The sequence below is a fragment of the Bacillus sp. FDAARGOS_235 genome (genome assembly GCF_002073415.2).
In the GTDB taxonomy this organism is placed as follows: domain Bacteria; phylum Bacillota; class Bacilli; order Bacillales; family Bacillaceae_G; genus Bacillus_A; species Bacillus_A toyonensis.
This window is the reverse complement of record NZ_CP020437.2, coordinates 3035344-3093014: the sequence shown is the minus strand read 5'-3', so window position 1 is coordinate 3093014 and position 57671 is coordinate 3035344. Positions and strand designations below refer to the sequence as shown.

The 57671-nt window shown below is 37.1% G+C and carries 46 protein-coding genes and 1 pseudogene (1 of these 47 running past the window's edge); 14 read left to right on the top strand and 33 right to left on the bottom strand.

What is annotated here, in order from left to right; all coding sequences use genetic code 11:
• Window positions 1–9: 9 nt before the first annotated feature.
• The 3 genes from murA to spo0F all read right to left on the bottom strand — a co-directional run bounded on the left by murA (window position 10) and on the right by spo0F (window position 3080).
• Window positions 10–1299 carry a UDP-N-acetylglucosamine 1-carboxyvinyltransferase gene (gene murA / locus A6J74_RS17810; RefSeq protein ID WP_000413255.1) on the bottom strand — a complete coding sequence of 430 codons (1290 nt, stop codon included), beginning with the start codon at window positions 1297–1299 and terminating at the stop codon, window positions 10–12.
• Window positions 1300–1642: 343 nt separating this feature from the next.
• A complete protein-coding gene (locus tag A6J74_RS17800) occupies window positions 1643–2500 on the bottom strand; it encodes a class II fructose-bisphosphate aldolase (protein ID WP_001131849.1) in 858 nt (285 codons plus the stop codon).
• A 211-nt stretch (window positions 2501–2711) separates the two neighbouring features.
• A complete protein-coding gene (gene spo0F, locus A6J74_RS17795; protein WP_000398594.1) occupies window positions 2712–3080 on the bottom strand; it encodes a sporulation initiation phosphotransferase Spo0F in 369 nt (122 codons plus the stop codon).
• A 201-nt stretch (window positions 3081–3281) separates the two neighbouring features.
• Here spo0F and A6J74_RS17790 point away from each other — a divergent pair, with 201 nt between their 5' ends.
• Window positions 3282–3806, top strand: a complete 525-nt coding sequence (locus tag A6J74_RS17790; protein WP_000912396.1) for a DUF2529 domain-containing protein — start codon at window positions 3282–3284, stop codon at window positions 3804–3806.
• Between the two features lie 30 nt (window positions 3807–3836).
• Here A6J74_RS17790 and pyrG read toward each other — a convergent pair whose 3' ends face one another.
• The 8 genes and pseudogenes from pyrG to A6J74_RS17750 all read right to left on the bottom strand — a co-directional run bounded on the left by pyrG (window position 3837) and on the right by A6J74_RS17750 (window position 13892).
• Window positions 3837–5444, bottom strand: coding sequence for a CTP synthase (gene pyrG / locus A6J74_RS17785; RefSeq protein WP_000170441.1), 1608 nt, complete (start codon window positions 5442–5444; stop codon window positions 3837–3839).
• Window positions 5445–5701: 257 nt separating this feature from the next.
• The gene (gene rpoE, locus A6J74_RS17780; RefSeq protein ID WP_001009769.1) at window positions 5702–6232 is read right to left on the bottom strand and encodes a DNA-directed RNA polymerase subunit delta; all 531 of its coding nucleotides are present in this window, start codon (window positions 6230–6232) and stop codon (window positions 5702–5704) included.
• Window positions 6233–6522: 290 nt separating this feature from the next.
• The gene (locus A6J74_RS17775) at window positions 6523–7152 is read right to left on the bottom strand and encodes a TetR/AcrR family transcriptional regulator (RefSeq protein ID WP_000238592.1); all 630 of its coding nucleotides are present in this window, start codon (window positions 7150–7152) and stop codon (window positions 6523–6525) included.
• A gap of 66 nt (window positions 7153–7218) precedes the next feature.
• Window positions 7219–8358, bottom strand: coding sequence for an acyl-CoA dehydrogenase AcdA (gene acdA / locus A6J74_RS17770; protein WP_000545556.1), 1140 nt, complete (start codon window positions 8356–8358; stop codon window positions 7219–7221).
• Between the two features lie 21 nt (window positions 8359–8379).
• Entirely contained in the window at window positions 8380–9510 is a 1131-nt protein-coding gene (locus A6J74_RS17765; protein WP_001011192.1) for an acyl-CoA dehydrogenase, read from the bottom strand.
• Between the two features lie 70 nt (window positions 9511–9580).
• Window positions 9581–10432, bottom strand: a complete 852-nt coding sequence (locus tag A6J74_RS17760; RefSeq protein ID WP_000538855.1) for a 3-hydroxybutyryl-CoA dehydrogenase — start codon at window positions 10430–10432, stop codon at window positions 9581–9583.
• 56 nt (window positions 10433–10488) lie between these two features.
• Window positions 10489–11771 (bottom strand): annotated as a pseudogene (locus A6J74_RS17755) (acetyl-CoA C-acetyltransferase).
• A gap of 9 nt (window positions 11772–11780) precedes the next feature.
• On the bottom strand, window positions 11781–13892 hold the full coding sequence (locus A6J74_RS17750; RefSeq protein ID WP_001086767.1) for a (Fe-S)-binding protein: 2112 nt from the start codon (window positions 13890–13892) through the stop codon (window positions 11781–11783).
• Between the two features lie 447 nt (window positions 13893–14339).
• On the opposite strand from A6J74_RS17750, the gene cls reads away from it, so the two are divergent.
• From cls to A6J74_RS17730, 3 genes are all read left to right on the top strand, one after another.
• The gene (gene cls, locus A6J74_RS17740; RefSeq protein WP_000499186.1) at window positions 14340–15533 is read left to right on the top strand and encodes a cardiolipin synthase; all 1194 of its coding nucleotides are present in this window, start codon (window positions 14340–14342) and stop codon (window positions 15531–15533) included.
• A 32-nt stretch (window positions 15534–15565) separates the two neighbouring features.
• Window positions 15566–16519 (top strand): UV DNA damage repair endonuclease UvsE, encoded by a 954-nt coding sequence (gene uvsE, locus A6J74_RS17735; RefSeq protein ID WP_000605896.1) that lies wholly within the window; start codon window positions 15566–15568, stop codon window positions 16517–16519.
• 126 nt (window positions 16520–16645) lie between these two features.
• Window positions 16646–19324, top strand: a complete 2679-nt coding sequence (locus A6J74_RS17730) for a DUF4084 domain-containing protein (RefSeq protein ID WP_000609944.1) — start codon at window positions 16646–16648, stop codon at window positions 19322–19324.
• A 16-nt stretch (window positions 19325–19340) separates the two neighbouring features.
• Here A6J74_RS17730 and papR read toward each other — a convergent pair whose 3' ends face one another.
• Entirely contained in the window at window positions 19341–19487 is a 147-nt protein-coding gene (papR, locus tag A6J74_RS17725; protein ID WP_000734723.1) for a quorum-sensing peptide PapR, read from the bottom strand.
• Window positions 19488–19576: 89 nt separating this feature from the next.
• The gene (locus A6J74_RS17720; RefSeq protein WP_000542898.1) at window positions 19577–20434 is read right to left on the bottom strand and encodes a helix-turn-helix domain-containing protein; all 858 of its coding nucleotides are present in this window, start codon (window positions 20432–20434) and stop codon (window positions 19577–19579) included.
• 165 nt (window positions 20435–20599) lie between these two features.
• Here A6J74_RS17720 and A6J74_RS17715 point away from each other — a divergent pair, with 165 nt between their 5' ends.
• Window positions 20600–22348: a M4 family metallopeptidase gene (locus A6J74_RS17715; RefSeq protein WP_001109521.1), complete on the top strand. Its 1749-nt coding sequence runs from the start codon at window positions 20600–20602 to the stop codon at window positions 22346–22348.
• Window positions 22349–22388: 40 nt separating this feature from the next.
• Here A6J74_RS17715 and A6J74_RS17710 read toward each other — a convergent pair whose 3' ends face one another.
• The 4 genes from A6J74_RS17710 to A6J74_RS17695 are packed head-to-tail and all read right to left on the bottom strand — an operon-like array spanning window position 22389 to window position 25749.
• Window positions 22389–22991, bottom strand: coding sequence for a response regulator transcription factor (locus A6J74_RS17710; RefSeq protein ID WP_000619274.1), 603 nt, complete (start codon window positions 22989–22991; stop codon window positions 22389–22391).
• On the bottom strand, window positions 22988–24115 hold the full coding sequence (locus tag A6J74_RS17705; protein ID WP_000570779.1) for a sensor histidine kinase: 1128 nt from the start codon (window positions 24113–24115) through the stop codon (window positions 22988–22990). Before A6J74_RS17705 ends, A6J74_RS17710 begins: the two co-directional genes overlap by 4 nt.
• Entirely contained in the window at window positions 24116–24850 is a 735-nt protein-coding gene (locus A6J74_RS17700; protein WP_000646291.1) for an ABC transporter permease, read from the bottom strand.
• A complete protein-coding gene (locus A6J74_RS17695; RefSeq protein WP_000416596.1) occupies window positions 24847–25749 on the bottom strand; it encodes an ABC transporter ATP-binding protein in 903 nt (300 codons plus the stop codon). Before A6J74_RS17695 ends, A6J74_RS17700 begins: the two co-directional genes overlap by 4 nt.
• Window positions 25750–25906: 157 nt before the next feature.
• Between A6J74_RS17695 and map the strand changes: the two genes are divergently transcribed.
• Together map and A6J74_RS17685 are read left to right on the top strand one after the other, a co-directional pair.
• The gene (map, locus tag A6J74_RS17690) at window positions 25907–26701 is read left to right on the top strand and encodes a type I methionyl aminopeptidase (protein ID WP_002109206.1); all 795 of its coding nucleotides are present in this window, start codon (window positions 25907–25909) and stop codon (window positions 26699–26701) included.
• Window positions 26702–27216: 515 nt separating this feature from the next.
• The gene (locus A6J74_RS17685; protein ID WP_000749152.1) at window positions 27217–28614 is read left to right on the top strand and encodes a M28 family metallopeptidase; all 1398 of its coding nucleotides are present in this window, start codon (window positions 27217–27219) and stop codon (window positions 28612–28614) included.
• Between the two features lie 425 nt (window positions 28615–29039).
• Here A6J74_RS17685 and A6J74_RS17680 read toward each other — a convergent pair whose 3' ends face one another.
• The 3 genes from A6J74_RS17680 to A6J74_RS17670 form a co-directional block, all read right to left on the bottom strand.
• Window positions 29040–35099 carry a Cna B-type domain-containing protein gene (locus tag A6J74_RS17680; protein ID WP_080609551.1) on the bottom strand — a complete coding sequence of 2020 codons (6060 nt, stop codon included), beginning with the start codon at window positions 35097–35099 and terminating at the stop codon, window positions 29040–29042.
• A 1274-nt stretch (window positions 35100–36373) separates the two neighbouring features.
• Window positions 36374–38044, bottom strand: a complete 1671-nt coding sequence (gene argS / locus A6J74_RS17675) for an arginine--tRNA ligase (RefSeq protein ID WP_001086439.1) — start codon at window positions 38042–38044, stop codon at window positions 36374–36376.
• The gene (locus A6J74_RS17670; RefSeq protein ID WP_000744341.1) at window positions 38044–38481 is read right to left on the bottom strand and encodes a YwiB family protein; all 438 of its coding nucleotides are present in this window, start codon (window positions 38479–38481) and stop codon (window positions 38044–38046) included. The genes argS and A6J74_RS17670 overlap by 1 nt, the downstream gene beginning before the upstream one ends.
• Window positions 38482–38629: 148 nt before the next feature.
• On the opposite strand from A6J74_RS17670, the gene A6J74_RS17665 reads away from it, so the two are divergent.
• Window positions 38630–39670, top strand: coding sequence for a S66 family peptidase (locus tag A6J74_RS17665; protein WP_131229125.1), 1041 nt, complete (start codon window positions 38630–38632; stop codon window positions 39668–39670).
• 25 nt (window positions 39671–39695) lie between these two features.
• Here the strand turns inward: A6J74_RS17665 and A6J74_RS17660 are convergent, their stop codons facing one another.
• Complete coding sequence (locus tag A6J74_RS17660) at window positions 39696–40058, bottom strand: YxeA family protein (RefSeq protein WP_000779927.1); 363 nt, start codon at window positions 40056–40058, stop codon at window positions 39696–39698.
• Between the two features lie 234 nt (window positions 40059–40292).
• Here A6J74_RS17660 and A6J74_RS17655 point away from each other — a divergent pair, with 234 nt between their 5' ends.
• On the top strand, window positions 40293–41330 hold the full coding sequence (locus A6J74_RS17655; protein ID WP_000996326.1) for a PTS sugar transporter subunit IIC: 1038 nt from the start codon (window positions 40293–40295) through the stop codon (window positions 41328–41330).
• 388 nt (window positions 41331–41718) lie between these two features.
• Here A6J74_RS17655 and speB read toward each other — a convergent pair whose 3' ends face one another.
• The 4 genes from speB to A6J74_RS17630 all read right to left on the bottom strand — a co-directional run bounded on the left by speB (window position 41719) and on the right by A6J74_RS17630 (window position 45400).
• Window positions 41719–42591 carry an agmatinase gene (gene speB, locus A6J74_RS17645; RefSeq protein ID WP_001209829.1) on the bottom strand — a complete coding sequence of 291 codons (873 nt, stop codon included), beginning with the start codon at window positions 42589–42591 and terminating at the stop codon, window positions 41719–41721.
• A 218-nt stretch (window positions 42592–42809) separates the two neighbouring features.
• Window positions 42810–43637 carry a polyamine aminopropyltransferase gene (speE, locus tag A6J74_RS17640; protein WP_080609549.1) on the bottom strand — a complete coding sequence of 276 codons (828 nt, stop codon included), beginning with the start codon at window positions 43635–43637 and terminating at the stop codon, window positions 42810–42812.
• A gap of 186 nt (window positions 43638–43823) precedes the next feature.
• The gene (locus tag A6J74_RS17635) at window positions 43824–44987 is read right to left on the bottom strand and encodes an MFS transporter (protein ID WP_000444237.1); all 1164 of its coding nucleotides are present in this window, start codon (window positions 44985–44987) and stop codon (window positions 43824–43826) included.
• A 5-nt stretch (window positions 44988–44992) separates the two neighbouring features.
• The gene (locus tag A6J74_RS17630; protein WP_000276559.1) at window positions 44993–45400 is read right to left on the bottom strand and encodes a MerR family transcriptional regulator; all 408 of its coding nucleotides are present in this window, start codon (window positions 45398–45400) and stop codon (window positions 44993–44995) included.
• Between the two features lie 151 nt (window positions 45401–45551).
• On the opposite strand from A6J74_RS17630, the gene A6J74_RS17625 reads away from it, so the two are divergent.
• Both A6J74_RS17625 and A6J74_RS17620 read left to right on the top strand, forming a co-directional pair.
• Window positions 45552–46277 carry a glycerophosphodiester phosphodiesterase gene (locus tag A6J74_RS17625; RefSeq protein ID WP_001039753.1) on the top strand — a complete coding sequence of 242 codons (726 nt, stop codon included), beginning with the start codon at window positions 45552–45554 and terminating at the stop codon, window positions 46275–46277.
• 100 nt (window positions 46278–46377) lie between these two features.
• Window positions 46378–48429, top strand: coding sequence for a transglycosylase domain-containing protein (locus A6J74_RS17620; protein ID WP_001077069.1), 2052 nt, complete (start codon window positions 46378–46380; stop codon window positions 48427–48429).
• A gap of 35 nt (window positions 48430–48464) precedes the next feature.
• Here the strand turns inward: A6J74_RS17620 and A6J74_RS17615 are convergent, their stop codons facing one another.
• Together A6J74_RS17615 and A6J74_RS17610 are read right to left on the bottom strand one after the other, a co-directional pair.
• Complete coding sequence (locus A6J74_RS17615; protein ID WP_000136673.1) at window positions 48465–48974, bottom strand: YwhD family protein; 510 nt, start codon at window positions 48972–48974, stop codon at window positions 48465–48467.
• A gap of 25 nt (window positions 48975–48999) precedes the next feature.
• Window positions 49000–49674: a site-2 protease family protein gene (locus A6J74_RS17610; RefSeq protein WP_000372440.1), complete on the bottom strand. Its 675-nt coding sequence runs from the start codon at window positions 49672–49674 to the stop codon at window positions 49000–49002.
• Window positions 49675–49784: 110 nt separating this feature from the next.
• Here A6J74_RS17610 and A6J74_RS17605 point away from each other — a divergent pair, with 110 nt between their 5' ends.
• Window positions 49785–49970: a 2-hydroxymuconate tautomerase gene (locus tag A6J74_RS17605; RefSeq protein ID WP_001147170.1), complete on the top strand. Its 186-nt coding sequence runs from the start codon at window positions 49785–49787 to the stop codon at window positions 49968–49970.
• A gap of 39 nt (window positions 49971–50009) precedes the next feature.
• On the opposite strand, the gene A6J74_RS17600 is transcribed toward A6J74_RS17605, so the two are convergent.
• The 6 genes from A6J74_RS17600 to A6J74_RS17575 form a co-directional block, all read right to left on the bottom strand.
• Window positions 50010–51314, bottom strand: coding sequence for an HD domain-containing protein (locus A6J74_RS17600; RefSeq protein WP_000262735.1), 1305 nt, complete (start codon window positions 51312–51314; stop codon window positions 50010–50012).
• A gap of 146 nt (window positions 51315–51460) precedes the next feature.
• Window positions 51461–52399, bottom strand: a complete 939-nt coding sequence (locus A6J74_RS17595) for an ABC transporter substrate-binding protein (RefSeq protein WP_000787722.1) — start codon at window positions 52397–52399, stop codon at window positions 51461–51463.
• A gap of 189 nt (window positions 52400–52588) precedes the next feature.
• Entirely contained in the window at window positions 52589–53401 is an 813-nt protein-coding gene (locus A6J74_RS17590; RefSeq protein WP_000212075.1) for an ABC transporter ATP-binding protein, read from the bottom strand.
• Between the two features lie 15 nt (window positions 53402–53416).
• Window positions 53417–54433, bottom strand: a complete 1017-nt coding sequence (locus A6J74_RS17585; RefSeq protein WP_001260584.1) for a FecCD family ABC transporter permease — start codon at window positions 54431–54433, stop codon at window positions 53417–53419.
• The gene (locus A6J74_RS17580) at window positions 54430–55485 is read right to left on the bottom strand and encodes a FecCD family ABC transporter permease (RefSeq protein WP_000388290.1); all 1056 of its coding nucleotides are present in this window, start codon (window positions 55483–55485) and stop codon (window positions 54430–54432) included. The genes A6J74_RS17585 and A6J74_RS17580 overlap by 4 nt, the downstream gene beginning before the upstream one ends.
• 313 nt (window positions 55486–55798) lie before the next feature.
• On the bottom strand, window positions 55799–56023 hold the full coding sequence (locus A6J74_RS17575) for a YuzB family protein (RefSeq protein WP_000526075.1): 225 nt from the start codon (window positions 56021–56023) through the stop codon (window positions 55799–55801).
• A 427-nt stretch (window positions 56024–56450) separates the two neighbouring features.
• Between A6J74_RS17575 and A6J74_RS17570 the strand changes: the two genes are divergently transcribed.
• Both A6J74_RS17570 and lipL read left to right on the top strand, forming a co-directional pair.
• Complete coding sequence (locus tag A6J74_RS17570) at window positions 56451–57143, top strand: RsfA family transcriptional regulator (RefSeq protein ID WP_000868366.1); 693 nt, start codon at window positions 56451–56453, stop codon at window positions 57141–57143.
• A 151-nt stretch (window positions 57144–57294) separates the two neighbouring features.
• Window positions 57295–57671, top strand: partial view of an octanoyl-[GcvH]:protein N-octanoyltransferase gene (gene lipL, locus A6J74_RS17565; protein ID WP_000071937.1) — the 5' end (the start) only. 469 nt of this gene lie beyond the right edge of the window; the window shows 377 of its 846 coding nt (coding positions 1–377); the start codon lies at window positions 57295–57297; its stop codon lies beyond the right edge, outside the window.

Genomic DNA, 57671 nt, shown 5'->3' with positions numbered 1-57671 from the left:
AAGTATCACTTATGCGTTCTTCATCTCTTCAATTTCTTGCTCTGTCATTTGTTCTCGCCAAATGTTTGCACCAAGCCCTTTAAGCTTGTCTACTATATTTTCATAACCTCGATCAATATGCTCAAGTCCGGTTACTTCTGTAATTCCATCCGCCATTAATCCTGCAATAACAAGCGAAGCCCCAGCTCGTAAGTCACTCGCCTTTACTTTTGCACCTTGTAATAAAACAGGACCAGTTACAATTGCCGAACGACCTTCTACTTTAATTTGTGCATTCATACGACGTAATTCATCAATATGTTTGAAACGAGCACCGTAAATTGTATCCGTTACAACTCCCGTCCCGTGCGCCTTTGTTAAAAGCGTCGTAAACGGCTGTTGTAAATCTGTTGCGAAACCTGGATATACAAGCGTTTTTATATCAACTACTTTTAACCTTCTATTACCGTTCACTGTAATTTGATCATCGTTCGTTTCAACTTGAACACCAGCTTCTCTTAGCTTTGCAGTAACTGACTCTAAATGCTGAGGAATAACATTATCAACTGTTACTTCTCCTCCTGATGCCGCTCCTAAAATCATATACGTACCAGCCTCAATACGATCTGGAATGATAGTATGGTGACAACCATGCAGTGAGTCCACACCATCAATTCGGATTACATCTGTACCAGCACCTTTAATGCGTGCTCCCATGCTTGTTAACAATGTAGCTACATCAATAATCTCGGGTTCTTTCGCTGCATTTTCAATAACAGTTCTACCTTTTGCTCGGACAGCTGCTAGCATAATATTAATCGTAGCCCCTACACTAACAACGTCTAAATAAATACGCGCCCCGCGCAATTCATCTGCTCTTAAATAGATAGCACCTTGTTCATTCGTAACATGTGCACCTAACGCTTCAAACCCTTTAATATGCTGATCAATCGGCCTCGGTCCTAAATGACATCCACCTGGAAGCCCAATAACAGCTTTTTTAAAACGACCAAGCATCGCACCCATTAAATAATAAGAAGCACGCAACTTTTTCACTTTTCCATTTGGTAAAGGCATCGCAACCATGTTAGAAGGATCGACTACCATCTCTTCCTCCTGCCCATATGTTACTTTCCCTCCAATTTCCTCTAGTAAGTCTCCTAACATTTTCACGTCCGAAATATTAGGAACTCCACCAATGGTTACTGGAGTATCTGCTAAAATTGTCGCTGGAATTAGTGCAACAGCGCTGTTTTTCGCACCACTCACTCGAATTGTTCCATTTAAAGCTCTTCCGCCTTCAATTAGCAATTTTTCCATATTGAGCTCCCTTCTTGTGAATGTATTTACCTTCTAAATTCTTTATAAAAAGAATTAGAAGATTCCCCTTAAGAATCTCAATCACTCTTTCCATCCCAAAACTCAATAAATAGGAAACCATTATCTCCATTTCTCCTATATTCCGAATAGATAAAGATTAACTATTCATCGAGCAAAATTTATCAATTTAGATACGTTATCACATTTATTAATAGGACTATGCACATTATTTTCTATTTCAAAAACGAAATGATAAAAATCTTTAGACTTGTTCACGCTTTCATTATACAACGAAAGGAAACCGTCTAAAAGACTAGACGGTTTCCAAAACGGAATTTTATTCTTACGCTTTACCGTTAGAACCGAATTCGCGAATTTTACCAGCAACAGTTGCTTTGATAGCTTCGCGGCCAGGTCCAATATATTTACGAGGATCGTAAACTTCTTGATCTTTGTTTAATGCTTCACGAACAGCTTTTGTAAACTCAATTTGGTTCTCAGTGTTTACGTTAATTTTTGAAGTACCTAAAGAAATAGCTTTTACGATATCAGCAGTTGGGATACCAGTACCACCGTGTAATACTAAAGGTACGCCAGTGAAGTCGCGAACTTGCTCCATTTCTGCGAATCCTAAGTTAGGCTCACCTTTGTAAGGACCGTGTACAGAACCTAAAGCTGGAGCTAGGCAGTCGATGCCAGTTGCTTCAACAAGGTGCTTACACTCTGCAGGATCAGCGTAAATTACGCCTTCAGCGATGATATCATCTTCTTGTCCGCCAACTGTTCCAAGCTCAGCTTCAACAGATACGTTACGAGCGTGTGCGTATTCTACCACTTTTTTAGTAGTTTCAACGTTTTCTTCGAATGGGTGGTGAGAAGCGTCAATCATTACAGATGTGAAACCTGCATCGATTGCTTCTTTACATTTTTCGAAGCTTGAACCATGGTCAAGGTGAATCGCTACAGGAACAGTAATGTTCATTTCTTCGATTAAAGCTTTAACCATAGCTACAACTGTTTTGAAACCAGTCATATGACGAGCTGCACCCTCAGATACACCTAGGATTACAGGAGATTTTTCTTCTTCCGCAGCAGCTAAGATAGCTTGAGTCCACTCTAAGTTGTTCATGTTGAATTGACCAACTGCGTATTTTCCTTCTAGTGCTTTGTTTAGCATTTCTTTCATAGAAACTAAAGGCATGGTGAATCCTCCTAAAAAACGTTTTTTGTATCCGATAAATTCTTATCGCTGGTAGTATGACCAGAATAAGGTAAAATATGTATATTTACATACCGGACTTTTTTCTACACTCAATAGGATAACAACTTGTACTCAAAAACTCAACTGTATTCACCTGCTCAATAGTCCATGTAAACGCTTTTTTCCATATTTTTTATAAAAAATTCATTTTTTACGCCTCTACAGCAAGCTCATTTCTCACCGCTTGACGAATTTCATCAATATCAAATGGTTTAGCAAAGTGCATTAAAGCTCCTAAATCTTTTGCCTCTTGGATCATATCAAGCTCTCCATAAGCAGTCATTAAAATTACTTTAATACTCTCATCAATTTCTTTTACATGCTTTAAAATCTCTATACCATCCATACCTGGAATTTTCATATCTAACACAACTAAATCTGGATTATCTTTTTTCACGATATCTAAAGCTTGAAATCCATTCGCTGCTTGGAACGTCTGATAACCTTCTTTTTGGAACACTTCATGTAATAACACACGAATGCCATATTGATCATCAACGATTAAAATTTTCCCTTCCATAACTCCCAACCTTTCTGTATAAATACAAGATTTAAAGCTTCTTATATCTTAACGATTTATTTTCGCTATTCTTTGGCAAATTCCTTCCTATTCTTTCTTATTTTACCGTTTCCTTTTTTGTTATGCTACCCTACGATTTCACCTTTCTAAAAAAATACACTATAATGAAAGCCGGCGAACACGTACGAAGGGAGTAACATTATGTTAAAAATTTTTTCGACTCAATTAAGTGGTTATTTCTCCAGAGTTTCTCAAAAAGAGGAAATGAATATAGAAGATAGCGCTCGTCTACTTGCTCAAGCATTAGTTGGCGATGGCTTCATTTATTTACATGGTACAAATGAAATGGATGGTGTCGTTGCTGAAGCACTATTCGGTGCTGAACCAATGCAGCAAGCGAAACGTTTATTTGAAAATGATAAAGAAGCAGAAGTAACTTCTGCAGACCGTGTACTTCTTATTAGCCGTTTTTCAACAGATGAAGAAGCGGTAAGTATTGCAAAAAAACTTCAAGAAGAAGGCCACTCTATCGTTGGAATCTCTGCTATTCAAGAAGGTATTGAATCACTGGAACAATATACAGATGTACATATTGATACAAAGCTGTTAAAAGGTCTTATTCCAGACGATGAAGGTAATCGCTACGGATTCCCAAGTTTAATGATAGCCTTATTTGCTTATCACGGATTGAAATTTACAATTGATGAAATGTTAAACGAATATTAAAAAAAGCGCCCTATTTCAGGCGCTTTTTTATTACTTGCTCTCTTTATTCGTAATAGAAGCACTTACGAAATCATGGAACAATGGTTGTGGACGGTTTGGACGAGATACAAGTTCTGGGTGGAACTGTGCTGCCACGAACCAAGGATGATCTTTTAATTCAATGATTTCAACTAGGCGACCGTCTGGGCTTGTACCAGAGAATACAAATCCTGCTTTTTCCATATCCGGACGGAATTGATTGTTGAACTCATAACGATGACGATGACGCTCATATACAACCGGCTCACTGTAAGCTCTATAAGCATTCGTTTCTTCAGAAAGCTTACATGGGTATAGACCAAGACGAAGTGTACCACCTAAGTCTTCTACATCTTTTTGCTCTGGTAATAAGTCGATGATTGCATAAGGTGTGTCAGGATTAATTTCAGAAGAGTTAGCTCCTTCTAATCCTAATACGTTACGTGCAAATTCGATTGATGCAAGTTGCATACCTAAGCAAATTCCTAAGAATGGAACTTTGTTTTCACGAGCATATTGAATTGCAACGATTTTACCTTCTACACCACGATCTCCAAAACCACCTGGCACAAGAATACCATCTGTGTCACCAACTAATTCTTTTACGTTCTCTGCTGTTACGTGCTCAGCGTTTACCCATTTCACTTCTACATCTGTGTCGAATGAATAACCCGCATGACGAAGTGCTTCTACAACAGAAATATATGCATCTTGAAGCTCTACGTATTTACCAACAAGAGCGATTTTTGTTTTCTTAGAAAGGTTACGTACTTTATCAACTAGCGCAGTCCACTCTGTCATATCTGCAGCTGGATTGTCTAATTTTAAGTGATCGCAAACGATTTGGTCCATGTTTTGCTCTTGAAGAGATAATGGAACCGCGTATAAAGTATCTGCATCGCGTGCTTCGATAACTGCTTTTGTATCGATGTCACAGAATAATGCAAGCTTGTCTTTCATATCTTGAGAAACAGGCAGTTCTGTACGAACAACGATAATATTTGGTTGAATACCTAAGCTACGAAGCTCTTTAACGCTATGTTGCGTTGGTTTTGTTTTCATTTCACCCGCTGCTTTTAAGTACGGGATTAACGTACAATGAATGTACATTACATTGTCACGACCGATGTCGCTCTTAATTTGACGGATTGCTTCTAAGAATGGTAGAGACTCGATATCACCAACAGTTCCACCGATTTCTGTAATAACAACGTCCGCATTTGTTTCGCGACCAGAACGATATACACGTTCTTTAATTTCGTTAGTAATGTGAGGAATAACTTGAACTGTTCCTCCTAGATATTCACCACGACGCTCTTTTTGAAGAACTGAAGAGTAAATTTTACCTGTTGTTACGTTGCTGTATTTGTTTAAGTTGATGTCGATAAAACGTTCATAGTGACCAAGGTCTAAGTCCGTTTCTGCACCATCATCTGTTACGAATACCTCACCGTGTTGGTATGGGCTCATAGTCCCTGGGTCTACGTTAATGTACGGATCAAACTTTTGAATCGTTACGTTTAAACCACGATTTTTTAAAAGTCTTCCAAGAGATGCTGCTGTAATACCTTTACCTAAAGACGATACTACACCGCCTGTTACAAAAATATACTTAGTCATGAAAAAGCTCCCTTCTACCTTGTTGTTATATAATCACCGTTGCAAAGCGCAACGTATGTAGATAACACTGTATCTATCTTATTGTTAGACTCTTTTTGTATTCTAAACAAAAAACAAAAAAGAAAATTGCTCCCCTCATCACAAAAAGTAACAAGTAGGGAGCAATTTTCTTTTATATTTACACTTTAAAAGTATTATCGTCCTTTTTTAAAGAGCCCAAAAATGATTCTACATGGACGATAATGAAAAGTCAAGAACTACAGTTCTTCCTCTTCTTCTTCAGTTTCATCATACTCAAGTTCTTCTTCAGCGAAGTCATCTTCATCATCTTCATCTAAATCATCAAGATCATCGTCATCTCCGTCTTCTTCTTCAAGAACCTTGTCCAAATCTTCTACTTCTTCTTCTTCCTCTACATTTCCGTCTGCATCGTCGAAGTCATCTTCGTCTTCCATGTAGTCGTCAAAACCGTCCTCTTCAACTTTACGTTTCTTCTTCGGTTTTGGCTGAGGCAGAATTTCTTCATCGATTTGCTCATATGGGTACCAGCTACGTAGTCCCCAACGATTTTCTCCTAAATTAATGAAGCGTCCATCGATGTTTAAATCTGTATAAAATTGTGCGAGTTTCGCATTAACTTGCTCTTGAGATAGTCCCAGCACTTGAGCGATTTCTTTAACCAACTCGTTGAATGTCGTTGCTTGTCTTTTATCCCCTAAAACGCTATGTACAACTTCAATCATTGAACATTCTTTTAGCTCTTCTGGTGAATATTGCTTAAAATTCACTTATGCGGCACTTCCTTTCATCAAATATAACCTTATATATAACGGTCTGCTTAAAAAAATCCATACTATTCATTATAAACAAAAGTCGCACAAATATGCTACAAAAAAAACGGGAAACTTTTATCCCGCTATTTGCGAGCAGTAAAACTCCCGCCTCAACATTCGGCTGGAGCAAAGAAGTTAGGCGGAAGCCCCGCTACCTGTAAACGCCTGATTTGTGAAGGCTACTAATCGGCTTTGGATGAACATCCTCACTTTATATGGTAATAAAATTATAATTTGTCCATTCCTTACTTCGGAAGCATATGCGCCCCTTGCAACACATACCTAATTTGCATTTCTGTATATTCTTCGAGCGTATACAGTTTTTGCAGCGCCCAACGTCTAAATCCCCACATCTGTCCTTGTATGAAAATGTTATGCGCAAGAAGCTGTATTTCTTTTTTATTTAATATAAATGTTCCATTTTCTGTACATTGTTCTAAAATATTCTCAAACATTCCTACCATTTGAAACTCTTTCTCTAGTACGTATGGGAGTGATTCTTTCGGTAAAAACCGTACTTCTTGATACATGATTAATACTTCTTCTTGCAATTCGTCCATCACTTTAAAGTAATTTGTTATCGCTATTTTTAAACTGTCTATACTTCCCTTCTCCGTGCATACTACTTCCTCTAATCGTTCTTTTACATGTTCATAAATACTATCACAAACTAAATATAACACGTCATCTTTCGTACGAATGTATTCATATAGTGTTCCGATACTAAATCCAGCCGCTTTTGCAATCTCTCTCGTTGTTGTACGCGGGAATCCTTTTTGCTTAAACAGTTGCACCGCACCTTTAATCATTTGTTCACGCCTTAACGCAACTAATTTTTCATCTTTTACTGACGCATGCACATTATGTTTAACCATCCCCTTCACCTCTCTCTATTATTTTTTGGAAGGAAAAAGCGTAGGAAAATACCTACGCCTTTGCCCCTACTTCGTTAACATACGAGAAATTACGAGCCTTTGAATTTCTTGTGTTCCTTCATAAATCTGTGTAATCTTTGCATCTCGCATATAACGCTCTACTGGATAATCTTTCGTATAACCGTAACCACCAAATACTTGCACAGCTTCAGTCGTCACCTTCATCGCTGTATCACCTGCAAATACTTTTGACATCGCTGATTCTTTCCCATACGGAAGCCCTTCCGATTCAAGCCACGCAGCTTGATATGTTAAAAGGCGCGCAGCCTCTACATCCGTTGCCATATCCGCAAGTTTAAAGCCAATCCCTTGCTGCGCCGCAATCGGCTTTCCAAATTGATGGCGCTCTCTTGCATATTCTACAGAAGCATCTAAAGCCCCTTGTGCAATACCAACTGCTTGTGCAGCAATACCGTTACGACCGCCATCTAACGTTTGCATTGCAATCTTAAATCCTTGCCCTTCTTCTCCTAGTAGATTTTCTACAGGAATACGGCAATCTTCAAACATAATTTCAGTCGTTGGCGAAGAGCGAATCCCTAGTTTACTTTCCTTCTTCCCAACCGAAAATCCTAGCGTGTCGCTTTCCACAATAAATGCGCTCGTGCCGCGCTGCTTCGATTCAGGATCTGTTAACGCAAAAACAACATAAATGTCAGCAATACCGCCATTTGTAATGAAAATTTTCGATCCATTTAATATGTAATGGTCTCCATCTCTTTTGGCGATTGTCTTCATTCCACCAGCATCTGATCCAGAACTCGGTTCCGTTAAACCGTATGCACCAATTTTCTTCCCTTCAGCCATCGGTCGCAAAAACTTTTGCTTTTGCTCCTCCGTTCCGAATTTAAAAATCGGCCACCCAGCAAGTGAAGTATGCGCGGACAGCGTTACACCTGTAGAAGCACAAACGCGTGATAATTCTTCAATCGCAATTACGTACGCTAAGTAATCGCTTCCAATTCCACCATACTCTTCAGGCCATGGAATACCTGTCAAACCAAGCTCCGCCATATGATCAAATAGCTCGCGGTCAAATCTCTCTTCCTCATCACGCTCAGCTGCCGTTGGTCCTACTTCGTTCTTAGCAAAATCCCGAACCATTTTTCTTATCATTTCATGTTCTTCTGATAATTTAAAATGCATTTCCGTCTCCCCCTCTTCCCTTTATAAAGCACGGCTAATAACAAGTTTTTGTATCTCACTCGTTCCTTCATAAATTTGCGTAATCTTCGCATCACGGAAAAATCTCTCTACCGGATAATCTTTCGTATAACCGTAACCGCCAAATACTTGTACCGCTTCAATTGCAACTTCAACTGCTGTCTTAGAAGCAAATAACTTCGCAATAGACGCTTCTTTACCGCATGGTAATCCTTGTGCTCTAAGCGATGCAGCCCTATATACAAGTAATCGTGCCGCCTCCACACTTGTCGCCATATCTGCAAGTTTGAAGCCAATCCCTTGCTGCGCCGCAATCGGCTTCCCGAATTGCTCTCGTTCCTTTGCATAATCTATCGCACATGCGAGCGCTGCTTCCGCGATCCCTAACGCCTGCGCCCCGATTCCAATTCGTCCAACATCTAAATTCGCCATCGCTACCTTGAATCCTTGTCCCTCTTCACCGAGTAAATTCTCAGCCGGCACTATCATATCTTCGAACGTAAGTTGAACTGTACGAGAACCGAGAAGTCCCATCTTATGTTCATCTTTTCCGATAATTAAGCCTGGCGTATCTTTCTCTACAATAAATGCAGAAATACCACTTTTTCCTGCATCTGGATTTGTAGAAGCGAAAACGATGTATGTACTTGCTTCGCCGCCATTTGTAATAAATACTTTCGATCCATTAATGATGTAATTATCACCTTTCTTGACAGCTCGTGATTTCAAACTCCCTGCATCTGATCCAGCATTTGGCTCAGTTAAGGCGAATGCACCTAAATATTCACCAGCCGCAAGCTTAGAAACATATTTCTGCTTCTGCTCTTCTGTTCCAAAGTATAAAATCGGGTTCATTCCAACTGACGTATGTACAGCTAAAATTACACCAACCGTTGCGCTTACTTTTGAGATTTCCTCAATTGCTAAAATGTAAGAAATAAAATCCATTTCTGCGCCGCCGTATTTTGCAGGCGCTGGAATACCCATTAATCCAAGCTCACCCATCTTTTGCAAAATCTCTGTCGGGAACACCCCTTGTTCCATGCTAGGAACAAAGGGTGCTATTTCCTTCTGTGCAAAATCCCTAACCATTTTCCTCATCATCTGTTGCTCTTCATTAAAACGAAAGTTCATATACTCCGCCTCCATTTGCTATATATCTTTTAACAATTTGGTAAGACCACTACTCTATACAAGGAGGGATTTACTCATAAACGTAGAAACCACGGCCCGTTTTACGCCCTAACCATCCTGCATTTACGTACTTACGTAGTAATGGACATGGGCGATATTTACTATCTCCTAATCCTTCATGCAACACTTCCATAATGTATAAACACGTATCTAAACCGATAAAATCAGCTAGTGTCAGAGGCCCCATTGGATGATTCATCCCAAGTTTCATTACTTCATCAATCGCTTCTTTCGTCGCTACACCTTCATATAACGTATAAATTGCTTCGTTAATCATCGGTAATAAAATACGATTCGATACAAATCCCGGGAAATCATTTACTTCAACTGGCACTTTTCCGATTTTTTTCGTAATATCTTCAATCGTTTCATAAACTGTATCATCTGTAGCTAAACCACGAATAATTTCAACGAGCTTCATAACGGGAACTGGATTCATAAAGTGCATACCGATTACTTTTTCTGGGCGTTTCGTTACCGCTGCAATTTCAGTAATTGGAAGAGATGACGTATTCGTTGCTAAAATTGTATGATCTGGAGCAATTTCATCTAAATTCGCAAATATTTTCTTTTTAATATCCATTTTCTCAACAGCTGCTTCAATAACAAGATCAGCTTCTTTCACACAATCTAAATCAAGAGTTACTGTAAGACGATTTAACGTTTCCTCTTTCTCTTCTTCCTTCATGCGTCCTTTTTCTACTTGACGCACTAAGTTTTTCGTAATGATAGCTAACCCTCTATCTAATTGCTCTTGTTTTAAATCTTGAATCTTCACATCATATCCTGCCATTGCACACACTTGCGCAATTCCCGATCCCATTTGTCCCGCACCAATTACAACTATTTTTTGTACACCCATTCTTTCTTCCCCCTTAATATAAGTCTGTAATAAATGAATCGTTTTCTCGCCGTAAATTAATGAACCTCAATCATAACTGCATCACCTTGACCGCCACCGCTACAAATCGAAGCAATTCCAATTCCGCCGCCGCGCTGCTTCAGTGCATGGATAAGTGTAACGATAATACGCGCTCCGCTTGCTCCAATTGGGTGTCCCATTGCTACCGCGCCGCCATTTACATTCAATTTTTCTGGGTCAATACCTGCAATCTCTGTACTCGCAATTGCTACTGCCGCAAACGCTTCATTAATCTCGAATAAATCGATGTCTTCAATTGTCTTGCCGGTCTTTTTCAATAATTCGTTAATTGCATAACCTGGCGTTCTTGGGAAATCTTTTGATTCTACCGCGATTGCCGTATGTGCTAAAATCGTCGCCAAAGGCTTTCTTCCTTCTTGCTTCGCTCTGTCCTCGCTCATTAATACAAGTGCAGCACCGCCATCATTCAGTCCTGGAGCGTTACCAGCTGTTACTGACGATGTCTTATCAAATACAGGTTTTAATTTCGCTAACTTTTCAATTGTTGTATCTTCACGCGGCGCCTCATCTTTAGCAACGACGATAGGATCGCCTTTTCTTTGCGGAATTGTTACTGGTACAATTTCCTCTTCAAAACGCCCTTCTTTATGCGCTGAAACCGCACGCTGATGACTACGATATGCCCATTCATCTTGGGCTTCGCGAGAGATTCCGTCTTCCTTCGCAACTTCGCCGCCATAAACGCCCATGTGTATGCCTGAAAATGCGCATGTTAAACCATCTGCCACGTTTAAATCGATAACTTCGTTGTTACCCATTCTGTATCCCCATCTTGCACCTCGTAAAATGTAAGGACTGTTACTCATTGATTCCATTCCACCAGCTACAATAAGTGATTGATCACCAGTACGAATAATTTGATCTGCTAACGTAACCGCACGAAGTCCCGATGCACAAACTTTATTTACTGTTTCCGTCTGCACTTCCCAAGGGATTCCAGCAGCTCTCGCAGCTTGACGAGATGGAATTTGCCCCTGTCCACCTTGAATAACCGTTCCAAATATAACTTCTTCAACATCACTAGCAGAAACATCTGCTCTTTCAAGCGCTGCTTTAATTGCAATTCCTCCAAGTTCTGTTGCCTTCACATCTTTTAAAGATCCTCCAAATTTTCCAACCGGTGTTCTTGCAGCACTTAAAATAACTGTCTTATTCATATTTCTTTCCCCCGTTTCTTTTTTAGTACCGAGCGCTCGCTCGGTATCCTTGCGTTGAGAAGAGGTGCAATAATTGCACCTCTTTCTAAAGTTGTATACATGCTTACAAACTACATTGCTTCTTTCTTCTGTCCGATAACAGATCGTTCTAAAATCTCTGTTACATCAAGTGTTTGAACTTTCTCTTCTACTTCCTTCGCTTTCGTCCCATCACTAATCATCGTTAAGCAATACGGACAACCTGTACCGATAATGGATGGTTGCACAGCTAGTGCTTGTTCTGTACGAGCAACGTTAATACGAGAACCCGTTGTCTCCTCCATCCACATTAAGCCACCACCTGCGCCACAGCACATTCCTGTTTCACGGTTACGTGCCATTTCTACAAGATTCACACCAGGAATTGCTTTCAAAATATCGCGCGGTGCTTCGTACACTTCGTTGTATCGTCCTAAATAACAGGAATCATGGTACGTAACTGTCTCCTCAATAGCGTGAACAGGTTTTAAGAGTCCTTCTTTCACCCACTGAGCTAACAATTCTGTATGATGATAGACTTCTGCTTGTAAGCCAAAGTCTGGATACTCATTTTTGAATGTGTTATAAGCGTGAGGATCAATCGTAACGATTTTCTTCACTCCTGCTTTTTCAAATTCTTCGATATTCTTTGTTGCCATCTCTTGGAATACGAACTCATTTCCAAGGCGGCGCGGTGTATCTCCAGAGTTCTTTTCTTTATTACCAAGAATCGCGAATGAGACGCCTGCTTCGTTCATTAACTTCGCAAACGATATCGCAATCTTCTGACTACGATTGTCGTATGATCCCATCGAACCTACCCAGAATAAATATTCGAACTCCTCGCCAGCTTTTGATTTTTCTTTTACAGTCGGAACTGTTACTTCATCATCACCTTGGCGCCATGTTTCACGCTCTTTACGGTTCAGACCCCATGGATTCCCTTGACGCTCGATATTCGTCATCGCACGCTGCGCTTCCGCATCCATCTTTCCTTCTGTTAAAACAAGATAGCGGCGTAAATCAATAATTTTGTCAACATGCTCATTCATAACCGGACACTGATCTTCACAGTTACGGCACGTTGTACAAGCCCAAATTTCTTCTTCTGTAATAACATCTCCGATTAAACTCGGATCGTAAGCTAGCGCTGTAGCTGCTGATTCTTGCTGCCCTTTTCCAGCTGCCATCATCGCTAATTGATTTCCTTGTGTATTATTAAAAGCAACTACTGGAACCCAAGGTGCTTTCGATGTTACCGCCGCTCCTTTATCAGTTAAATGATCCCGAAGTTTTAAAATTAAATCCATCGGTGATAACATTTTTCCTGTTCCTGTTGCCGGACACATATTTGTACAGCGCCCACACTCTACGCAAGCGTATAAATCAATAAGCTGATTTTGTCTAAAGTCTTCAATTTTACCAACACCAAATGTTTCTTGCGTTTCATCTTCAAAATCAATCTTTTCAAGCTTCCCTGGATTTGAGAGACGACCGAAGAAAACGTTAGCTGGTCCAGCAATTAAATGTGCATGTTTTGATTGTGGAACATAGACTAAAAATGTTAACAAAATTAGTAGATGCACCCACCAAGAAAAATAGAACACTGAAATGGCTACGGTTTCATTTATTCCCGAGAAAACGTAAGCGATTGCAGAAGCGATCGGTTCACTCCATGAAAGTTCCTCGCCGTGCCATATAATTCCCATCCCATTACCAAGTAGTACAGAAATCATTAAACCACCGATAAAGATAAGAACAAGACCTGATTTAAAATTACGTTTCAAACGAACTAGCTTCTCAACATAACGTCTATGAAAAGCCCAAAAGACTGCGATTAATATAACGAGTGTGACAATTTCCTGGAAGAATGTAAATGCAGGGTATAGTGGTCCAAGTGGAAGATGCGATCCTGGTGCGAGTCCTTTCCAAACGAAGTCAATTGCTCCAAATTGGACAAGAATAAATCCGTAAAAAAACATAACGTGAATAATGCCGCTCTTTTTATCTTTCAGCAGCTTTTTCTGACCGAAAACATTGACCTTAAGAAGATCCCAACGTTCTTTGAAGCGACGGTCAAATTCAATCTTTTTTCCTAATTGTATGTAGGCCATTCTCGTTCGTATAAGATATACAAACAAATATCCCGCATAAGCAATAACAGCAATGGCAGCCAGCCAATTAATGATCAGTAAGCTATTCATTTTTATGCTACCCCTCTCTTTGTAAGCCTTCTTTCTTTTTTAGAATCTTCAAAAACATATAATTTTCTGAATTTTATCCCCTACCTTCATTATATAATGAGTGAGCATTCAGTCAACAGTTTTTTGTTATACAACAACATATTTTTTAATAAACCTGTTTATTTGGGTGAAACTATAAAGTGAAACTTTAGTCAGTGGGGACTGTCCATCCCCCACTAATTATTAGTTAAATCAATCGGGCTTTTACGGGCAGTTGATTTCAACCGAGCTTCCTCGTATTCAGCGGATTTTAAGGCGATTGTCTTACTGCCCGTTGAAGCGGGATAAAGTGAAACCTTAATGAACAAACCGGGCTATCTTCTAGTTAAATTTTTGGTAGCATTCTTACTCCCCATATCATTTGTAACACACTGAAGGTGAAAAGAATGCAAAGGAGGGACTTCACTCATGTTCTATTTCTCTCTCTTATTCATATGCGTTACTCTTTGGATCACAATTGACCTTTCATATGGGAGACTTCTTCATTTAAAACGTGTGCGTTCCCGTACTTTCCCTTTACGTCAAAGTGATTTTCACCTTTATACATATGGGAAAGATTTATACGATGCTTTATTTACTGATATAAAACAAGCCCAGCACCACATTCACGTTTTATTCTTCATTGTAAAAAACGATAAGATCAGTCGTGAATTTTTAAAGTTACTTATTGATAAGGCAAAAGAAGGCATTGAAGTAAGACTGTTACTTGATCGATTTGGTAGCCATTATTTATCAAATGAAGCAATTCGTTCCCTACAAAAACATGGTGTCTCTTTTTCTTTTTGTCATAAAGTCAGATTCCCTTTCCCTTTCTTTTCTGCCAATCAACGCAATCATAGAAAAATTACAGTGATTGACGGGAAAATTAGTTATATTGGGGGATTTAATATCGGCGAGGAATATTTGGGACATAATGAGCAATTAGGATTATGGCGAGACTATCATTTACGTCTTACAGGAGAAGGCGTTCAAGATTTACAAAAACAATTTTTACATGACTGGTTGGATGATACGAACCAAAATTTATTGGATGCTCCTCTTTATTTTCCGAAACAGGAACCTGGTACCATCCTACATCAATTCATTCCAACCGATGGTGCCTATTTACAACATACCTTTTTACATTTAATTAAAAGTGCGAAAAAGGAACTTTTTATCGGTACACCATATTTCATTCCTGGCAAAAAAATTATGAACGCTCTATTAAAAGCACGAGAAAGAGGGGTCCAAATAACAATTCTCGTTCCAGAAAAGGCTGATCATGCCCTCGTTCGAGAAGCGAAATTCCCGTACTGCCGAAAGTTAATACGGGCTGGTTGCAATATTTACGCATTTCAACAAGGTTTTTTTCACGCTAAAGTTATTATAGTGGACGATGATATTTGCGATGTTGGAACTGCAAACTTTGATATGAGAAGTTTATATAGTAACCATGAAATCAACTGCCTCTTATACGATAGGCACTTCATACAGGTGGTAAAAAATAAATTCCATGAAGATTTAAAAAATGCGTCATTACTTTCCTATGACGATGTTAGCCCGCTTTCCCTTATAGATAGAGGAAAGGAATGGATAGGAACGATACTTGCTTTCTTCTTATAAGAAAGGTGATGAATAAAAGAGGTGTATTCCTTATGATTATGCGGTTTGGATACGTCTCACATGCAATGGCATTGTGGGACTGTTCTCCTGCTAAAACGATGACATTTACAACTTTTAAAAAACTCAATAAACAAGAGCGAGAGGATAAACTGTACGATGTTACAAGGCAAAATTTAGAACATACAATACGTATCCTTCATTACAATATCGCACATGAAATCCCATTATATCGTCTTTCTTCTTCCATCGTTCCACTTGCAACACACCCTGAAGTTGAATTTGATTATATTGGAGCATTCATGCCGCTTTGGCGTAAAATAGGGTCGTTAATTCAAGAGCACAATTTACGAGTAAGTTTTCACCCAAATCAATTTACATTATTCACAAGCGATAAGCCGCATATTACAACTAATGCAGTTACGGATATGACCTATCATTATAAAGTATTACATGCGATAGGAATTGCAGATTCTTCTTACATTAACATTCATGTAGGTGGTGCCTACGGAAATAAAGAAGCAGCAGTTGGACGCTTCCATGAAAACATAAAAAAACTTCCTGTACATATAAAAAAACAAATGACTCTAGAAAATGATGATAAAACATATACAACTGCTGAAACTTTATCAATTTGCCAAAAAGAAAAGATCCCTTTCGTATTTGATTATCATCATCACATGGCTAATCTTTGCGAAGAATCACTAGAAGAATTACTTCCTGCAATTTTTGAAACTTGGTCACATACAAATATCCCACCTAAAGTTCATATTTCCTCTCCTAAATCAGAAAAAGAATTTAGGGCTCATGCAGATTATATTAATTTAGAATTTATTAAGCCCTTTTTACACATTGCAAAAAAAATTAATTATAATTTTGATATTATGATTGAAAGTAAACAGAAAGATTTAGCAATGTTACAATTAATAAGTGAGCTTTCTTCTATAAAAGGAATCAAAAGAATAAATGGCGCAACATTACAATGGTAAATTGTCATGTTGCGTTGTTTTTTTCAAAAAGTAATTCTTATAGTAAAAAAGTTCCTATTTTATATGATATTATTTAAATTAGCATTTTCATCCTGCGATTCAACTTTATTGAAACGGAGTCATCATATGATTAATCAAAAAAAATATGTACAATTTGTCATGATGTATATAATTGTATTTTCTCTTTGGATATTCCTTATTCCAAATGAGTGGAACATAAAAGAAATTGGAATCCTTTTCTTATTTTGTTTTGCCGCAATCTTTTCTTGTTATTGTTCCTATAAAGCAATTAAAAAAATGAAGCGTGGTGATAAATTATTTTGGGTGTTATTATTATGTACTTGCCTATGTGGATTGGCTATGGAGATAACTTTATTCCTTCATTCACTTTCTATATGCGATCAAGTCCTATTCTCTTATGAGGCACTACCTTTTTTCATCATACAATATATTTTACTCTTTTCTGGATTTGCTATAAAGTTCATAAAACATTACTCTATTAGAGGCCTTGCTCAATTTTCATTCGATAGTATCTTTATCGTTATTATGAATATTTATTTTACCTTAACCTTTATTTTAGATCTTTCAAGCTTTCATACGTTAACAAAGGATACGTGGGTTTTAATTGGATATTTTATTGCACAATCATTAGTCATTTACGCCGTTATTAGCCTATATAGAAGAGAACAATATTCTTCTAGTAGAATTTCATTAATTATTGGCTTTACTATCATTCTTGTATACGGATATATACAGCTATTCCAGTTAAACACAGGAATAAAAACTTCTGCTGAATTCTCTTATTTAATACATACTGCTTCGATTTTATTAATTGGTTTATCGTCCATACTATACATTTTAGATAAGCCAATGCAACATGAAACAAAAACGAAATATTATCGATTTGATTATGTACGCTTTATATTGCCTTATTTTAGTATAATCATTACTTTTTCCTTTATTATCATTCAGCCTTGGGATGATAAATTCATGTTAATTGGTCTTGTATTATCACTTATTTTATTATTCTTGCGACAACTTTACATGTGGAAAGATAATAAAGTCTTAATTGATACATATGAACAGCTGACTACACAACTAGAAGATGAAGTTGAAGAAGGTGCTTCTGCGTTATCAAAAAGTGAACAACGTTATAAATCTTTATTTGAAGATCATCCTGATGCCGTTTTCTCTTTAAATATGCATGGTGTTTTTCAGCAATCTAACACAGCTTGTGAAAGCTTATTTACTGCTTACTATTGTGAAGTAGCAAGCTATTCCCTTCTGCACTTTATTGATCCAAAAGATCATGACTTACTAAAAAGAGCATTACAAATAACAAAAGAAGGTAGACCACAAACTTTAGAGGTTCGTACGAAAGAACAAGAAGGCTATTACTATTACCTTCACATTACACTCATACCTACTTTTATAAATAAAGAAGTTGTTGGGATGTTTGGGATAGCGCGTGATATTACGACTTTATATGAAAAACAAAAACAAGTAGAACATTTGGCATTTCATGATGCACTTACTGGATTACCAAATCGCCGCAAATTCGAAAAAGATTTAAAAACTATTTTAAATACAGCTCAAACTAGCGCAAATGATGTTGCCGTCATGTTTCTTGATTTAGATCGATTTAAAAAAATTAACGATCGACTCGGTCATGATGTCGGAGACTTATTACTAATTGAAGTAGCAAAAAGGTTACGCGGATGTTTGCGTTCAAAAGATATCGTTGCCCGCCAAGGCGGAGATGAGTTTACAATTCTATTACCAGATATGTACTCAGAAAAAAGTGCGGCTTTTATAGCTGAACAGATTTTAACTATTTTAAACAAACCATTCTTCATTAAAGATGAAGAACTATCTGTTACACCGAGTATCGGCATTGCAATGTATCCTGATTACGGAACCGATGTAACTGAATTAATGAAAAATGCCGATTTAGCTATGTATCGTGCGAAAGCAAATGGAAAAAACAGATTTGTTTTCTTCTCGAAAGAAATGAGTATTGCACAAAATGAGATTGAGTTCTTAGAAGGTGAACTTTCAAAAGCATTACAACAAAATGAATTTTTCCTTGAATACCAACCACAAGTAAGCACAAAAACAAAACAAATTATCGGTTTTGAAGCGTTAATTCGTTGGAAACATCCAAAACTCGGTATCGTATCTCCTGCCCAATTTATTCCTCTAGCAGAGGAAACAGGATTTATTATTGAACTTGGAAATTGGATTTTACGTACTGCCTGCTCAGAAGCAAAAAGATGGCATAATCAAGGTTTTTCTCACTTAAAAGTTGGTGTGAATTTATCTGTTGTTCAATTTAACCATACAGATTTAATCCCAACTATTTCAAAGGTGTTGAAAGAAACAGAACTAAAACCGGAAGCACTAGATATTGAAATTACAGAAAGTATCGCTATTAACCAAAATCAATCTGTAGTTGCAAAGCTAGAGCAGCTTCAAAATCTCGGTATTCAAATTTCAATAGATGACTTTGGAACTGGTTATAGTTCTTTAGCTTATTTAACAAAATATCCAATCAACACATTAAAAATTGCTCGAGAATTTATTTGTGGAATTACAACAAGTCCTTTAGAGGAAGCAATTATCTCTTCCATTATTACACTATCAAAAGAATTAAATTTAGAAGTTATTGCAGAAGGTGTAGAAACAGAAGAACAATGGAAATTTCTTTATGAACAAAACTGTGACCACATTCAAGGATTCTTTATTAGCAAACCTGTTTCTAGTAAAGACGTTTGGATGTTACTCCATAAAAAAACAACCGCCTAAGTAAGACGGTTGTTTTTTAGTACTCATAAGGTACCTCTTGAGCTAATTGTACCTCTTGATCATTATGAGAAATTATTTGGCTTTTCTCTAATGCTATATCTCCTAATGAAATACCCCATGCCATCGCTAACGTTAATAGACTACCAATAAGCAGTTTCTTCATATTCCATCACCTGCATTTTTTCTTTAAATATACCATGAAAATTTATCCACATTTTATGCAATTATGCATATTTGTTTTTTAGGTCTTTTTTATTTTTTCATTTTTTTCATAAGTGATTCTTTTAATGCGTGGTTTCCTAACATATCAAAAAAGAAGCATGCTTTTTCGTAAGCATCTTCAATTTCTGCTCTATCAGACCCTAGCTTTGCTAGGCATTCACCTTTTCGAAAGTATAGCTGTCCAATCAATGTCATACTATTAATTTGACACGATAGTTCAATAGCTTTATTTGCGTGGCAAAGCGCTTCTTCGTATTGATTATCTGAGTATAATGCTTTTGCATGATTATGTCTCACCTTTACATCAAATTCTTTATTATCATGCAATGTCTCTAACTGTTTTAATATATTTTCAAATAACTCAATAGCCTTCTTCAAATAGCCATTTTCAGCATAAATGTTTGCAATTGCGTTTTCAATATAAAGATTCTGATATACATCTATTCCTGCCAATTGTTGATTGAGCAATTTCTTTAATTCTAAAATACAATATTCGTAATCAATTTTTTTCAATACGTAAGCTGCTACATGATATTGCCATTGAAGAAATTGCTGAAGCTCGGGATGATATTCTTCCTTTTTCAGTTCATTCCATACCCTATTATAAATTTCTTTATATTTTTTTTGCTTACAAAGCATAATAATTCGATCTTTTAACTGCTTATTCCTCTCAATATCAGAATAAATGAGTACCTCATAAAAATGAATAATGGGAACTTGTAATTTTGCTGCTATACCTTGCAATATATCCATACTTGGGTATACCGCACCCGATTCAATTCTACTCACTTCTGATTGATGACATATGTTCTCGGATAACTGTTTTTGTGTTAATCCTCTCATCACCCTAATTTTCTTAATTTCAATTCCTAATTTTTCTGCGTGCATACTTACTCACCATCCCATTATAACAATCTAATTTTTTGAGTTGTCATACCACTACAATAATGTGAATTCGACAATTTTTGATATGAAATAATGCATAATATATATAAAATCTGGCAAATGTTTCATACAATTCATCTCACATACAATAGATTAGGAGTGTTATAGATGAATTATAGAAAACTTGCTAGTGCATTCGTTACATTCGGTCTCCTTTGTCCTTTATCCACAGAAGCTATTCATGCCCAAGAATTAAACAAAAATGAAGTGAAAGTTGAAATTGCTCAGCCTGGTTTAACAATCGGAAAATTAACAGAACCTCAAAATGATACGAAAGAGAATATTGCTAAAAAATATTTAAAAGGTGAGGTAAACGGGGCTAAAGCTCAACAAGAGCAAGTTACAACTGAAAAAAATGTTGATTTTCAACCTACAAATAAAGAAACAAAAGAAAATCAAACCGAAGTTCGCCTTGCACAAACTTACAAAAACTATAAAGTATATGGTCAAGATCTTATTGTAAACGTAGATAAAAATGGAGTAATTACAACTGTTAGTGGTAAAGTTGTCCAAAATTTAGACCAACAACCTAATCTTACTATAACAAATTTTTTGTCGAAAAATGAAGTAAAATCTAAATTACGCGATATACTTCAAATTCCAAGCGATGCGACTGAGACAGAATTCACCAACGAAACCGTTGTTTATAAGAAAAAAGATGGATATTACACATTTGCAACTGTTATTACCTTTACTTACGAAAACAATGAACAAATTATAAACGGTAATGCAATCCTTGATTTAAAAACTGGCGAGGTACTTTTCCAAGAAAAATTCATTAAAAATAAAGAGAATAAAACTATAAATCAAGTAACATCACCTAGACTATCCCTCGCAAGTGAGCAAGGAACTGGGAAAAATGCACTTCAAGAAAACATCTCTTTCAATATCGCCAAAGGGACTGACGGAAAATTTTATTTAGCTGATTTATCACGCGGAACTGGCATATATATTTATAATGCAAACTATGCGGACTCTCTCGGCGGATATAGTCAAGCTGGTTATCCAGGGACACTAGTTTCAAGTAGCACTCCTAACTTTGCAGATAAAGAAGCAGCGGGTGCTATGAAGAATATGAGTGATATTTATGACTACTTCAAAAAAGAACATAATCTAAAAAGTTACGATAATAAAGATTCAAAAGTTGTTGCTAGTGTACACGGTTTTGATTCTACTGAAGTTAGTGATGGTGTAAAAGAAGATTATGTAAATGCATTTTGGCACCCTGCTTGGAATCAAATGGTATTTGGTGATGGTTTAAACGGAAAGCTCACTTCAGCCCTTGATGTAACAGCCCATGAATTTGGACATGCTGTATTCAGCGGTACGACAAAGAATAAAATTGTGAGATATCCAAGCGCTGAAACATCTGCGTTAAACGAGGGACTAGCAGATTTCTGGGGCACACAAATCGAATATTATGTAAAGAAAGATAAGGGAAACTGGATTATGGGCGATACACTAGGTGGCCTAACAATCCGTGACATCCCGGGAGAAATTGGTGACGGTGGTCATAAATTATATACAAACTTACAAGATTTTTATAACGATGGAAATAATCAAGAGTCTCACGTAAATTCTGGTATCATCAGCCACGTATTATATCAATTAGCTGAAGGTAAAACATATAACAATGTTGCTGTTCAAAAACAAGGCAACGAAAAAGTAAGTAAAGTTGTTATGCGCACATTGCAAAATTACGCAACTTCAGCTGAAGATTTTGAATCACTCCAATCCCACATCGTACAAGCTGCAAAAGATTTATACGGAAATGCCGTATCAAATGAATTTGCAAAAGCATTTGAAGCACATGGTTATAAACCATTACAAAAAATAAATAGAGTAATAGAAGTATAATAATAAAAAAGAAGTTTACCGTTCGTAGGTAAACTTCTTTTCATATCCATCCCTTTTCTTCCGCAATTGTAATTGCCTCAATTCTATTTTTCGCATCGAGCTTCGTTAACACTTCAGAAATATAATTACGTACTGTGCCCGGTGAAAGATAAAGTGTTTTCGCAATTTCATTTGCAGTCTTTCCTTCTTTAGCAAGTAACAATACTTCTTTTTCACGATCTGACAACGGATTTTGCTCCTGCCATAAACCAAACATTAAATCTTGAGAAACCTCTCGTTTTCCCTTCATTACATTACGAATCGCTGCGGCTAAATCTTCACTTGGGCTATCTTTTAACAAATATCCGTGCACACCAGCTTTCATTGCTCGTTCAAAATAACCAGGTCTTGCAAATGTTGTTAAAATCATTACTTTGCATGATGATTTTTCTTTCTTTAAAGTCTCAGCGACATCCAATCCACTTTGAATCGGCATTTCAATATCCATAATACTTACATCTGGCTTTAACGATTCAATTAATTTTAACGCCTCTTCTCCGTTCGCAGCTTGCCCAATCACTTCCATATCATCTTCTAAATCAAGTAGGGCTCCTAATGCACCACGAAGCATCCGTTGATCTTCCGCAATAATAATTCGAATCATACCCTCACCTCATCTTTTCCTGTTCTAATGACCACTGGTACTTTTACTGTTAATAGCGTCCCTGAATGTATCGTATTTAGTTCAACAAATCCATCAATAAGAGCAATTCGTTCTTTCATGCCGCGAATACCATTTCCATCATTGTTTTGATCCTCTAAACCAATTCCGTTATCTTCTACTTTCAAAATCAGTTCACCTTGTGATTCTAATACAGAAACTGTACACTGCGTCGCCTTACTATGTTTTACAACATTCGTCACAGCCTCACGTAAACACATGCCTAAAATATTTTGTTCAATCGGTGATAACGAACTTGCACTCGCTTCTTGTTCTATTTCTAACTCAATGTTAGCAGCTTGTAAGATCGCTTTTATTTGCTCAAGCTCTTCTTCTACTGTAATCATGCGCATATCAGAAATTAATTCCCTCAGCTGTTTTAAAGCGGTACGAGATGTTTGTGTAATTTCCTTTGCTTCCACACTTGCACGCTCTGGATTTTTTACGATTAACTTCTCAACAAGCTGGCTTTTTAACGTAATAAGAGATAACGTATGACCTAACGTGTCATGAAGATCCCGTGCAATTCGCTGCCGTTCTTCACGTTTTACTAAATCTTTAATTTGCTCATTCGCTTCGTTTAATTGGTTCTTTAACATCTTTTTCTGATTAAAATTACGCATACCAAATGGCGTAAGAAGCATTAAAATAAACATCGGAACGATATTTACTAAATTTGCCGGTGTTAGTTGATTCATATTTACAAATACAAATGCTCCGAGCATTACAACTAACAGACATAGTAGCACTCGAAATACTTTCTTACTTGGCGCAAAGCCCATCGCACTTGCCGTGAAAAAGCCAAAGAATATCATGAAAGGATTATAAAATATGGCAAATAAAAAGGTTAATATCATTTGAATAAACGCCCACAAAACGAACGTCTTCTGAACAAAATAAAGTTGACGGTATGTGATAATGAAGACTATCAACATACCGATCCCCATTACAAGTTTCCATCCTGATACTTGTGTTAAATTATAAATTGGAAATAACAAATATACGAGCCACATATACGGAAAAAAACCCATATGTTTCGGAAAAATTTCCATCCTCTTCTCTATCATTTATACCGCTTCCTGTCTTTTTCTTATATATATTGATACTACAACAAATATAAGGAAATAACCTCCTAATACCGCGATATTTTCCCATCCAATTGATTTTCCAGCTACAATATCCCACGCACCGCTTCCAAAATGATATGTCGGTGTCCATTCACCAATCGTTCTTAATATTTTCGGGAATACTTCAATCGGCATCCATAACCCGCCAATTACAGCTAAACTCATATTTAAAATATTTGCTAGGCCAGCAGCTGCATCCGCCTTCTTAATGGAACCTATTACTGTTCCGAGTGCTAAAAATGGTGTCACACCTAACAATAACCATAATCCAGCACCAATCCATTGTCCTACCGTTAACTCAACATGATTAATTAATATCCCTGCCATAAAAATAACTAAGATTGAAAAAGCATTTACTACTGTTTGAGCGATAATTTTTGCTGTTAAATACGCCCCTTCAGGAAGCGGTGTAATTTTTAGAAGATGTGTCCAACCTTGCCCTCTTTCCTGAGAAAGTCTCACACCAAAACTAAAAAGTGCAGTCCCTACAATACTAAAAGTCGCCATAGAAATTAAATAATGTGCTTTCCACGCATCTCCGTTTTGTGGCACTTGCACAACATTTGTGAAAATGTAGTAAAACATAACTGGCATTAATAATGAGAAAAAGATAAATAATTTATTACGGAACGTACGTAAAATTTCTATTTTGCATTGCATCCATAAAGCTTTCATGCAATTTCCCCCTTTTGATTTGCGACAAACTGTTCAAATGCTTCATCGAGACTTCCACGTTCAACTGAAACATTTGTTACAGGTAGATTCTTCTGATAAATTGCTTGTAGAGTGGCATCTGTATCTTCCGTCGTTAAAGTGAAGCGCCCTTCATTTGACTGTACTTCTGTTACATGCGGTAATTCCTTTAGTAAACTCTTAGGGATTTTTTCTTTCGAATAAAACGAGATCGTTTTTCGAGAAATCGTCGCTTTCATTTCATCTGGTGTGCCATCTGCGATAATATTTCCGTTCGCAAACAATAAAATACGATTCGCCAACGCATCTGCTTCCTCTAAATAATGTGTTGTTAAAATAATCGTTTTCCCTTCACTTGCTAACGTTTTAATCGTTTCCCAAAACGTTCTTCGAGACGTAATATCCATTCCAACTGTCGGCTCATCTAAAAATAACAAATCTGGATTTCCAGCAAGTGCGAGTGCAAAATTTAATCTTCTTTTTTGCCCACCTGATAACTTTTCACATCTTTGCTTTCGCTCTGATTCCAAATTTGATAACTGTAGTAATGTTTCTTTCGCTACCGGGTTTGTATAATAACTGCGGAATAGCTCAATTGCCTCTTCCACTGTAATGCTATCAATCACACTTACTTCTTGTAACATTGCCCCAAGGCTATTACGAACGCCTCTATGCTTTGGACTCTTTCCAAATATAGAAACTGTCCCTTCTGTAGGATCTTTTAATCCAAGCATCATCGAAATCATCGTCGTCTTCCCCGCACCATTTGGTCCAAGTAATGCTACTATTTCCCCTTTATCCACGTGAAATGAAACGTTACTTACTGCGTTTTTATGTTTAAATGTTTTAGTAACACCATTTATCTCAATAACCTTTTCCATCTCTCCACCCCCGCTGTTTCTTATATTTACATTGTATTCCTTGGAAAAGTTAGGAAACAGTATGATGCGTCATGACATCGATATGACAATTGTCATGTATTCTTTGTGTGAGTAATCAACCCGCATACCGCAAGCGAGTAGCAGGACGAAAATAAACATGATACAATCGGGTAAGATATATATTCGAGGAAGGACAGTGGTTTTCATGATTATTCGTAATGAACAGGATTTAGAAAGCTTACGAAAAATCGGCCGCATCGTTGCGCTTGCACGTGAAGAAATGAAAAAAGAAGCGAAGCCAGGTATGACAACGAAAGAGCTTGATTTGATCGGTAAAAAAGTATTAGATGAGCATGGTGCTATTTCTGCACCTGAAAAAGAATATGATTTCCCTGGTGTAACTTGCATTAGTGTAAATGAAGAAGTTGCTCACGGCATTCCAGGAGATCGTGTATTAAAAGAAGGCGACTTAGTAAACGTCGACGTATCTGCCGCACTTGATGGTTATTATGCAGATACGGGTATCTCATTTGTACTTGGGAAAGACGAAGAAAAAGAAAAACTTTGCCAAGCAGCTGTTGACGCATTTTGGGCAGCAATGAAAAAAGTTAAAGCTGGTTCAAAACAAAATCAAATTGGTCGTGCGGTTTCAAACTTCGCACATAAAAGTGGATACAATGTTATTCAAAACTTAACTGGTCATGGTATCGGTCTTAGTTTACATGAAGCACCAAACCACATTTTAAGCTATTATGATCCAATAGATAGTGCACTTCTAAAAGACGGTCTTGTTATCGCTGTAGAGCCATTTATCTCTATGAAAGCTGATCATATTATCGAGCGCGGTGATGACGGTTGGACATTCGTTACTCCTGACAAAAGCCTTGTTGCACAATGTGAGCATACAGTTGTCGTAACACGTGGTGAGCCGATAATTTTAACAGAAATATAAAAAATAGCCGTTTGGTAGCAGAAACCTACCAAACGGCTATTTTTTATTACTTTTAGGTATGCAAAAATTTATATAAATAAAAGGTGATGCATCAAAGCATCACCTTTTTAACGGGGTGAGGCTGCCCAAAAGTACGGAAAACCTTTGAACAGCCTCGTATTTTCATATGGATGCCTTACATATATCACTGATGATAATTATGAAATGCGGAAACATATTTATCATCACATGATTCAAACATGAGAAAAGAAACCCTACAGTGGATTCTTTTCTCTACATAATCTAAAGTTTGGGTACACTAGATTCATGCAATTTAGGAGCTTTCCAAGCAGAAAGCGAACCTTCATTTAAAATGATAGCATACATATCTCCATCAAAAATATGCAAATATGCATATAGTATTTTTTATTTATCAATGTCAGAATATTGAAAAATAAAAAATATAAAGGTAAAATAAAGTCGTTATCCGTCTTCTTTTGTCAGTCAGAGAGAATAGAAGAATAGGAGAGGAAAAAATGAAAAAATCTTTAAAACAAAAAATAGTAAGCTCTTTACTTGCTGTATCACTCGCTGTTAGCTTGGCTCCAATTGGACAAGTCAAAGCTGATTCCACGTCAGAAATCACACAGACTTCACCTATCACAAAACAAGTTGATGCAAGTCGCGCCATCGAACACATCCGTTTCTTATCCGAAACAATTGGTCCTCGCCCTGGTGGAACAAAATCAGAAGAATGGGGTTCTCGCTACGTTGGTATGCAACTTAAATCAATGGGTTATGAAGTAGAATATCAGCCATTTCAAGTGCCGGATCAATACGTTGGCTTTATTGAATCCCCATTATCCACAAAGCGTAATTGGCAAGCTGGCGCTGCTCCTAACGCACTAATTTCTACAGAAACTGTTACAGCTCCTCTTATCTTTGTTCAAGGTGGGACAAAATTAGAGGATATTCCAAATGAAGTAAATGGAAAGATTGTTCTATTTGAAAGAGGAACAACAGTTGCAGACTACAATAAACAAGTTGAAAACGCTGTTAGTAAAGGAGCAAAAGGTGTTCTTTTATACAGTTTAATTGGCGGTCGTGGAAACTACGGACAAACTTTCAATCCTCGCCTAACGAAAAAGCAGTCTGTCCCTGTCTTCGGTCTTGCTTATGCGCAAGGAAATGCATTTAAAGAAGAAATCGCTAAAAAAGGGTCAACAATTCTTTCCCTAAAAGCGAGACATGAATCTAATTTAAAATCCTTAAACGTCATCGCTAAAAAGAAACCAAAAAACAGTACAGGTAATGAAAAAGCTGTCGTTGTAAGTTCGCACTATGATAGTGTCATTGGAGCACCTGGAGCAAACGATAATGCTTCTGGTACAGGATTAGTATTAGAGTTAGCTCGTGCTTTTCAAAATGTAGAAACTGATAAAGAAATTCGTTTTATTGCTTTTGGTTCTGAAGAGACTGGCTTACTCGGCTCCGATTATTACGTTAATAGTCTATCCCAAAAAGAACGTGATCGAATTTTAGGTGTCTTTAACGCAGACATGGTTGCAACAAATTACGATAAGGCAAAAAATTTATATGCTATGACGCCTAACGGTTCTCCAAACCTTGTAACAGACGCAGCCTTGCAAGCAGGTAAACAGTTAAATAATGATCTCGTACAACAAGGGAAATTTGGCTCTAGTGATCATGTACCGTTTGCTGAAGTCGGTATTCCTTCTGCACTATTTATTTGGATGGGCGTCGATAGTTGGAATCCATTAATCTATCATATTGAAAGGGTATATCACACACCCCAAGATAACGTATTAGAAAATATTTCGCTAGAACGTATGAAAATGGCATTAGAGGTCATTGGTACAGGCGTCTATAACAGCCTTCAATCTACCTTGAAAACAGAACAAAAAGCCGCTTAATACTATTTCAAGCCACCGATTAATCGGTGGCTATTTATTGAAAAAGAAAAAAAAACAAATATGCATAAAAGCATATTTATTACATGGTATTATCGTGTATAATTAAAATCGTAATATATAAATAAAAACACATTTATTGTATAGTATTGACCTTACATTACATGCGATACCACGCTCTAAGCTTATGGCCCAATGGATAATAGGCTTTTTAAAGACGGTTTTGTTATTACTTTAGGGCCGCTGATTGAGTCCACCTTGAAATTGCTCTCTTTTTTCTATAAAAAAACCCTTCAGGCTGTATTCTTCCCTTCACTTTATCGTGAAGTGTTTTTGAATACTTACCCAAAGGGAGCAATATCAATAGTAATTTTTTAATTTGTCAGCTACTCAGATTACAGTGTAATCAATAATCTAAAGCTTTTTTATTATTTTATTCGCTGACGAGCGAGTAGGATTCCACCTAAAAGGAACAATACCATACCTCCAAGAATTGAACTCATTTCTGCTGATGTTCCTCCTGTGTTGGGAAGTAATGTTGGCTTATCATTTTCTGTAGTAGGTGGAACTTTTGAATCGCTATTTTCGTCTGCATTTGTGTTTGGATCTTTCGGATCTGTGCTTGGATCTTTTGGATTTGTGCTTGGATCTTTCGGATCTGTGCTTGGATCTTTCGGATCTGTGCTTGGATCTTTCGGATCTGTGCTTGGATCTTTTGGATCTACATTTGGTTCGTCCTTGATTTTTGTATTTGTGATGTCATAACCATGTACGTCAGATTGGTATCCGGCTACTGGCTGTTCTTTCACTTCATACTTGTACGCTACTCCGTTTGCATCGTATGCTGCTAAATCTTTAAATTCGTATTTCCAGCCTGTTGCTTCGCTTACTTCTTGCGTGGCAATCACTGTACCATTTTGTAGAAGGTCTACTTTAATCATTTTCGGACGATCTTTCGCGTTATCGTCTTTCCATGTTTTCGTTCCTTCTACTTTTGTTTCGCCTACTTTTGTATTCGTGATGTCATAACCATTGACTTTGGATTCGTATCCATCTACCGGTTGTTCCTTCACTTCATACTTGTACGCTACTCCGTTTGCATCGTATGCTGCTAAATCTTTGAATTCGTATTTCCAGCCTGTTGCTTCGCTTACTTCTTGCGTCGCAATCACTGTACCATTTTGTAGAAGGTCTACTTTAATCATTTTCGGACGATCTTTCGCGTTATCGTCTTTCCATGTTTTCGTTCCTTCTACTTTTGTTTCACCTACTTTTGTATTTGTGATGTCATAACCATGTACGTCAGATTGGTATCCAGCTACTGGTTGTTCTTTCACTCCATACTTGTACGCTACTCCGTTTGCATCGTATGCTGCTAAATCTTTGAATTCGTATTTCCAGCCTGTTGCTTCGCTTACTTCTTGCGTCGCAATCACTGTACCATTTTGTAGAAGGTCTACTTTAATCATTTTCGGACGATCTTTCGCGTTATCGTCTTTCCATGTTTTCGTTCCTTCTACTTTTGTTTCGCCTACTTTTGTATTCGTGATGTCATAACCATTGACTTTGGATTCGTATCCGGCTACTGGCTGTTCTTTCACTTCATACTTGTACGCTACTCCGTTTGCATCGTATGCTGCTAAATCTTTGAATTCGTATTTCCAGCCTGTTGCTTCGCTTACTTCTTGCGTCGCAATCACTGTACCATTTTGTAGAAGGTCTACTTTAATCATTTTCGGACGATCTTTCGCGTTATCGTCTTTCCATGTTTTCGTTCCTTCTACTTTTGTTTCACCTACTTTTGTATTTGTGATGTCATAACCATGTACGTCAGATTGGTATCCAGCTACTGGTTGTTCTTTCACTTCATACTTGTACGCTACTCCGTTTGCATCGTATGCTTGCAGTTTTTCAAACGTGTACTTCCAATTTGTTGCCGCTGTTACTTCCTTTGTATCTACTACTTTACCGTTTTGTAAAAGATCTACTTTGATCATTTCCGGACGATCTTTCGCGTTATCGTCTTTCCATGTTTTCGTTCCTTCTACTTTTGTTTCGCCTACTTTTGTATTCGTGATGTCATAACCATTGACTTTGGATTCGTATCCATCTACCGGTTGTTCCTTCACTTCATACTTGTACGCTACTCCGTTTGCATCGTATGCTTGCAGTTTTTCAAACGTGTACTTCCATTCACTTGCTACTGTTACTTCTTTTGTATCTACTACTTTACCGTTTTGTAGTAAGTTTATTTTGATTGTGCTTGGACGATCTGTTGCGTTGTTATCGTTCCACGTCTTTGTTCCTTCTACTTTCGTTTCGCCCACTTTTGTATTCGTGATGTCATAACCGTGTACGTCAGATTGATATCCGGCTACTGGCTGTTCCTTCACTTCATACTTGTACGCTACTCCATTTGCGTCATATGCTTCTACATCTGCAAATGCATATTTCCAGTTTGTTTCCGCTGTTACTTCTTTTGTATCTACTACTTTACCGTTTTGTAGTAAGTCTACTTTGATTGTGCTTGGACGATCTGTTGCGTTGTTATCGTTCCATGTTTTTGTTCCTTCTACTGTCAATTTCGCTACTTTTGTATTTGTGATGTCAGTACCACTTACTTTGGATTCATATCCGGCTACTGGCTGTTCCTTCACTTCATACTTGTACGCTACTCCGTTTGCATCGTATGCCTGTAGTTTTTCAAACGTGTACTTCCAATTTGTTGCCGCTGTTACTTCCTTTGTATCTACTACTTTACCGTTTTGTAAAAGATCCACCTTGATCATTTCCGGACGATCTTTCGCGTTATCGTCTTTCCATGTTTTCGTTCCTTCTACTTTTGTTTCGCCTACTTTTGTATTTGTGATGTCAGTACCACTTACTTTGGATTCATATCCGGCTACCGGTTGTTCTTTCACTTCATACTTGTACGCTACTCCATTTGCATCATATGCTGCTAAATCTTTGAATTCGTATTTCCAGCCTGTTGCTTTGCTTACTTCTTGCGTCGCAATCACTGTACCATTTTGTAAAAGGTCTACTTTGATCATTTCCGGACGATCTTTCGCGTTATCGTCTTTCCATGTTTTCGTTCCTTCTACTTTTGTTTTGCCTACTTTTGTATTTGTGATATCAGTACCATTTACTTTGGATTCATATCCGGCTACTGCTTGTTCTTTCACTTCATACTTGTACGCTACTCCGTTTGCATCGTATGCTTGCAGTTTTTCAAACGTGTACTTCCAATTTGTTGCCGCTGTTACTTCCTTTGTATCTACTACTTTACCGTTTTGTAAAAGATCCACCTTGATCATTTCCGGACGATCTTTCGCGTTATCGTCTTTCCATGTTTTCGTTCCTTCTACTTTTGTTTCGCCTACTTTTGTATTTGTGATGTCATAACCGTTGACTTTGGATTCATATCCAGCTATCGGTTGTTCCTTCACTTTATACTTGTACGCTACTCCATTTGCATCATACGCTACTAAATCTTTGAATTCATATTTCCAATCTGTTACTTTGCTTACTTCTTGCGTCGCAATCACTGTACCATTTTGTAAGAGGTCTACTTGAATCATTTCTGGACGATCTGTTGCGTTATCGTCGTTCCATGTCTTCGTTCCTTCTACTTTTGTTTGACCTACTTTTGTATTTGTGATATCAGTACCACTTACTTTGGATTCATATCCTGGTACTGGCTGTTCTTTCACTGTATACTCGTAAGCTTTTCCTTCCGCATCATATGCTTCTAGATCTGAGAATATATATTTCCAACCCAATACTGCTAGTACGTCGTGTGTTTGAATCACATTCCCGTTTTGTAGTAAGTCTACTTTGATCATTGTCGGACGGTCTGTTGCATTTCCGTCGTTCCATGTCTTCGTTCCTTCTACTTTTGTTTTGCCTACTTTTGTATTTGTGATATCAGTACCACTTACTTTGGATTCATATCCTGGTACTGCTTGTTCTTTCACTTCATACTTGTACGCTGCTCCATTTGCATCGTATGCCTGAAGTTTTTCAAATGTGTACTTCCAATTTGTTGCCGCTGTTACTTCTTTTGTATCTACTACTTTACCGTTTTGTAAAAGATCTACTTTGATCATTTCCGGACGATCTTTCGCGTTATCGTCTTTCCATGTTTTCGTTCCTTCTACTTTTGTTTCGCCTACTTTTGTATTTGTGATGTCATAACCTTTTAATTCAGACTTGTATCCGGCTACCTGCTGTTCTTTCACTTCATACTTGTACGCTACTCCGTTTGCATCGTATGCTTGCAGTTTTTCAAACGTATACTTCCAGTTTGTTTCCGCTGTTACTTCTTTTGTGTCTACTACTTTACCGTTTTGTAGTAAGTCTACCTTAATCGAGCTTGGACGATCTGTTGCATTGTTATCGTTCCATGTTTTCGTTCCTTCTACTTTTGTTTCGCCTACTTTTGTATTTGTGATGTCATAACCGTGTACGTCAGATTGGTATCCGGCTACTGGCCGTTCTTTCACTTCATACTTGTATGCTTTTCCATTTGCATCGAATGCTACTAAATCTTTAAATTCATACTTCCAACCTGTTTCTTTGCTTACTTCTTGTGTCGCAATCACTGTATCATTTTGTAGTAAGTCTACTTTGATGGCTTTATGCTCTTCCTCTGTGCCACCTTTCCACGTCTTCGTTCCTGCAACTGATGTCTTGCCTACTTTTGTATTCGTGATGTCATAACCATTGACTTTGGATTCGTATCCGGCTACTGCTTGTTCTTTCACTTCATACTTATATGCTTTTCCGTCTGCATCGTTTATCGCCAAATCTTTAAATTCATATTTCCAGCCTGTTGCTTCGCTTACTTCTTGCGTCGCAATCACTGTACCGCTTTGTAGTAAGTCTACTTTAATCATCGTTGGACGACCTTCCGCATTTCCGTCCTTCCATGTTTTCGTTCCTTCTACTTTGGTTTTTTGTACCACTTTTGTATTTGTAATATCATAACCGTTTATTTCTGTTGTGTATCCATCTATCGGTTGTTCTTTTACTTCATACTTGTACGCTACTCCATTTGCATCATACGTTGCTAGGTTGTCAAATTTGTATTTCCAACCATCTGCCGCTGTTACTTCTTTCGTGTTTACTACTTCCTCATTTTGTAGTAAGTCTACTTTGATTGAACTTGGACGATCTTTCTCGTTATCGCCTTTCCACGTCTTCGTCCCTGCAATAGATGTAGTTTTCAACTTATTCGGAATTGGCAACTTAACTCCATTTACAGCATCTGATTTAACTTCAAAAATTACTTTTGCTTGAGGATCGAAATCAACATAGTCTGGAGCTGAAACTTCTTTCACATAATATTTACCTGGTTGTAAATTAGGGATTTCAATTATCCCTTTTTCATCTGTTTTATATACATCTCCAACTTGTTCATCAGACTCTTTATACAACTTAAACGAAACATTTGGGATTACTTTTTCTTCATCCCCTTCAATATGCTTCACAATTTTTAGTGTTCCTTTTGGAGTCACATTACCTTCAGCACCACCGCCAGCTATCATATTTTCGACTGGATGAGTACCCGATTCGGTAACTGGTTCCTTGTTTAGAACTTGGTAATCAATCGTATAATCATTCTTAAAAAACTCTTGCTTCTTCCCAGCTTCCGTTATAGTAGATGTATAACCAATCGAAAAGGAGGCAAGACGCGCTTTACCCTTATTAAGCACAACTTTAAATGATTTGTCTCCAGTAAAGGTAATCGTTCCGTAACCTTGCTTTTCAAGCTCTTGTAGCGTTAAAGATCGACGACCTATATAATCATCTACAATTATATAGAAACTATCCTTATTAAGTGTTTGACCTTCCTGTAAATTATCAGTCACAACAATATCACGACTTAACTCTTCTTTAGCCAAGTTTATATTCAAGAACCAACGTACTTCATCGCTCTTACCTGAGTTCATATCACCAGTTTTATAAAAAAATGGTGGCTTTCCAGGATCTGTACCCCCACCACTGCTTGGGCCGGTAATTGTTACAGATTGCTTATCTACATTTGTACCGAAATTGGTTTCAATCTCTTTCTTTTCATCCGTTCCTACATTAGCAGCTTCCACAAAAAAGTTTAAATACCCTTTAATATTTTGATGTGTACTCACTTTATCATTAAATGTACATACCACAGTACCTGCAGTGACTTTACAAGTACCATAATCATCTAATAGAAACTCTGTATTTAATCCTTTTAATTCTGGAGGCAGTGTTAATGTTAGTGTGTCTCCAGGCTTCATCTTAAGACTATCTTTTTCACTGAAGTTTATAGTTACTTTAGTCCGTTGTCCGATAGAAAGATCTGTTTTATCAATTTTAAAACTATCCACAAGTCCTAATGTATTTAATTCTTGTGCGTTTGCTACTATAGGTAAAAGACTCTGACCTATAGTAAACATGAAAATCATTATAATCGAAAAAATTGAAGTTATCCTTTTTAAATACATGCTTTCTGTTATCCTCCCTATAAAATGTTTCTAGATTCTAGAACAAATATACTATGACAAAGATTCCACTATATCAATGTCATTAAGCCACTCTACTAAAATATGTTTGATAGCTATTATCATCACCAACGCAAACGCTTGCTCTATAAATACAAAAATTTATTGCCGACAAGTATGGAAGAGCTATTTCACAGTAAATATGCATTTGGACAACTTCCTTACTTATCCTCCTAAAGAATACCAAGAAGTACAATCTATAATCGAATTTAGCATATCCGCCGAAGAAGGTTACGACTGTGAAACATGCTAGGATACTCGTATTCTAAAAGATGTCATTGAAGGTGCGTTTTCTGTCATTATGAGTTGAGGTGAAATTGGGCATATGTTAAAACGTTTTGTGTTTAGTTACACAACCAACCTACACACCGAAACAAATAGAACAAGAAGCATTATATAATTAAAAACGTTCTGGATGAAGTATTGGTTGCCTATGCAAGATGAAAGTCATATTCTCCAAATTTGAATACAGTGGAACGAATTTGGGGGTAACTAAAAAAGGGTATGATTGTCAACTGATTTCATATAAATCGTATAGAAATACGAAATTCAGCCTTTTCATTTTTGGAGTATATAAATGAGTGTCGAGAAAAAACACTTTGCCTAATGGGTTCCATGGCTATGTCGAAGAATTAAAATGAGCTTATATGTGATGATACTATCAAAACCGAGAGATTTATATCCTTTCATTATTTTTTATCAAATCATGAAAACTTTAATTGTACTATATGTACTATTTTAAACATACCACCCCTAGTTTCTTGACTAAGTTGGAAGTTTTCAAGATTGATTACTAATTGTTTAGATACTTGGTTAGATGCATTGTTATTTTAGTATTTGGCATAGCTGTAACAATATCTTTCAAAACAATCACACCATTTCCTAGTAACATTCCAACAACTAATAATACATATATGGATTTTGATAATCTTACCCCCAACAGTCTATTATTCTAGAATCGTTCCTAAAAATCAATAGTTAATTGGTATTTTTCTATTTTCACTTCATCACTATCACATATATTTAGATTAGAAAATTGGGCACAGAAAAAGAGATAGCTTTGCCATCTCTTTTTCTGTTTCAACTTCCCCTTATCAAGCCATACAGCTTTTCATTGGTCTTCTTTGACATCTAATCAGTCTATACATTGAATAGATGTTTTTATGTCAACTCGTATATCACTTCTAAACAAAAATAAGCATCTTTTCTTTTGTCTATTACATTTTTTCTGGTGCAGATACTCCTACGATTGCTAGTGCGTTTTGAAGTGTAGTTCGTACTGCTTTCATTAATTCGTAACGAGCTTTACTTAACTCTAAGTTATCTTGGTTTAATACTTTCTCTGCATTGTAGAAGCTGTGTAGTGCTGCAGCTAATTCAAATGCATAGTTTGTAATGCGGTGTGGCAGACGTTTTTGCGCTGCATCCGCAACTACAGCTGGGAATTCACCAAGTTTTTTCAGTAATTCTACTTCTTTCTCAGAAGTAACAAGTTTATAGTTCACGTCTCCGCCTGTAGCTAATCCTAACTCTTCACCTTGACGAAGGATACTGCATACACGAGCATGTGCATATTGCGCATAGTATACTGGATTTTCATTAGATTTTGATACAGCTAAGTCCATATCGAAGTCTAAATGAGAATCACCGCTACGCATTGCAAAGAAGTAACGCATTGCGTCCACGCCTACTTCTTCCATAAGCTCACGAAGTGTAACTGCTTTACCCGTACGCTTACTCATCTTCATTTTTTCACCGTTTTGGTATAGTTGTACCATTTGGATGATTTCTACTTCTAATGTGTCTTTATCGTAACCAAGTGCTTGAATCGCAGCTTTCATACGAGGAATGTAACCGTGGTGGTCAGCACCCCAAATGTTGATTAATTTATCGAAACCACGCTCTAATTTGTCGCGATGGTAAGCGATATCTGGCGTTAAGTATGTGTAAGAACCGTCGTTTTTAATTAATACACGGTTTTTGTCGTCACCGTAAGTCATTGAACGGAACCAAGTTGCGCCGCCTTCTTCAAAGATTTCGTCACGCTCTTTTAATACAGCAAGAGCCTGATCAATCTTTCCGTTTTTGTATAATGATGTTTCTGAGAACCATACATCGAATTTAACACGGAAGCTCTCTAAGTCTTTTTGAAGTTTTGCTAACTCATATTTCAAACCGTATGAACGATAGAACTCATAGCTTTCTTCTGCATCAGCTTTCGCATAACGATCGCCAAACTCTTCAGCTAAACGTTTACCGATACCGATAATATCTGCACCGTGGTAACCGTCTTCTGGCATTTCTTTATCTAAACCTAACGCTTGCATGTAACGAGCTTCAACAGAAAGAGCTAAATTATGAATTTGGTTACCCGCGTCATTAATGTAGTACTCACGAGATACATCGTATCCTGCTTTTGCTAATACGTTACATAAAGTGTCACCTACCGCAGCACCGCGTGCATGTCCTAAGTGAAGGTCACCTGTTGGATTTGCAGATACGAACTCAATTTGTACTTTTTCACCTTTACCAGTGTTCGTTTCACCGTAAGCTTCACCAGCATTAACGATTGTTGGGATTAAGTCTGTTAAGTAACTATTATCCATATAGAAGTTAATAAAACCAGGACCAGCGATTTCAATTTTTTCAATAGAAGCTTTTGCTTTATCGAAGTTTGCAACTAATTCTTCTGCAATCATACGAGGTGCTTTTTTCGCAACACGTGCAAGTTGCATTGCCATATTTGTAGAGAAATCACCATTTGTTTTATCTTTTGGAGATTCTAATACAACGTTTGGAATTTGTTCTTCTGTTGCTAATTCTGCCTTTAATACAGCAGCTTGAATTTCTTCTTTAATCAATCCTTTTACCTGTTCTAAAGAATTCATTATTTTGCCTCCTTCAAGTTAATTGTAATTGTATATCTGCCAGCTTCTTGTTCACTTAGAAGCAATGCGTACGTTAAGAAGAGTTGTCCTTTTTTCTTTTCATCCGACCATTTAAAAAGAACGTTATCAGTTTTCGTTTGCAGTGCAAACGTACCAAGTTCACTCGTGTACGTACCAGTTGTCCATTCACCTTTCACATGCGCCTGACGCATAGAAATAGCACCTGAACGCATAATGAGAACTTGTTCATCTTGAATTTTTATAATTGTCTTCACTTCGCCTTGTTCGTTCGGCTCTTGGAATGTTACGTATGTACCTTGACCTTTTACATAGTATTGACCATTTGCTTCAAAAGCAACGGTTTCCTTCCTCGCCCCTTCACGGATTTCTGTTACGAAATGAACGTGTACCGGCAAGCCTGCAAGTTGTTTCTTCACGTCTTGCACACCTTTCAAATGTTATAGATATTAAATACTACTTATAATAAATCACTTTTCCTATCATATCAAAAAAAGATGCTGTCTGTCTGCTGAAAAATCAGGAAAACTCCTTTTCAAAAAATAATTCACCCTCACTTTATTTCATATGATAAAATATTTTTTAAATCTAAATATTCTTTTAATTAAAGGGGGGAATGTTGTGATACCAACAAAATTAAAAAAAGGGGATGAAATAAGAGTTATTTCACCATCTTGTAGTTTAAGTATTGTCTCAAATGAAAACAGAAACCTTGCTATAAAAAGATTAACCGACATGGGCTTTCAAGTTACATTCTCAAAATATGCTGATGAGATAGATCGATTCGCTTCCTCTTCTATTTCTTCACGTGTTCAAGACCTCCACGAAGCATTTAGAGACCCTAATGTAAAAGCAATTTTGACGACACTTGGCGGATATAACTCTAACGGCTTATTGAAACATCTCGATTACGATTTAATTCGCGAAAATCCAAAGTTTTTCTGCGGCTATTCTGACATTACTGCTTTACATAACGCACTTTATACAAAAACAGGTCTTGTTACATATTCAGGTCCTCACTTCTCTTCATTTGGAATGGAGAAAGGTCTTGCGTATACAACCGATTACTTTTTTAAATGCTTAACTTCTAATGATTCTATTGAAATCCTACCATCTGAAACGTGGAGTGATGATTCTTGGTATATAGATCAGGAAAATCGAGAATTTATTAAAAATGAAGGATATATTTCGATTCAAGAAGGAGAAGCTACAGGGGATATTATCGGCGGAAATATGAGCACTTTACATTTACTACAAGGTACACCGTATATGCCAAGCTTACGAGATAAAGTTTTATTTCTTGAAGAAGATAGTTTAACGGGAAAAGCTACACTTAAAACTTTCGATCGATACTTACATTCTCTTATGCAACAAACTGATTTTGAATACGTAAAAGGTATCGTTATAGGAAGAATGCAAAAAGGAGCAGAATGTATGATAGAGGACATTCAAGAAATGATTACTTCAAAGCCTGAACTTGCACATATCCCTATTATTGCGAATGCAAGTTTCGGACATACAACTCCGATCTTCACTTTCCCAATTGGCGGACGTGCAAAAATCATTTCTAATAAAGAAAGTTCAGCTATCACCATTTTAACGCACTAAAAAAGGAGCGAACGTTTCGCTCCTTTTATGGTTTTTCTATTTTTTGCAACGCTTTTTGTGGGATTGATTCTTTCGGGATTTCAGCCCATCCTTTTCCCTGCATACCTTTTGCATAAATTTTTATAAAAGCACCCGTATGCAATTCACGGTTCACCATTCTTTTAATAACTTGTAAATTTCCATCTTCTGTATATCCTTTAAATGTATACAAATATTCATCGTCTTTTTTCTCGCTTTTATCTATAACAGCATAATAATCTTGTATTTCTTTATTTGAAAAGAAGTTGTCTACAAAAGCATGCACACCTTCTGTTTTCGTGTTTAAATAATATGCTGTTCCTCCTAAAATAATGGCGAACACAGCTAAAACTTTAATTACCAATTTCATAAATGCGCCTCCTGTTTGCACTACTTTCTCACTAACCGTATGTCTATACCTGTATTATACGAAAAAAAGCATACTATACTCTATCGAAATGCCTTACACTTTCCTTACATTATTGTAAGGGTTTTTCACCTTACAGCAATTTCCCAATAAAAAATTTTTCCGTTTCACAAACTTTTATATTATTATTGAATGATACAAATTTTTATTACAAAAATCAAAGGAGACAGTTTTCAAATGGCTATCTTGCAAGGTTTAGCACTATTACTTGTTGTACTTTGTCTATTTACACTTTTCAGTTACCGTGCGCCTTACGGAATGAAGGCGATGGGTGCTTTAGCTAATGCAGCAATCGCAAGTTTTCTTATTGAAGCATTTCACCGTTATATAGGTGGAGAAATGTTTCATAATGACTTTTTACAATCAGTAGGAGAAGCTTCTGGTAGTATGAGCGGTGTTGCAGCAGCAATTTTAGTAGCATTAGCAATCGGCGTTTCACCCGTATACGCTGTTTTAATCGGTATCGCTACTAGTGGATTCGGTATTTTACCAGGATTTTTTGCTGGATACGTTTGTGCCTTCGTCGTGAAATTTCTCGAAAAGAAATTACCAGCTGGTGTAGAGTTTTTAGCAATCCTATTTATTGCTGCACCAATCTCACGTGGAATGGCCATGCTTATGGATCCACTCGTTAACGCAACACTTGGTAAAATCGGTTCTATGATTTCAGTTGCAACTACAGAAAGTCCTATCATTATGGGTATTATGCTTGGTGGATTAATAACAGTTATTTCTACCTCTCCATTAAGTTCTATGGCATTAACTGCAATGCTTGGATTAACAGGTTTACCAATGGCAATTGGCAGTCTTGCCGTTGCGGCCTCAGCCCCGATGAACTTTATTTTCTTTAAACGACTAAAAATTTGTTCAAAGAAAGATACAATTGCTGTAGCAATCGAGCCTTTAACACAAGCCGATGTTGTCTCAGCAAATCCAATTCCTATCTATATGACAAACTTCGTTGGCGGCGCGCTTGCCGGTATTATTACATCGCTATTCCAGCTCGTTAATAATGCGCCAGGAACAGCATCACCAATTCCAGGGCTTCTCGTCTTGTTTGGATTTAATGACGTTATAAAAGTAACGATCGCTGCTGTACTATGTGGAATCGTTACCACTATTGTCGGATACATCGGATCTATTGTGTTCCGCAAATATCCGATCCGCTCTGCTGATGAAATTCGCGGCATTGCTTCAGAAGAAAAGGTTGCATAAGAAAAAGAGTTATTCTCACCTTTTGAGAATAACTCTTTTTTTCATGTCTTGCTATGGTAAATGGGATTATATCGACGATTTTTTTAATATATCGACTTACCGACACATAACGGATAAAATAAAAGCCCCTATTCATAGGGGACTCTTACTTTATCCAGCTACAGCGGCTAGAATGGTCGGTGGCTTCGCTTCTTCCTTCGAGGCAAAAAGCGCCTCTACGTCTGAAGCTCCATCCTCCTCACATTCTGAGCGAGCCGCTTCCGCTTTTATTTCTATCCAGTTACGCCTCCTAGCCCCTTGCGTCTAAGAACCTTCCCTGCCAAAAGATAAAAAGCACCTTTTGCAGGAAAGAACCTTAGTCACCGGGTCTAAACAGTCGGCTTCACTTTTACTTTACCCAACCGAGCAGCATTTCCCGCACGAATTTGCTTGCTGCGACTGGTGTTTGATCACTATGGTCGTAGACAGGAGCTACTTCTACTAAGTCTGCTCCAACTACATTTATATTTGAATTTGCAATTGCCATGATGGAATCTAATAGTTCTTTAGATGTGATACCTCCAGCCTCTAACGTTCCTGTTCCAGGAGCATGAGCTGGGTCTAATACATCAATGTCGATTGTGACATAGACTGGACGTCCTGCAAGTTTCGGTAATACTTCTTTTAACGGCTCTAATACGTCAAATTTGTATAAGTTCATACCTACTTCTTTCGCCCATTCAAATTCTTCCTTCATTCCAGAACGAATTCCGAAAGAATATACGTTTTCCGGACCAATTAAATCACACACTTTACGAATTGGTGTAGAGTGGGATAAAGGCTCCCCTTCATACGATTCACGTAAATCAGTATGAGCATCCATGTGGATGATTGCTAAATCCGGATATTTTTTTGCCATTGCCTTAAAAATTGGCCAAGACACTAAGTGCTCACCGCCGAGACCTAGTGGAAACTTACCGGCATCTAAAAGTTTTGATACATACTCTTCAATCATGTCTAAGCTGCGTTGTGCATTTCCGAATGGTAATGGGATATCACCCGCATCAAAATATTTTACCTCTTCTAGTTCACGATCTAAATACGGACTATATTCTTCAAGACCGATTGATACTTCACGAATACGTGCAGGGCCAAAGCGAGATCCTGGACGGAAACTTACTGTCCAATCCATAGGCATCCCATAAATAACCGCCTTTGACTCTTCAAAACTTGGATGACTTTTAATAAATACTTTACCTGAATAAGCTTCATCAAAACGCATATTCTTTTCCTCCTTATGTGGAACTTAAGGTATCCCAACCTTTCATTATTTCTCAAATTTGGAGCGTACTGCTCCTCTTTCTCGATTTACCTGGGCCTTCTTGTTATCACAAGAAGACTACTTCATTTGTAGCAGTGTAAGTAACTAGCATGTTCAAGCCTTCTAGACAAACACCTTAAATGAGTTACTTACACTTTATTTATTTCAATTTAACGCTCTTACTTAATTAAATCGCCAACAAATTTCGGTAATGCGAATGCTACATTGTGTAATTCTTTTGTGTAGTATTTCGTTTCGATTTCGTGGAAACGCTCTTCACTTACTTCTAGTGGATCATGTTTTTTAGATCCGATTGTGAATGTCCAAAGTCCACTTGGATACGTTGGAATGTTTGCTGTGTATAAACGAGTAATTGGGAAGATCTCTTTTACGTCTTTGAACACAGTTGTAATTAGTTCTGGTGTGAACCAAGGGTTGTCCGTTTGTGCAACGAAAATACCATCTTCTTTTAACGCTTTAGAGATTCCAGCGTAGAAACCTTTCGTAAATAAGTTTACTGCTGGTCCTACCGGCTCAGTAGAATCTACCATAATTACGTCATATTCATTTTCGCTTTCTGCGATGTGTAGGAAACCGTCTCCTACTTTCACCTCTACACGCTCATCATCTAATGCGCCTGCAATTGATGGTAAGTACTGTTTAGAGTACTCAATTACTTTTCCATCAATTTCAACAAGAGTTGCTTTTTTTACGCTTGGGTGTTTTAACACTTCACGAATAACACCGCCATCACCACCACCGACAACTAATACGTTTTCAGGGTTTGGATGTGTAAATAAAGGTACGTGCGCTACCATTTCATGATAAACGAACTCATCTTTTTCTGTTGTCATAACCATGCCATCTAAAATAAGCATGTTTCCGAACTCTTCCGTTTCAACCATATCAAGTTTTTGGAATTCTGTTTGCTCCGTATGTAATGTGCGGTTAATACGTGCCGTAATCCCAAAATGTTTTGTTTGTTTTTCAGTGAACCATAGTTCCATCGTACAATCACGCCTTTCAATGCAAATTTATAATAGGGACATCATTAATGTCCCCTAACAAAAATAAAACAAAACATCCAAAATGTATAGTTAAAAGTACAAAAATACCGAAAATATATTTTAGTCAGAGGGTTCTAACATATATGTGGAAAGGGTTTGCCTTGTAATAGGAAAGAAAACCCTTTCTTAAGAAAGGGCTTTTGTCTCTATTTCTACCGGTTTACGAATCGGAATTAAGATCATAACGCAACCAACTAATACAACAACTCCACCGACTAAAAATGGACTTTGTGGTGAAACAGTGTGTCCGATAACTCCTGATAAAATGGGAGCAATCGCTCCTCCTAACCAACGAACGAAGTTATAAACACCTGAAGTAACAGATCTTTCATAAGGTGAAATATCCATTACATAGCTTGTATATAATGCATTATTTAAACCAGATGCTAATCCTGATAGGACAATTAATACGATTTGTAACCACATAATTTTCACAAAGAATAATGCAATTAAGAAAATCGCAAATACGAGTAAACTACCTTTTAACAATGTTTTCGGTTCATATTTTCCTTCTAGCCTATGTGCTAAAATTGCGGAACCGTAAGCTAACGCTAATCCCCATCCACAAAATACAAAACCTAATTGAATAGCTGATAAATGCATAATAAGTGGTGAATATGCTAGCACGACGAAAAATCCGTAGTAGTATAACATCCCTGAAATCGCACCTTGCATAAACGGTTTATATTTCACCAAGTTAAGTAATTCACCTACGCCCGCTGCTTTACGCTTCACTTTTCGCTCCGGTTCTTTTACAAAAAAGAATACTAAAATAAATGCTAAGAAAATTAAAATACTCGTTGCGAAAAATGGGTAACGCCAAGAATGTCCACCTAATATACCACCTAACAATGGGCCACCTGCCATTCCTAAACCGATAGCTGCTTCATATAATCCTACTGCTTCATGAACCTCCTTACTTAATGCTATTAAAAGTGTCATTGCTGTAGCAAAAAACATCGCATTTCCTAATCCCCATCCAGCACGGAAAAGAGATAATTGAGCAATCGTTTGCGATATACCGCATATAAACGCAAATACAGTTACAATTGCAAGACCGATTGTCATCATGCGCTTATCACCAAATCTTGATGCGAATATACCAGCTGGTAACATCATAATTGCCATCGTTAAAATATATGCGGTAAATAACATTTCAACTTGCCAATGTGTTGCACCAATTTTCTCAGCAATAATTGGCAAGATTGGATCGACTACCCCTATACCAGAAAAGGCAAGGAAAGTAGCCACCACTGTAATCAATCTCCCTAGTTTTTGTTTGCTCTCCATTTCAATCATTCTCCTTTTATGCTCTCTAAAAATGTCACTGCACGATGTAAACTATCTTCAAGTTCTGCCTTTACACGCTGCATTTGCTCCATTTTTTCATCCAACGTTTGCACTTGTTTCTCAAGCATATCTTTAATTTCTTGAATCACTTCGCGGTCGCGAGGATTCTCGCTATTTCTTCTTTGTTCCATTCTTTCTTTTAACGATAAGAAATGTTGCATTTCTTGAAGCGTGATTCCTAATACTTCTTTCGCTTCCACGATCCTTTTAATTCTTGCAATATCCTCATCCGTATAAAGCCGAATGTTCCCCTCACTACGCTCCGGGGGATGAATTAAACCAATTTCCTCATAATAACGAAGTGTACGCTTTGTTAAACCAACTTGCTTTGTTACTTCATCAATTTTATACATGTTTATTCCTCCCTTCACTCAATTATTACATTTTACGTTAACGTTAACTTTTGTGCAACTGTTAGACTTTTGTAAATTTTTTTCATATAAATTGTATTTTTCTCATAGCGGTTTCATAATGAAGGAAAAGAGATGATAAGGAGATTTTCACATGAATAAACCACTTATTTTCGCTCACCGCGGGGTAAAAGGAACACATCCAGAAAATACGATGATCGCCTTCCAAGAAGCTGAACGCATTGGCGCTCATGGGATTGAACTTGATGTTCATCTATCAAAAGATGGCGAACTTGTCGTAATCCACGATGAAACAGTTGATCGCACAACAAATGGCGCAGGGATTGTTTCTGAAAAAACGGTAGAGGAACTACAATCATTGGACGCTGGTAGCCATAAAGATCCTTCTTTCCATGAAGCAAAAATCCCAACGTTACGCGAAGTTTTCATCTGGCTTTCCACAACGAACTTACAACTAAATATCGAATTAAAAACAGATGTGATTCACTACCCAAATATTGAAGAGAAAGTTGTTGCACTTGTTCGTGAATATCATCTTTCTAATCAAATTGTATTCTCATCATTTAACCATGACTCTGTTTCATTATTAGCAGAAATAGCTCCTGAAATCCCAAGGGCAATTTTATATGATACGCCACTTGCTGATCCTATTGCTGAAGCAAAAATTAGAGAAGCAACTGGTTTACATCCAAACTTTCAGCTACTAACTAAAGAATTCGTACAGTTAGCACAAAAACAAGGGTACGTTTTCCGCCCTTATACAATTAACGAATACAAAGATTTACAAACGATAATTGATTATGGTGTAGATGTCATCATCACCGATTGGCCAGCACGTGCCTTTGAGCTCCTTTCTTAATTGAAGGGGCTTTTTTGTTTTCAAAATTTCATTGTTTAAAATAAATGAAAATCCTCAATACTAATACAATAATGTTTGTATTAATGAGGGGCTGAAAAAGATGAATCAAACTATGAATCCAAAACTTAAAAAATATAAACGTCTTTTCTTCACCGTAATGTTTTCTTGTGTTCTTTTTTTCGTTTTTTCCTTTTTTGTTATTATTATAGTTGCGAAAATTATGGGACCACCTCCTGTCGCAGTCCCGCAAACAAGCGTCTTTTACGCGAATGATGATACAGTTATTGGACAAAGTAACGAAATACAAAAGCGTTACAATGTCTCTCTTAATGAAATTTCCCCCTATGTAAAAGAAGCGACACTTTCTATTGAAGACCAAAGATTTTATAAGCATCATGGCTTCGATATGAAACGTATTGCAGGTGCAATTGTTGCTGATTTAAAAGCGATGGCAAAAGTGCAAGGTGCTAGTACAATTACACAACAATACGCACGTAATCTATATTTAGATCATGATAAAACGTGGAAACGGAAACTATTAGAGGCAATGTATACTGTCCGCCTTGAAGTGAATTATAATAAAAATCATATTTTAGAAGGTTATTTAAATACAATTTATTACGGACATGGTGCTTATGGCATCGAAGCTGCGTCTCGTCTATATTTCGATAAAACAGCAAAAGAATTAACATTAGCAGAAGCCAGTATGCTTGCAGGAATCCCCAAAGGACCTAGTGTCTACTCTCCCTTTTTAAAAGAAGAACGTGCTAAAGGACGTCAATCTCTCATATTAGATGAAATGGTAGAACAAGGTTATATTACGAAGCAGCAAGCAGCTTCTGCAAAAAAGGAACCGCTAACTTTTGCCTCACTTGATACGAAAAAAGTAGCAGAGGTTGCGCCTTATTTCCAAGATGCTGTACAAGCTTCTCTTCTTCGGGATATCGGACTGGATGAGCAAGCCTTACAACGAGGTGGCTTACGTATTTATACAACGTTAGATCCTAAGTTACAATCTGTAGCAGAACAAGCTGTCAAAGATCATATACCTGAAACAGCAAACATACAAACTGCCCTCGTCTCTATGAATCCAAAAACAGGTGAAGTGGCTGCTCTTGTTGGAGGAACTGATTATAATACGAGTCAATTTAACAGGGCTACACAAGCCGTCCGTCAGCCTGGATCTACATTTAAACCCTTTCTATATTACGCAGCTTTGGAACGAGGATTCACCCCTGCTACGCGCTTAAAAAGCGAATACACTGTATTCACTTTAGGTGACGGTGTTTCAAAGTATAAACCGAAAAACTATAAAGATTATTACGCAGATGATTTCGTAACGATGGCACAAGCTCTCGCAGTCTCTGATAACATATACGCTGTGAAAACAAATTTATTTTTAGGTGATGACACGCTCGCAAAAACAGCGAAGCAATTCGGAATTAAGAGTGCATTAAAAGATGTGCCTTCCCTAGCTCTCGGTACGTCTCCTGTAAAACCAATTGAAATGGTGAATGCTTATAGTATGTTCGCAAACGGTGGAAAAGAAGTAAAACCTATCTTTATTCGCCGTATTATGGATCATGAAGGGAACATGTTATACGATGCTCATTTGGAGAGCAAACAAGTTCTCGATAAGAGCAAAGCGTTTGTGATGGAAGAAATGATGACTGGTATGTTTAATAAAAAACTAAGCAGTTATGCCGCTGTAACTGGTCAATCTATGTTATCAAAACTATCAAGAACATATGCCGGAAAGTCTGGTTCTACTGAAACCGATAGTTGGATGATTGGATTCACTCCGCAAATTGTAACTGGTGTATGGGTTGGATACGATCAACCTAAATCTATTTCAAACGTAGCAGAACAAGGATATGCGAAAAAAATATGGACCGATACGATGGAGAAAGGCTTAGATGGACAGCCTAAAAAGGATTTTAAACAACCAAGTGATGTCGTAGCCGTTAATATTAACCCAGAAAACGGCAAGATCGCTACAAAGAACTGTCCAATTTCAGTTAAAATGTATTTCGCCAAAGGCACCGAGCCTACTGAATATTGTATGGATCATGTCGATGATAAAGAGGAATTTGAAAAAACAAGTGAAGAAAAGAAAAAAACAAGTTGGTGGAAAAAATATCTTCCTTGGTAAAAAAAATAGCTGACGGACATCCGTCAGCTATTTTTTTATTCACTTAATAATGCATGACGCAATTCTTCACTAGACTCGTTCCAAATCGCTTCATTATGTTCTTTCAAGAACGTACCAAGTACTTTTTTAGAAGATTCATCCATATGTTCAACCATAATGTGACGCTTCAATGATTTATCCATTTTGTTTACATGCTCTGGAAGTGATTTATATCCGCGGCGAATTTCACGGTCTACTGTCATTTCACAAGCTGTTACCCCTGCGTAATAAGCACCGTTCGGTGTTCTTTCAATTGTTACCCAAACAAGCCAAAATGGTTTTCCGTTTGGAACGTCATCTTTATTTGTTAAAAACTTAATTCCTTTTTCTACTGTACTACGCGCATGCATCGCACCGATATCAACGAATGCAATTTTCTCTAGTACATCAACAAATACAGGTGAAATGTTTTCTAAGCTTAATGCCCCAACACCAAATCCACCATGTCCATCTGTTGAATCATTTTTCACGATATTAAAACCGATTTTCTTCTTTTTCTCTGTCATATGTAACTTCCTCCTCACTTAAAAATTATAAAAGCCCAAAAATAGGCGCAATGATACTTTGTAAAAATACGAATACATACGGAATGACAACATTGAAAATAGGTTGAATTGTGTAATTGCTAAGCGGTGTAATAACAAGAATTAATAACGCAATTGCTCCATATTTTTCATACTGTGTCATTTTCGCACGAATATTTGCTGGTGCTAAATCTTCCACAACGCGATATCCATCAAGTGGCGGAATCGGTAATAAGTTAAATACAAGTAAAACGATATTAAGCATAATAAAAATTTGGAAGAATCGACCTAATGTATCTGCTACTGCAAATGGAATTGAGTCTAGTACGCCAAATGTTAATAAGCTATACCAAATAATTAAACCAATCGCACTTAAAATTAAGTTACTAATCGGTCCTGCAATAGAAACTAATATCCCTGCAAGACGTGGTCTTTTAAAGTTATACGGGTTAACAGGCACCGGTCTTGCCCAACCGAATCCAAGAATTAATACTGCAATCATCCCGATAGGATCTAAATGGGCCATCGGTGATAACGTTAAACGTCCTTGTTTTTTCGCTGTATCGTCCCCAAATTTATATGCCACATATGCATGTGCAAATTCATGAACGGATAGTGCAATAATAATCGCCATTGCTACTAACGGAATTTCGTGCAATGGATATCTAAATAACTGATCCATACTTCATCTCCTCTTCAATATGTCAAAAAAGAAATTATTTTTTTTCCGATTGTTCTTCCCCATAATCCGCTATAATAAGAGTGTAACTTACATAAAAGGAGCGATTGTACATGCCATACGTAACAGTGAAAATGCTAGAAGGACGCACAGAGGAACAAAAGAAAGCTCTTGCTGAGAAAGTAACAGCAGCAGTAAGCGAAACAACTGGTGCTCCTGCAGAAAACATCGTTGTTTTCATCGAAGAAATGTCTAAAAACCATTATGCAGTTGGCGGAAAACGCTTAAGCGACAAATAATTTCAAGTTCTTTCATAAGAAGCAGCCATTAGCTGCTTCTTATTTTTTGCCTTCTAACAACTCGATAATTCTCTCTTTATATTTTCCTTTTCTTCCATCTTCATAGATTAAATCATGCGGATAGAATAACTTTTGGTCCGTTCTCTTCTTCCCCGTAATCGCCTCAACAATATCCGATTCACGTGAAAGCTCTCTAAGTTCCCCGTTCGGCATAAGGAGTAAGATTGGCAGACGCTCTTCCTCTTCTCCTGCGCGATAAAAGTCATATGGTAAATCCGATGTTGAATCAACAACTAAATAATACTCTGGATCTAGTCCAATCTTTTTAAATAAGCTGCTTAGCTCCATCCAATTATCTAAACCGTGCTTATCTGTAAACTCTACATATTTAAATAGATTTCGATTCATAAAACGACGGCATAAGTCACTTAAAATTGGATCTTCTTCGTCTTGCCATACTTGGAAGTAATAATACATTACGTTCTCGTCTAGCTTTAAATAATCCTCTACTGTCACTTCTTCTTCAAACAAAGAATAGAAATGAACAGGATGATTTTTAAACGCATAATACTTCTCATGCAATGATTTAGCACGGTGTAAAATCTTCGTTAAAATAACTTCTGCACTGCGCGTTACCGGATGGAAATATACTTGCCAATACATTTGATAACGGCTCATAATATAATGCTCAACAGCATGCATACCACTATTTTTAATAACTACTTGATTCCCATACGGACGCATGACACGCAATATACGTTCCATATCAAAGTTCCCGTACTTTACACCTGTGAAATAAGCATCTCTTAATAAATAATCCATACGATCTGCATCAATTTGACTTGAAATCATACTAATCGCTAATTTATTAGTAGATGTTTTCGCAATTACATCTGCCACTTTTTGCGGGAAGTCCTTATCCACACGACTTAATACACGATTAATTTCCGTATCTCCTACGATAATCTTTTGCGTAAATTTCTCATGATCTAATGAAAATACTTTTTCAAACGAATGAGAAAATGGGCCGTGACCGACATCATGAAGTAATGCCGCACATAAACATAACAATCTATCTTCAGCATTCCAGTTCGGTCTGCCATCAAACACATCATCAATCATACGACGAATAATTTCATATACACCTAACGAATGAGTAAAGCGACTATGCTCTGCACCGTGAAATGTAAAAAATGTTGTTCCAAGCTGCTTAATACGGCGCAAGCGTTGAAATTCTTTCGTTCCGATTAAATCCCAAATAACACGATCACGCACGTGCACATATTTATGTACTGGGTCTTTAAACACTTTTGTTTCGCTGAGTTTGTCGTTTAAATATACCACTTTTCGACATCCCCCTTTCTTTACTGCATTCTTACTATATATTATAAACGAAATAGGAAACAGAAAGAAATGAAAGACTGTATTAATTGCCCTTATATAAAGAAAAAATCACCTTTACCGAAGTAAAAGCGATTTCTTTTTATACATTATTTTCCTAAAACGAACTCAGCAACTTCATCTAAGATCATTTCTTTTCCTAGTGGGAAGTAACCTTTGTTTAGATCTTCATTTTTAATTGTAAATACGTGGTTATTTTTAACAGCATTCATGTTTTTCCAAATTGATTCTTCTTGGAATTCTTTTAGACGCTGAGAACCGTCACCCGTTGTAAATACAAATAAGTAATCTGGGTTGTAATCGATTAAAGCTTCTTTTTGTACTTGTACTAATGGTTTATCAGTTGGTGTACCTTTAACTGCTGGTAATTTTAAATCATTAAAGATTACGCTACCGTAACCGTAGTCACCATATACACGGAATGCATTTGGATATGCAGCCATTTTCATGAATGTTGCATCACCAGTTTTAGCGATAATTTTATCATGTAATTTGCTTGCTTTTTCATCATACTTTTTAAACCATTCTTTTGTTTCTTTCTCTTTACCAAGAATTTGGCCTACTTCTTCAAACTTTGGACGCCATTGATCTAATGGAGTGTTTAACATAACTGTTGGTGCAATTTTAGATAATTGATCGTAAATCTTTTCTTGACGATTATTTACAAGAATTAAGTCTGGTTTTGCAGCAGCTACTGCTTCGATGTTAATTTTATCGCCCCAAGCAGAACCAACTGGTTTAACGTCTTTTAATTTATTTGCAATATGTGCATCAATTTTTTCTTGAGATGTATTAGCTGTAATAATTGGTTTCATACCAAAGATTAATAATTCTTCTGTTGAACCACTAAGGTCAGCAATTTTCTTTGGATTTGCAGGGATTTTAATCTCCCCTTTTGCATGTTTTACAGTGCGCTCTTCAGTCTTCGCATCTGCTTTCTTTTCTTCTTCTTTGTTAGAACAAGCTGCAAATAGTACAGAAGTAACCACTAGTACCATTGCTAATAGTGCCATTTTAAAATTCTTCATGTTCCCACTCCTTCTGGCTGTATTTATCTTATAATTTAGGATGAACTATAAGAAACAAAAATAACAATTAATCAATATATATTTATTAACCGTTGTTAATGACCCATTCTAACGGGCGTTCAACTTCCCATTTATAAGTAAGAAGCTCAACGTCCATTAGAAGTCCCCCTCTTTACGAGGGGGTTCTACTTATGCTTTTTTACGCAATTGATTACTAATCATCGCTAAATCATATGTTAAACAAATCGGTTTACAGTTTACTGGACATGGAACAATTTGCGCTTCAATCTCAAACACGTTACGAAGTGTTTCACTTGTCATAACCTCATCTGGCGTTCCTTGTTTCATTAACTTACCTGCTTTTAATGCAATCATATGATCAGAGAAACGAGAAGCATGATTTAAATCGTGAATAACCATCACAATTGTCCTACCTTCTTCTTGGTTCAATTTCTTCAGTAAGTTTAATACTTCAAGTTGATGTGCCATATCTAAATATGTCGTTGGTTCATCTAATACAAGTAAATCTGTTCCTTGTGCAAGAGCCATCGCAATCCATACCCTTTGACGTTGACCACCTGATAAAGCTTCTGCTGAACGATTTGCGAACTCTGTCATTCCCGTCACTTCAAGTGCCCAATGAATGTAGCGATAGTCTTCTTCTTTCAATGTTCCAAATCCTTTTTGATGAGGAAAACGTCCATATGAAACAAGTTCAAACACAGTAAGGCCTGTTGGCACTTCTGCAGTTTGTGGTAAGATCGCCATTTTCTTTGCGATTTCTTTCGTTGGCTGCTTCTCAATTGCTTTTCCATCAAGATAAACAGTACCTTTTTTCGCCTTCAAAATACGAGAAGCCGTTTTTAATAATGTGGATTTCCCACAACCATTTGGTCCAATAATCGTTGTAATTTTTCCTTCCGGAATTTCAACTGTTAATCCATCAATAATTAATCCTTCATTATAGCCAACAGATACCGAATCAACTGCTAAAGTTGCCATACAAAAAGCCTCCCTTTATTTTGTCCTCATAAGTAAATATATGAAATATGGTGCACCAATTACAGAAATAACAAGACCGACCGGTATTTCTGAAGTTGGCAACACACTTCTTGAAATTACATCTGCAAATAAAAGCAAGAACGTTCCTATTAATGCTGCAGTTGGTAACATGATTTGATGTTTACCACCAACAAGGCGTCTCGCTAAATGAGGAGCCATTAAACCGATAAAACCTATTCCGCCCGCCACCGCAACAGATGCACCAGCTAAACAAACTGCAATAAATAATAATTTACGTCTTTCTTTTTCTACGTTTACACCAAGGCCAACAGCTGTAGAGTCGCCTAAATTCATTACATTTAATATGTGTGCTTTACTAATAGCAAGCGGTAAGAAAATAATCATCCATGGAAGTACACTTAATACGAATTTCCAATCTGTACCCCAGAGACTTCCTGCTAACCAAATCGTAGCAAAACGAAAATCGTTAGATGTCATCTTCATAGAGAAAATTAAACTAACGGCACCAAATCCAGCCGCAACGGCAATACCAACAAGTATTAATCGAGTCGATGAAACGCCGTCTTTCCATGCTAATAAGTAAATAATAACTGCCGCTAATATCGCACCAACTAGGGCGAAAAATGGAAGGATAAATACAGATAAAAATGTACCTGTCCCAACTTTTCCAAAGAAAAAGTAGACGAATATAACAACCGTTAATCCCGCTCCAGCGTTAATACCTATAATACCTGGATCAGCAAGTGGATTTCTTGATAGTCCTTGCAGAATTGCACCTGACATGGCTAACGCAGATCCTACTAATATAGCGATAACCATACGCGGCATACGAAATTCAAATAAAATAACTGACTGATCTTCAGCCCCGAGTCCAACCAATGACTTTAATACATCCATTGGTGGTATTTTAAAAGTTCCTGTATTTAAACTAATAAGAAATATAGAAATGATTAATCCTACTAAAATTGTTAAAACAGAAACGTTCTTTTTTGTTAAAATGCTCGTCCTCACATTTTTCCTCTCCCTTCGTTACGTGCTAAGTAGAGGAAGAATGGAACCCCAATTAGCGCTGTAATTGCTCCAATTGGCGTTTCAAATGGTGGATTAATAACGCGAGATAACATATCTGCACACTCAATTAACAATCCACCTAAGACTGCAGAACATGGAATAACCCATCTATAGTCTGAGCCTACTAGGAAACGAGTCATATGTGGAATTACAAGACCAACAAACCCAACTGACCCTGCCATAGAAACTGCAGAACCTGTTAACACAAGAACAAGTACTGTTCCGATAAATTTAATTAATGTCGTATTTTGACCAAGTCCAATCGCAATTTCTTCACCGAAGCTCAAGATTGTAATATACCTCGACATCATAATTGCAATAAAGAGACAAACTAGACCAATTGGCACTAACATATTAATACTTTGCCATTTCACTCCAGCAACTCCGCCTGCATTCCACATACTCACCTCTTGGGCAAGATTGAAATACAGCGCAATTCCAGATGAAATTGCCCCTAATAAAGCACTAATTGCTGCACCTGCTAAAGCTAATTTCACAGGTGTTAATCCACCTGGTGAAGAAGACCCAATTCCATATACAATACTTGCGCCAAACGCAGCTCCAATAAAAGATGCGATAACAAACATTAAATAAGGTGAATTAGGGAAGAATGCATACATAATTGCAATCCCGAATACAGCGCCATCTGTAATCCCCATTAACGATGGTGATGCAAGTGGATTTCGCGTCATACCTTGCATAATTGCTCCTGATACTGCTAAAAAGGCACCTGCAACTACGCCCCCTATTGCTCTAGGCATGCGAAGTTCTTGAATTACGTTATGATGCGTAATAGATCCGTCAAACTGAAACACAGCTTGCCATACAGTCTTTAAACTAATATCTGCCGCGCCAAACGAAATAGAAACTGCCATGCTTAAAGCTAACAAAATTGTACCCGCTACTAAAATAATAGAAGCGATGAGCGGCCTGCTCTTAATCTCTTTAACACTCTCATCTTGTTGTTCTACACTCCTTGCGCTCGCTTCCATCCCTCAACCATCCTAACCAACAACATATATTTAATAAAATGAAATTTATTCTCAAATAGTAATAAAAAAATAGGTGAATTGGCTTATTCTTGATAATGATTATCAGAATCAGACACTTTCTATTCTACCCACCGCTTCAAAAGGCTGTCAACCATTATTTCGAAATACAAATTCATATAAATTGACAATGTAATGAACAGTTGATGTCCATCTGTCACTGACTATCAGTAATAACCAATTAAGCTTCCATAGAATAACTCATTCTTCTTATGGGTATAAAAAAAGAAGAGTAGTCTGTTCACTCTTCTTTTTCTTACTTATTTAACTTTGCTTCAATTTTTACAATTAATTCATCTTCTGTTGGAGCTGCAACTGGACGATTATTTACAAATGCGAATGATTTTTTACGACCAGGACCACAGTAAGACTGGCATGCAACTTCAATCGTTGCACATGAATCTACTTTTTTTAACTTCGGAATTAACGTTTTAACGTTCGTTGCCTGACAATCATCGCACACACGAAATTCGTTTCCCATTATATAACACTTCCTCTATTTTAAACTTTTCTCAAGTACATTTAAAAATAAACACTAAATGGTATTTTACCGCTCTTTTAAGCTCGTTGCAAGTTTCCTTGCGACGCTCTTTCCTTCATATAAAGCTACATATTTTTATGCTCTCCTACAGAAGCTTCCATCATTCTTGGCAAAATTTATCCCGCTGTTTGCGGGCAGTAAGACTTCCGCCTTAAAATTCGGCGAATGAGAGAGAGTTAGGTAGAAAATCCACTGCCCGTAAAAACCCCTAATAATCAGCGGGAGACGGAAAAAACTTTCACTGATTAAAGTTTCACTTTATTCCTTTCATCGAAATCTACCATATTTTTAAAAGCTTTGTATAAAAGCACATTTTTTTGCCCATTATAAAAATAGGAAGTTCATAAAAAGAAAGGGAGTTGAATCTATGAAAGTAAGACAAGATGCTTGGACAGACGAGGATGATTTATTACTTGCTGAAACGGTACTTCGCCATGTTAGAGAAGGAAGTACGCAATTAAATGCATTTGAGGAGGTAGGAGATCAGTTAAATCGCACATCCGCTGCTTGTGGTTTCCGCTGGAATGCCGTTGTTCGCTATAGTTATGAGCAGGCTCTTCAACTAGCAAAAAAACATCGTAAAGATAAAATGCGTGCTGCGAGCGGTGAACAAGCGAAAAAACGTTTACTTTATACACCACCAGCTTCAGGAGCGATAACTGATTATGAAGAACTAGTACAAGAGGAAACAACTGTACAATATAAAGAAGCTAGTCTATATCAAGAGCCTACTATCCCTGCTGTAAAAAGCTCTATCACAATGCAAGATGTTATTTACTTTTTACAAACTGTTGGATCTTCAAATATAAAAGTAACCGGTCTTGAAAACGAGAATACGAGATTGAAACAAGAAATTAAATCACAAATCTTGCGAAATGAAGAACTAGAAAAGAAACTAGAAAAATTAGAACAACAATCTCATACTGTACAAGAGGATTACGAAACACTTATGAATATTATGAACCGCGCTCGTAAATTAGCAGTAATGGATGATGAGGAACGTTCGCAAACTTCTTTCCGAATGGATCGAAACGGTAATTTAGAAAAAATTGCAGAATAAAAAGGATGCATGCAATGCATCCTTTTTATTATTTCACTTCAAGCACACACGCTTCTTTTACTTTAAAATCTCTCTTTATATATGGGAAAACTCCTTTCATCATTTTTTGCTATAATAGAGATTGTCATTTTAAAGATAAGGGGTTAGTTATATGAGCAATTCCCGTTCAATTTTATCTCAGCCAGAGTGGCGTATTGTAGATCAGTCTAGTTTAGGACCGACATTCCATGCCTTGCAATCATTCGCAATGGATGACACATTATGCACAAGTATTGGGAATGGCGCATCCGCTGCAACAATGCGTTCTTGGGTTCATCACAATACAATCGTTCTCGGCATTCAAGATTCACGCCTACCACACTTAGAAGAAGGTATTTCCTTTTTAAAAGAAAACAACTTCAATGTTATCGTTCGTAATTCCGGTGGACTTGCGGTCGTACTTGATGAAGGTGTGTTAAACGTATCACTTTTATTCCAAGAAACAGAAAAAGGTATCGATATTGATCTGGGATACGATACAATGTGGCA

What these genes read in the sequence shown, in the direction of transcription:
- A6J74_RS17665 (WP_131229125.1), top strand. Translation starts at nt 38,630, where the DNA reads ATGATAAAATATTTTTTAAATCTAAATATTCTTTTAATTAAAGGGGGG.
- A6J74_RS17590 (WP_000212075.1), bottom strand. Translation starts at nt 53,401, where the DNA reads ATGGCAACTTTAGCAGTTGATTCGGTATCTGTTGGCTATAATGAAGGA.
- A6J74_RS17730 (WP_000609944.1), top strand. Translation starts at nt 16,646, where the DNA reads ATGATTAATCAAAAAAAATATGTACAATTTGTCATGATGTATATAATT.
- A6J74_RS17605 (WP_001147170.1), top strand. Translation starts at nt 49,785, where the DNA reads ATGCCATACGTAACAGTGAAAATGCTAGAAGGACGCACAGAGGAACAA.
- murA (WP_000413255.1), bottom strand. Translation starts at nt 1,299, where the DNA reads ATGGAAAAATTGCTAATTGAAGGCGGAAGAGCTTTAAATGGAACAATT.
- A6J74_RS17655 (WP_000996326.1), top strand. Translation starts at nt 40,293, where the DNA reads ATGGCTATCTTGCAAGGTTTAGCACTATTACTTGTTGTACTTTGTCTA.
- A6J74_RS17705 (WP_000570779.1), bottom strand. Translation starts at nt 24,115, where the DNA reads ATGATAGAGAAGAGGATGGAAATTTTTCCGAAACATATGGGTTTTTTT.
- A6J74_RS17790 (WP_000912396.1), top strand. Translation starts at nt 3,282, where the DNA reads ATGTTAAAAATTTTTTCGACTCAATTAAGTGGTTATTTCTCCAGAGTT.
- papR (WP_000734723.1), bottom strand. Translation starts at nt 19,487, where the DNA reads ATGAAGAAACTGCTTATTGGTAGTCTATTAACGTTAGCGATGGCATGG.
- A6J74_RS17760 (WP_000538855.1), bottom strand. Translation starts at nt 10,432, where the DNA reads ATGGGTGTACAAAAAATAGTTGTAATTGGTGCGGGACAAATGGGATCG.
- spo0F (WP_000398594.1), bottom strand. Translation starts at nt 3,080, where the DNA reads ATGGAAGGGAAAATTTTAATCGTTGATGATCAATATGGCATTCGTGTG.
- A6J74_RS17700 (WP_000646291.1), bottom strand. Translation starts at nt 24,850, where the DNA reads ATGAAAGCTTTATGGATGCAATGCAAAATAGAAATTTTACGTACGTTC.
- A6J74_RS17595 (WP_000787722.1), bottom strand. Translation starts at nt 52,399, where the DNA reads ATGAAGAATTTTAAAATGGCACTATTAGCAATGGTACTAGTGGTTACT.
- A6J74_RS17710 (WP_000619274.1), bottom strand. Translation starts at nt 22,991, where the DNA reads ATGATTCGAATTATTATTGCGGAAGATCAACGGATGCTTCGTGGTGCA.
- A6J74_RS17720 (WP_000542898.1), bottom strand. Translation starts at nt 20,434, where the DNA reads ATGCACGCAGAAAAATTAGGAATTGAAATTAAGAAAATTAGGGTGATG.
- A6J74_RS17620 (WP_001077069.1), top strand. Translation starts at nt 46,378, where the DNA reads ATGAATCAAACTATGAATCCAAAACTTAAAAAATATAAACGTCTTTTC.
- A6J74_RS17775 (WP_000238592.1), bottom strand. Translation starts at nt 7,152, where the DNA reads ATGGTTAAACATAATGTGCATGCGTCAGTAAAAGATGAAAAATTAGTT.
- A6J74_RS17750 (WP_001086767.1), bottom strand. Translation starts at nt 13,892, where the DNA reads ATGAATAGCTTACTGATCATTAATTGGCTGGCTGCCATTGCTGTTATT.
- A6J74_RS17615 (WP_000136673.1), bottom strand. Translation starts at nt 48,974, where the DNA reads ATGACAGAGAAAAAGAAGAAAATCGGTTTTAATATCGTGAAAAATGAT.
- A6J74_RS17575 (WP_000526075.1), bottom strand. Translation starts at nt 56,023, where the DNA reads ATGGGAAACGAATTTCGTGTGTGCGATGATTGTCAGGCAACGAACGTT.
- acdA (WP_000545556.1), bottom strand. Translation starts at nt 8,358, where the DNA reads ATGCATTTTAAATTATCAGAAGAACATGAAATGATAAGAAAAATGGTT.
- cls (WP_000499186.1), top strand. Translation starts at nt 14,340, where the DNA reads ATGTTCTATTTCTCTCTCTTATTCATATGCGTTACTCTTTGGATCACA.
- A6J74_RS17695 (WP_000416596.1), bottom strand. Translation starts at nt 25,749, where the DNA reads ATGGAAAAGGTTATTGAGATAAATGGTGTTACTAAAACATTTAAACAT.
- pyrG (WP_000170441.1), bottom strand. Translation starts at nt 5,444, where the DNA reads ATGACTAAGTATATTTTTGTAACAGGCGGTGTAGTATCGTCTTTAGGT.
- A6J74_RS17630 (WP_000276559.1), bottom strand. Translation starts at nt 45,400, where the DNA reads ATGTATAAAATTGATGAAGTAACAAAGCAAGTTGGTTTAACAAAGCGT.
- uvsE (WP_000605896.1), top strand. Translation starts at nt 15,566, where the DNA reads ATGATTATGCGGTTTGGATACGTCTCACATGCAATGGCATTGTGGGAC.
- A6J74_RS17610 (WP_000372440.1), bottom strand. Translation starts at nt 49,674, where the DNA reads ATGGATCAGTTATTTAGATATCCATTGCACGAAATTCCGTTAGTAGCA.
- A6J74_RS17570 (WP_000868366.1), top strand. Translation starts at nt 56,451, where the DNA reads ATGAAAGTAAGACAAGATGCTTGGACAGACGAGGATGATTTATTACTT.
- speB (WP_001209829.1), bottom strand. Translation starts at nt 42,591, where the DNA reads ATGCGTTTTGATGAAGCTTATTCAGGTAAAGTATTTATTAAAAGTCAT.
- argS (WP_001086439.1), bottom strand. Translation starts at nt 38,044, where the DNA reads ATGAATTCTTTAGAACAGGTAAAAGGATTGATTAAAGAAGAAATTCAA.
- speE (WP_080609549.1), bottom strand. Translation starts at nt 43,637, where the DNA reads ATGGAACTATGGTTCACTGAAAAACAAACAAAACATTTTGGGATTACG.
- A6J74_RS17625 (WP_001039753.1), top strand. Translation starts at nt 45,552, where the DNA reads ATGAATAAACCACTTATTTTCGCTCACCGCGGGGTAAAAGGAACACAT.
- map (WP_002109206.1), top strand. Translation starts at nt 25,907, where the DNA reads ATGATACAATCGGGTAAGATATATATTCGAGGAAGGACAGTGGTTTTC.
- A6J74_RS17660 (WP_000779927.1), bottom strand. Translation starts at nt 40,058, where the DNA reads ATGAAATTGGTAATTAAAGTTTTAGCTGTGTTCGCCATTATTTTAGGA.
- A6J74_RS17765 (WP_001011192.1), bottom strand. Translation starts at nt 9,510, where the DNA reads ATGAACTTTCGTTTTAATGAAGAGCAACAGATGATGAGGAAAATGGTT.
- A6J74_RS17680 (WP_080609551.1), bottom strand. Translation starts at nt 35,099, where the DNA reads ATGTATTTAAAAAGGATAACTTCAATTTTTTCGATTATAATGATTTTC.
- A6J74_RS17580 (WP_000388290.1), bottom strand. Translation starts at nt 55,485, where the DNA reads ATGGAAGCGAGCGCAAGGAGTGTAGAACAACAAGATGAGAGTGTTAAA.
- A6J74_RS17715 (WP_001109521.1), top strand. Translation starts at nt 20,600, where the DNA reads ATGAATTATAGAAAACTTGCTAGTGCATTCGTTACATTCGGTCTCCTT.
- A6J74_RS17635 (WP_000444237.1), bottom strand. Translation starts at nt 44,987, where the DNA reads ATGGAGAGCAAACAAAAACTAGGGAGATTGATTACAGTGGTGGCTACT.
- A6J74_RS17800 (WP_001131849.1), bottom strand. Translation starts at nt 2,500, where the DNA reads ATGCCTTTAGTTTCTATGAAAGAAATGCTAAACAAAGCACTAGAAGGA.
- A6J74_RS17685 (WP_000749152.1), top strand. Translation starts at nt 27,217, where the DNA reads ATGAAAAAATCTTTAAAACAAAAAATAGTAAGCTCTTTACTTGCTGTA.